The following is a 40,772-nucleotide window of genomic DNA, read 5'->3' as shown; positions in this document are numbered from 1 at the left end:
AGGACACCGCCGGACAACACTTAGCAACACAAAAAAGGGAAGGCCCCACACCACCAGGTGCGGGGCCTTCCCCCCATTTAACCCACACCACGAAAAATTCAAACCACACCCACCCAAGCCACCCCCACCCACCACCGAGCCCACCCACAGCACCCGCCCAACACCGAGCCGGCAGCCCTGCACACCGTACGGCCTGCACGAGAGGCGTCCATCACATCCACTCGAGGCGCCGATACCGGTGACAGTCCGGGGCGGCGCTTCGTGGTTCCATAGATGTGTAACACCCACAGCAAAATAGAGACCCGCCGGTGGAACATCCCGGCACCTGATGAGAGGACCCCGCTGCCATGGCTGAGCAGGAGCACACCGCCGGACGAGACGGGAAGCCCGAACACTCGAGCGACGCGGACGGCGGTCGCCAGGGAGGGTCCGGACAAGAGGGCCGTCGGCATTCCTGGGGATCCAAGTCCGGTGGACAGGGGGCCCGGTCAGGGGCTCCGCGAACCGGCGGCGACGATCGCTCCCGGGCTCACGACGAGTCGTTCTCGGAGCGACCACAGCGCAGCAGCTCGGCCAGTGACCGCGGTGCGTCCGGCGATGATCGTCGTGGCGCACGTCCCGAGGGCGGGTCCAGGGGATCGAGCAGCGGTGGACGGCCTCCCGGCGGCCGACCCGCGTGGAAGGGCCAGTCCGAGGCGCGAGGCGCGGAGCGCGCCGGCGGCCGTCAGGGCAGAGATGGCCAGAACGAGCAGCGTGACCGCCCGGGTTCCGCACGTGATGGACGGCCGAGTCAGGAGCGCGGTGGTTCCGCAGGCCAGCGGCGCGACGATCGGGCGGGCCAGAACCAGGGCAGGCCGGATCGTCGATCCTCGGAGCGTCCCCAGCGGGGGCCGGATGACAGCCGTGGAGCGCAACTGCGTGGCTCGGCGTCCCGCGGCGGCTCCGCGTCCGGTTCGGCCACCGACAAGCAGGCCCGATTCGGGGGACGTGGTGACGCGCCGACGGGCCGTACCGGCGAGGGTCGGGACCGTCCCTGGCAGTCGCGTACCCCGGGTGAGGGACAGGGATCTGGTGACCGGCGTGCGCCTGAGCGCAGCAGTTCGTTCCGCCGACCCGGCGACCGCCAGGAGCGGGGTGGCGTGGAGCGCGGAAGCGACGATCGACGCCACGGGAACCGGTCGGACGACACGGCGTCGTCGGCAGCGCGCACTCACAACGCGCGTGATCTCCGCAGCGCCAACCGACCGGATCGTGAGCGCTCTCCCGAGATCGACGAGGATGTCAAGGGCGACGAGCTCGATCGGGTGACCCGGGCCCAGATCCGCAATCTGGAGGAGCGCAGCGCGCTCTGGGTAGCGAAGCACCTGGTCATGGCAGGCCGACTCATCGACCTCGACCCGGAGCTCGCATTCCAGCACGCCCTGGCCGCAAGCCGTCGCGGGGGACGTCTCGCAGCAGTACGTGAAGCCGTGGGCCTCACTGCCTACGCGGCCGGCCACTACGGCGAAGCGCTTCGGGAATTCCGGACCTTCCGGAGGATCAGTGGCTCGAACGTCCACCTGCCGGTCATGGCCGACTGCGAGCGGGGACTCGGCCGACCCGACAGGGCGCTCGACCTTGCACGGAGCGAGGAAGCCGAGACGCTGGACGCAGCCGGAAAGGCGGAACTCGCCATGGTGATTTCCGGGGCCCGCACTGACCTAGGACAACTCGAGGCGGCCGTCTCGGCCCTGGAGATCCCGCAGCTGGATCTGCACCGGGCTTTCTCCTTCAGCCCCCGGCTGTTCCGCGCCTACGCCGATGCACTCGATGCAGTGGGACGTTCCGACGAGTCGGGCAGGTGGCGGCGTCAGGCGGGCGTCGCGGAAAAGGCCCTCGGACTCGACGATGACCTCGAACCGGACATCATCGACCTCGGCGAGGATGACGACGACGCTCCCGCGCCGGTCCCTGTGCCCAGGGTGGCGGACGTACTCGGCGGTGCTGCCGCCGCTCCGGTGGCAGCTCCGGCCGATGCTGCCCCGGACGGGAGCGGAGCCGCGGGCGTGGACACCGGTTTTAGGGATGCCGGTATCAGGAACGAGGATGCAGAGGCCGGCACGCGTGCTGATGCCATCGATGCTGCTGACGCAGGCCTTGCGGACGGCGTCCCGGCTCCTGGCCCGTCACGCTCCCTCGAGGGTGATCCCGCGACGGACGGCGAGCTTGCTGCGAGCACCACCGACGAAGCGGGTACGGTTCTGCCCGACGAAGCGGGTACGGTTCTGCCCGACGAGGCAGCGGATGCCCCGGGCGACGCGGGTTCCGCGGGGAACGGCACGGGAGAAGCTGAGGCAGCAGAAGGGGCTGTCGCTGCTGACGCGGTGCCGGCAGGCGAGACCTCGCACCCGGTACAGGCACTCCAGACCGAGATGCTCTTCAGCATGGATGACGCAGGCGCTGCGGATATCCCTGCGCCGCAGGCGGAGGAAGCAGTGCAGGAGCCGCAGGCTGCCCGGAGCACGACCGTCGAGTTCTCGGAAGCCGCATCGGGCCCGCGTACAGGAGACGTGGCGACCGGCGGGCAGGCAGGCGACCCGAGCTCCACCGACACCTCCACCGACGCCGGCCAGGACGGCCCCGCGCCCAGGCCCGAGCGGGCCGCCACGTCGGATCAGCCGGACGTCGTCGATGACTGACCGCCTGATCGACGCCTACGACGGCGTACTCTCCGACCTGGACGGCGTCGTCTACGCCGGACCGCGCGCCATCGACGGCGCGACGGAGGCCCTCGAACAGCTGGCGGGGGAGGGCAAGAGCCTGGCCTACGTCACCAACAACGCGTCGCGCTCCTCAGAGCAGGTCGCTGCCCATCTCCGCGAGCTCGGCGCGCCGGCCGGCGCCGAGCAGGTCTTCGGTTCGGCACAGGCAGGCGCCGAGCTGCTGGCGGGGCAGGTGGCTGCCGGCTCACTCGTCCTCGTGATCGGGAGCGAGACGCTCGAGGCCGCCGTCAGGGAGCAGGGCTTCACGGTCGTCGGCTCGGCCGACGACGGGCCGGACGCCGTCATCCAGGGGTTCTCGCCCGCACTCGGCTGGAAGGACCTGGCGGAGGCCGCGTATGCGGTATCCGCCGGCGCCGTCTGGGTTGCGACGAACACCGACATGTCCATTCCGCAGGAGCGGGGGATCGCTCCCGGGAACGGCACCCTCGTGGCCGCCGTCGCCGCTGCGACGGGGCGGTCACCGATGGTCGCCGGAAAGCCGGGAGCGGCCCTCTTCGAGACCGCGGCACGGCACTCCGGTGTCGAGCGCGCCCTCGTCATCGGCGATCGGCTCGATACGGACATCCTCGGCGGGAATCGCGCCGGGATGTCGACGGCTCTCGTCCTCACGGGGGTGGATTCGGTCCGGACGGCCCTTGCCGCGCGTGTCGATGAGCGTCCGGACTATCTCATCAGCTCCCTGGCCGAGCTGTACGAGGAGTACCCGGCGGTCACGCACGATGACGGCTCCTACGCCTGCGGGGACGCGTCAGCACGCGTCTCGGGGCGGACGGTGGAGGTCACGGGCCGTGAGGACGACGTCGACAGTTGGCGTGCAGCCTGCGCCGCCTGGTGGGCGGCGAACCCCGATGCGGCTCCCGACGGGGCGCCGGACGTCGCGTTCACGACGGCTGGCTAGTCTGGAAGCGGGAGCGACAGCCCGATGGGACAGAAAGGGGAGGCGGCGGTGAACGACACGACAGGCAGCGGGAGCGGCGGAGAAAGCGACGTGCACGCACAACCGTCGTCGACCGGGGACGTGCAGGTGGACCGGATCCTGGCCGTCCTCGACACGTTGGGTGATGTGCCCGTCAGCGAGCACGCCGCCATTTACCTCGACGTCCACGACCGCCTGGGCGGTGCCCTGAATCCGGAACAGAAGCTACGCCGGGCGGGAGCCCATGGCTCGCCTTGACCAGGAACTCGTGGCACGGGGCCTCGCCCGGTCCCGCTCCCACGCTGCGCAGCTGATCGCAGCCGGCAGGGTCCTCCGGGACGGCGTCGTTGCGGGCAAGGCGTCGGCATCGATCCTGCCCGCGGACGTCCTCGTCGTCGAAGACCACGGTGAGGACTACGTGAGCCGCGCCGGCAACAAGCTCGACGGCGCCCTCCGGGCCTTCCCCGCGGTGGTTCCGGTCGGCAAGCGGTGCCTCGACGCAGGCGCCTCCACGGGCGGCTTCACGGATGTCCTGCTCAGGCGGGGGGCGCGCGAGGTCGCGGCCGTCGATGTGGGCCACGGCCAACTCGTGCAGCAACTGCGTGATGATCCGCGCGTGCTCGTCTTCGAGGGGATGAACGTGCGCCACCTCGAACCGGACGCCATCGGCGGACAGGTCCAGCTGACCGTGGCGGACCTCTCCTTCATCTCGCTCCGCCTGGTCATCGCCTCGCTGGCCGCCGCCACGCAGGCCGGGGGCGAGATGCTCCTGATGGTGAAGCCGCAGTTCGAGGTGGGGCGCAGCGGGCTCAACAGGCTGGGCGTCGTCACCTCCCCCGAGGCCCGCCGCCGGGCCGTCGCCGGCGTGCTGCGCGGTGCGCTCGAGTGCGGGCTCGATATCGGCGGGATCGCGCAGAGCGAAGTGCCGGGACAGGACGGCAACCTGGAGTACTTCGTGTGGATAAAGGTGCCGAGCAGCGGATTGATGCCTAGGATCGAGGGGGAGCTGGACCGGCTGACGGAGCAGGCACTCGCCCAGGGCGCACTGTTCCCGCCCCCACCCCACCGATCAGACGGAGCTTGATGAGTAGACGAATTCTGGTGCTCGCGCACACCGGCCGCAGGAACGCGATGATCGCGGCGCAGGAGGCATGCACACGCCTCCACGACCTCGGACTCCAGCCTGTCATGCGACCGGAGGAGCTCGCCGACATCCAAAGGGAGTACGGGGAACTCGCGGCTCCTGCCCAGGCGCTGGGCGACGGCGTGGACTTCGGCGACGTCGAACTCGTCATGGTCCTCGGCGGCGACGGCACGATCCTGCGGGCGGCGGAGCTCGTGCGGGAGGCGGACATCCCCCTCCTGGGTGTCAACCTCGGACACGTGGGCTTCCTCGCGGAAAGCGAACGCGCCGACCTCGAGGAGACCGTGCGCTGGGTGGCCGATCGCAGCTACACGGTGGAGGAGCGCACCACGATCGAGGTCCTCGTCTGGCACGGGGATACTCTGCTCGGCAGCAGCTGGGCCCTCAACGAGGCCGCCATCGAGAAGGCGAACCGGGAGCGCATGATCGAGGTGGTCATGGAGGTCGACGGGCGCCCCGTGAGTTCCTTCGGCTGCGACGGCGTCGTCCTCGCCACCCCCACCGGCTCCACCGCCTACGCGTTCTCGGCCAGCGGCCCCATCGTCTGGCCGGAGGTGGAGGCGCTGCTCATGGTGCCGATCAGCGCTCACGCCCTCTTCGCGAAGCCGCTCGTGGTGGCGCCCACCTCGGTGCTCGCCGTCGAGCTCCTCACCCGCACCGAGGCCTCGGGCGTCCTCTGGTGCGACGGTCGACGGAGCATCGACCTGCCGCCGGGTGCCCGCGTCGAGGTGAGGCGCTCGGAGCATCCGGTACGGCTCGCCCGTACCCGGCAGACTCCGTTCTCCGAGCGGCTGGTCCGCAAGTTCGAACTGCCCATCCAGGGCTGGCGCGGCCCCGTCAAGCACCAGGAGGGACCGGTTCGATGATCGAGGAGATGCGCATCCGCGACCTCGGCGTCATCACCGACGCCACGCTCGAGCTCGGCCCCGGACTGACCGTCGTCACCGGTGAGACCGGCGCGGGCAAGACGATGGTCATCACGGCCCTCGGTCTGCTCCGCGGGGCGCGCTCGGACGCCGGCGCCGTCCGGCTCGGCGCCAAGTCCGCGTCCGCGGAGGCCGTCCTCCGCCTGGACCCTGCCAGCCCGGCCGCCCTCAGGGCGGCGGAGGCGGGCGCTGCGCTCGAGGAGGACGACGGCGTCGCCGAACTCATCCTCGCGCGCACCGTGACGAGCGAGGGGCGCAGCCGTGCCTATGTCGGCGGTCGTGCAGCTCCCGTCGGAGTGCTCGCCGAACTGGGAGAGGAACTCGTCGTCGTCCACGGGCAGTCCGACCAGCTGCGGCTGAAGGGCGCCCCCGCCCAGCGGCAGGCACTGGACAAGTTCGGCGGCAAGCCCGTCGAGGAAGCGCTGCAGGCCTATGGGGACGCTTTCCGCCAGTGGCGCGACGCCCTTGCCGAACGCGACCGCCTCCGGAGCGAGGCACGGGAGCGCCTGCGCGAGGCGGAGGGACTGGAAGCGGCCCTCGCCGAGATCGGGGACGTCGACCCGCAGCCCGGGGAGGACGCCGCGCTCAAGGCCGAATCGATGCGCCTCGGCAATCTCGAGGAACTCCGGACCGCGGCCCTCGTGGCCCATCAGGCGCTCGTGTCCGAGGACATCGGGGCCAGTGCCGACGCCGTGTCCCTGGTCGACGAGGCGAAGCGCCAGCTCGAGGCGGTCGCCGAGCACGACGCCGATCTCGGCACGCTGGCCGAACGGCTCGCCGAGGTGGGGTACCTGCTGGCGGACGTGTCCGCGGAGCTGGCGGGCTACGGGGCGGCGCTCGACGGGGAGGGTGCGGGCAGGCTCGAGGAAGTCGAATCCCGCCGGGCGGCGCTCTCCGTGCTCGTGCGGAAGTATGCTCCGACGATCGACGAGGTGCTGGCCTGGCAGGAGGACGCCGTGAAGCGCCTGCTCGAACTCAGCAGTGATTCCACCCGCGTGGAGGAGCTCGACGACGTCATCGCCGAGCTGGACCGCCGGGTGCACGGACTCGCCGAGGACCTGTCCTCGCTGCGCCGGGCTGCCGCGGGGAGCCTCGCGGCGAAGGTCAGCGACGAACTGACGGCCCTCGCGATGCCTGATGCGCAGCTGCTGATCGAGGTCACCCCGGCCGACGCACTGACGATCCACGGTGCCGACGACATCGCCTTCAACCTGCAGCCGCACCCCGGCTCGGCGCCACGCGCCCTGGGCAAGGGCGCCTCGGGCGGTGAACTCTCCCGCGTGATGCTGGCCATCGAGGTGGTCCTCGCCGCCGTCGATCCCGTACCCACCTTCGTGTTCGACGAGGTGGACGCGGGCGTCGGTGGCAAGGCCGCCGTCGAGATCGGACGCCGGCTCGCCATGCTGGCCGAGCATGTCCAGGTCATCGTGGTGACCCACCTGCCGCAGGTCGCCGCCTTCGCCGCCCGGCATATCCGCGTGACGAAGAACGTCTCGCGCGACGGCGACGGCGGCGGCGTGACCGCCAGCGACGTCGAGGTCCTGCCGGAGGACGAACGCGTGCGGGAGCTCGCGAGGATGCTCGCGGGGCAGGAGGATTCGGCCTCGGCCCGCGCCCACGCCGAGGAACTCCTCGCTGATGCCGCCCGCTCCACCGCTCGGTGATAAGATCGAACTCCGTGGCGCAGCAAACAAACTCCCGGTTCCTTAAATCCGCAACGACCAAGCACATCTTCGTGACTGGCGGCGTGGCCTCCTCACTCGGCAAGGGACTGACGGCATCCAGCCTGGGTCACCTCCTGAGGGCCCGCGGCCTCTCCGTGACGATGCAGAAGCTTGATCCCTACCTGAACGTCGATCCCGGCACGATGAACCCGTTCCAGCACGGCGAGGTGTTCGTCACCGACGACGGCGCCGAGACCGACCTGGACATCGGGCACTACGAGCGGTTCCTCGACGAGAACCTCGACGGGTCGGCGAACGTCACGACGGGCCAGGTCTACTCGACCGTCATCGCGAAGGAACGCCGCGGCGAGTACCTCGGCGACACCGTCCAGGTCATCCCGCACATCACCGACGAGATCAAGCGTCGCATGCGGCTGCCGGCCGAGGCCGCTCCCGGCAAGAAGGCCCCCGACGTCATCATCACCGAGATCGGCGGCACGGTGGGCGACATCGAGTCGCAGCCCTTCCTCGAATCGGCCCGCCAGGTCCGCCAGGACATCGGCAGGAACAACGTCTTCTTCCTGCACGTCTCCCTGGTCCCGTACATCGGCCCGTCGCAGGAACTCAAGACCAAGCCAACGCAGCACTCCGTCGCGATGCTGCGCTCCATCGGTATCCAGCCGGACGCCATCGTGATCCGCTCCGACCGTGAAGTGCCGACGGCCATGCGGGAGAAGATCGGCCGGATGTGCGACGTCGACATCGACGCCGTGGTGAACGCCGCCGATGCCCCGAGCATCTACGACATCCCGAAGACCCTCCACGCCCAGGGCCTCGACGCCTACATCGTCCAGGCGCTCGACCTGCGGTTCAAGGACGTCAACTGGACCAAGTGGAACAAGCTGCTGGACGTCGTCCACAACCCGAAGCACCACGTCGAGGTGGCCCTGGTCGGCAAGTACATCGACCTCCCGGACGCCTACCTCTCGGTCACCGAGGCGCTGCGCGCGGGCGGCTTCGCGAACAAGGCGAAGGTCACGATCAAGTGGGTCCCGTCCGACGAGTGCCAGACGCCCGAAGGCGCCAAGAAGGCGCTCGCCGGCGTGGACGCCGTCTGCATCCCCGGCGGCTTCGGTATCCGCGGCCTCGAGGGGAAGCTCGGCGCCCTGACCTACGCCCGCGAGAACAAGATCCCCACCCTCGGCCTCTGCCTCGGACTGCAGTGCATGGTCATCGAGTACGCCCGGAACGTCGTCGGCCTCGAGGGCGCCTCCTCCAGCGAGTTCGAGCCGGACACGGAGTACCCGGTCATCGCGACCATGGCCGAGCAGCTGCACATCGTCAGCGGCGACGGCGACATGGGCGGCACCATGCGCCTCGGCCGCTGGGAGGCCAAGCTCCAGGAGGGCTCGGTCATCGCCGGGACCTATGGCAAGACCACGGTCTTCGAACGTCACCGCCACCGCTACGAGGTGAACAACGAGTACCGTCAGCAGATCGCGGACGCGGGACTCGTGTTCTCCGGCACGACGACGGACGGCAAGCTCGTGGAATTCGCCGAACTGCCGAAGGACGTGCACCCGTACTACGTCTCCACGCAGGCGCACCCCGAGCTGAGCTCGCGCCCCACGCGGCCGCACCCGCTGTTCGCGGGCCTCGTCAAGGCGGCCCTCGAACGACGCGACGCGAAGGTCTGACGGGGTGTCCGGGGACAGCACCGCCTTCAGCGACGAGCAGAGCCCGCGCCGGCTCCTCGGGGCCACCACGGTCTACGAGGGTCGCGTGTGGGACGTCGTGAGCGAGGAGTTCACCCTGACGGACGACGGCGAGAGCATCACCCGGGACTTCATCCAGCATCCCGGCGCGGTCGCCGTCCTCGTCCTGAACGACGAAGGCCAGGTGCTCCTCCTGCGCCAGTACCGCCATCCGGTGCGCATGGCGCTGTGGGAGATCCCTGCCGGCCTCCTCGACGAGGAGGGCGAGGACTTCGTCGACGCGGCCGCGCGGGAACTCGCGGAGGAAGCGGACCTCACGGCGCAGCAGTGGCACGTCCTCGTCGATCTCTTCCTGTCTCCCGGCTCGTCCTCGGAGGCGCTGCGGGTGTACCTGGCGCGCGGTGTCGGGGACGTCCCTGAGGCCGATCGCCACACGCGCACGCACGAGGAAGCGGAGATCGAACTGCAGTGGGTGGACCTCGACGAGGCCGTGGCAGCGGTCCTCGGGGGGCGGATCCACAGTCCGTCGGCCGCCGCGGCCATCCTCGCGGCCCGCGTGGCCCGCGAGAACGGGTTCATCGACCTCCGCCCCGCGACGACGCTCTGGCCCGAGCATCCGAGCCAGCACCCGACCTGGCCCCGCGGCGCCGTACTCGAGGGCTGACCGACGTGCCGGGCCCGGTGACCGCGGACGAGGAAGGACCCCTGGCCGTCCTCGTGCGCGACTACCTGCGGCACATGTCCGTCGAGCGGGGGCTCTCGGTCAACACACTCGCCGCCTACAGGCGCGACCTGCGGCGGTACGAGGCGTTCCTCTATGCCCGCGAGGTACGGGATGCCGCACGGATCTCCCGGCACGACGTCTCCGCGTTCGCGCAGGCCGTCGTCTCGGGGGACGACGGCCTGTCGCCCCTGAGTCCGCGGTCGGCGGCCCGCACCGTGGTCGCGGTGCGGGGCCTGCACCGTTTCTGGGCACTGGAGGGCATCACCGAGGGCGATCCGGCCCGCGACGTGCATCCGCCGATGATCGGGCAGCGACTCCCGAAGGCCATCCCGGTGGCCGAGGTGGTCCGCATCCTGGAAGCCGTCGATACCTCGACCCCTTCCGGCCAGCGCGACCGCGCGCTCCTCGAGTTCCTGTACTCCACTGGCGCCAGGATCAGTGAAGCGGTGGGCCTCGACGTCGACGACGTCTCCGTGGACGATGCGCTCGACGGCCCCGCCGTCGTCCGCCTGACGGGCAAGGGGTCGAAGGAACGGCTCGTCCCCGTCGGCTCCTACGCCGCGCGGGCGGTCGATGCCTACCTGGTGCAGGGCAGGCCGGCTCTCGCCTCGAAGGGCAAGGGCAGCCCCGCGCTGTTCCTCAACATGCGGGGAGGGCGCCTGAGCCGCCAGAGCGCCTGGAGCATCCTGAAGACGGCGACCGAGCGGGCCGCCGTGACGCGGGAGGTCTCGCCCCACACGCTGCGGCACTCCTTCGCCACCCACCTGCTCGAAGGCGGCGCGGACGTGCGTGTGGTGCAGGAGCTGCTCGGACACGCATCGGTCACCACGACGCAGGTCTACACGCTCGTCACGGCCGAGACGCTGCGGGAGGTGTACGCGGCAGCCCATCCCCGCGCCCGTGCCTGAACGGCGTTCCGTGCCCGAGCCGCCTTCCGTGCCCGGGCTCCCCGCCGGCGCGGTCCGGCCCGGCGAATGGATGACCGTCGACGGCGCGGCCTACCGCTGCGTGGTCCTGTGCTTCCTCTTCCGGGGCAGCGGCCAGGGCCGGGACGTGCTCCTCGGCCTCAAGCGCACCGGATTCGGCACCGGGCGGGTCGTGGCCCTCGGCGGGAAGATCGACGGCCGCGAATCGGCGGGGGAGGCCGCCATCCGCGAGGTCGCGGAGGAGGGCGGTATCGTCCTCGCACCGGCGGACCTGCGCGAGGCCGGCCGCATCTCGTGGTCCTTCCCCGCCCGGCCGGAGTGGAACATGGTGGCCTTCCTGTTCACCGCCGACGCCGGCACCACGACCGTCGTGGCCAGCGAGGAGATCGAGCCGCGCTGGTACGCCGTCGATTCCATCCCCTGGCACGAGATGTGGCAGGACGCCCCCTACTGGCTCCCGTCGCTGCTGGCGGGGCGCCGCATCGACGCCCGCATCCTGATGGACCGGGACAGCGAGGGCGTCGCCGGCGCCGTCGTGGACTGACCCTGCCGCGATCGGCACGGCCGGACCACGGCGCCGTCGACCCCGGACGGGGCCGCCCGCCCGTCAGCTCCCGAGGACGTGCCGCTCGTCGGGACCGTTGTAGAGGCTCAGGGGCCTGATGAGGGAGTTCGAGGCGACCTGCTCCATGATGTGCGCCGTCCAGCCGGTGATACGCGCGGCGATGAACAGCGGCGTGAACATCCCGGTGTCGAAGCCCATGAGGTGGTAGGTGGGCCCGGCCGGGTAGTCGAGGTTCGGCTTGATCCCCTTGGCCTCCTCCATCGCGGTCTCCAGCCCCGTGTACAGTCCCAGGATCTCGCCGCGGCCGTAGTACTCGATCATGGCGTCGAGCGCCGACTTCATGGTCGGGACGCGGGAGTCACCGTTCTTGTAGACCCGGTGGCCGAATCCCATGACCTTCTTCTTCGATGCCAGCGCGTCCTCCATCCATGCCTTCGCGCGGGCGGCGGCCTCCCCGGACGTCTCGTCCTCGCGGATGCCGATCTCCTCGAAGGTGTGCATGACGGCCTCGTTCGCCCCGCCGTGCAGTGCACCCTTGAGCGCCCCGATCGCGCCGGTGACGGCCGAGTGCAGGTCCGACAGCGTCGACGTGATGACCCTCGCGGTGAAGGTCGACGCGTTGAAGGAGTGCTCCGCGTACAGGACCATCGAGACGTCGAACGCGTGGACCACCTCGGCGGGGGCTTCCTCGCCGAAGGTCATCCAGAGGAAGTTGGCCGAGTAGCCGAGGTCCTCGCGCGGCTCCACGAGGGCCTGGCCCCGGCGGCGTCGCTGGTCGTAGGCCACGACGGCCGGGAACGCGGCGAACAGCGTCGCGGCCTTCTCCATGTTCGCCTCGACCGCGTTGTCGCCCGCCTTCGGGTGGATGGCCCCCAGGACGGACACGGCGGTGCGCGCGACGTCCATGGGGTGTGCCGTCAGCGGCAGCAGGTCGATGGCCGCGACCACTTCCGGCGGCAGGGCCCGGTGTGCGCGTTCGAAGGCATCGAACCGCCGTCGTTCGGACGTGTCCGGCAGCTCGCCGTTCCACAGCAGGTAGGCCACGTCCTCCATGTCGCGGTGCCCGGCCAGTTCCTGCACGGGGTAGCCCCGGTACAGCAGGGAGTTGGTCTCGGGATTGACCTTCGAGATCGCGGTGTAGTCCACCACCACTCCGGCGAGCCCCTTGTGGATCTCTGGTTCTGTCACGGCTGGTCCTCCTGTGCGTCCGGTCCTGCTGATGTGTCGCTGCCCGTCCTGTGACCGCTCGGTACCTCGAAGTTGAAGACGGAGGAATCGAAGCGGTTGTACCCCTCGTAGTCCACCAGCTCGTACAGCCGGCTGCGCGTCTGCATGTCCGGTACGGCCGGCTCCTGGGTCCCGTGGGCCCTGATCGAGTCCAGCGTACGCTCGGCGGCCCCCATCGCACTGCGCAGCAGCGTGACCGGGTAGATCACCATGGTGACGCCGGCCTCCTGCAACTGCCCGACGGTGAAGAGCTCGCTCTTGCCGAACTCGGTCATGTTGGCGAGGATCGGGACGTCCACGGCGTCGCGGATGGCCCGGAACTCGGCCAGGCTCCTCATCGCCTCGGGGAAGATGGCATCCGCGCCGGCCTCGACGAGCGCCCGGGACCGTTCCTGGGCGGCTGCCAGGGAGTCCGTGCCCCGGATGTCGGTGCGGGCCATGATCAGGAAATTCGGGTCGCGGCGGGCGTCGGCCGCGGCGCGGATGCGCTTCACGGCCGTGTCGAGGTCGACGACGTTCTTGCCGTCGAGATGACCGCACCGCTTCGGGTTGAACTGGTCCTCGATGTGGCAGCCGGCGAGCCCGGCATTCTCGAGTTCCTGCACGCTGCGGGCCACGTTCATCGGTTCGCCGAAGCCGGTGTCGGCGTCGACGATGCACGGCAGATCGGTCATGCGGGCGATCTGCCCGGCCCGGTGCGCCACCTCCGTGAGGGTGGTGAGGCCGATGTCCGGCAGCCCGAGATCGGCGGCGATCACCGCGCCGGAGATGTAGACCCCGTCGAAGCCCTTGTCGCCGATGAGGCGGGCCGACAGCGGATTGAAGGCGCCGGGGAACTGCTGGATACGCCCCGAGGACAGCCCCGTCCGCAACGCGCGGCGCTTCTCTTCGGCGGGAACGTTCGAATACAGCATGGCGGCCTTCCTAGAGGAGTCCCTGCGGCGCGGCCGCTTCGAGATGACCGGGGGCCGCCACGATGTTGAGCCGGCCGAGCGAGCCGGCCGGGAGGTCCGGCAACTGCTCGACGGCGGCCAGGAAGCGGTCGATCTCGGCGTCGTCGACGATGCCGTCGGCCAGCATGCGCAGTTTTGCGACGTAGTCCGCGCGGACGAACGGCCGCGCCCCGAGGGGGTGGGCGTCCGCGACGGCGATCTCCTCCGTGATGACCGTGCCGTCCGTCAGGGTGATCTCCACCCGGCCGCCGAAGGCCTTCTCCGCGATGTCCAGGGAGTGGTAGCGGCGCGTCCACTCGGGGTCCTCCACGGTGGTGACCTTGTGCCAGAGCGCGACGGTGTCGGGCCGGGCGGCGCGCGCCGGCGCGTAGGAGTCCTCGTGGTGCCAGCGGCCGTCCTGCAGGGCCACGGTGAAGATGTAGGGGATCGAGTGGTCGAGTGTCTCGCGTGACGCGGTCGGATCGTACTTCTGCGGATCGTTGGCTCCCGAACCGATCACATGGTGCGTGTGGTGGGAGGTGGAGATCACGACGGACGCGACGTTCTCCGGGGACGTGACCTCGGGGTGCGATCCGTGGAGGCGCCGGGCGAGGTCGATCCAGGCCTGGGCCTGGTACTCGGCGGAGTGCTCCTTGGTGTAGGTGTCGAGGATGGCGCGCTTGGGCTCGCCGGGGGCCGGCAGCGGCACCTCGTAGGCTGCCTCCGGGCCGTCGAGGAGCCAGGCGATCACGCCGTCCTCGCCCTCGTAGATGGGCGTGGGGGAGGTCTGCCCCCGCATCGCGCGGTCCACCGCCTCGACGGCCATCTTGCCCGCGAACGCCGGCGCATGCGCCTTCCAGGTCGAGATCTCGCCCTTGCGGGACTGGCGGGTCGCCGTCGTCGTATGCAGTGCCTGCCCGACGGCGTGGAAGACGACGTCGGGATCCAGCCCGAGGAGGGTGCCGATGCCCGCGGCAGCGGAGGGACCGAGGTGTGCGACGTGGTCGATCTTGTGCTTGTGCAGGCAGATCGCCTTCACGAGATCGACCTGGATCTCGTAACCCGTCGCGACAGCCCGCACCAGGTCGCTGCCGGACGCCCCGGTGTGCTGCGCCGCGGCGAGGATCGGCGGGATGTTGTCGCCCGGATGGGAGTAGTCGGCGGCGAGGAAGGTGTCGTGGTAGTCGAGCTCCCGGACGGCGACACCGTTGGCCCAGGCCGCCCACTCCGCCGAGACGGGCGAGTCGACGCCGAACACGTGGGCGCCGTGTCCGTTCGAGGAGACGGGATGGCTCAGCGCCTGGGCGCGGGCTGCCACGACGGGCGCCCTGTTCAGGGAGGCGACGGCCACCGAGGCGTTGTCGATGATGCGGTTGATCACCATGTCGGTGACGTCGGCGGTGACCTCGACGGGGTCGGCGGCCACCTCGGCGATCCTCCAGGCGAGCTGCCCGGTTCGGGGAAGGTTCTCCTCGCTGCGGTGGACGCGGACGGGATGGAGCTCGACCATGGTGTTCCTCTCGGTAGTTCAGTGGTTCAGCGGTTCGAAGGTTCAGGGTGCGTCGGAGTGCCCGAGTGCGGGGCGAGCAGGTGCTGCAGGCTCTGGTGGAGGTGCACCCGCATCGATGCCTCGGCGAGCTCGGCATTCCCCGTGCTCAGGGCGAGGGCGATCTGCTCGTGCTCCCTCGCCGAGGCGAGGAGCCGTCGCGGATTGTCCCGGGCCAGCCTGCGGACCCTGGCGAGGTGGGTCCGGATCGGCTTCTGGGCCTGCAGCAGGTAGGGATTCCGGGCCGCGTCGTCGATGTGCTGGTCCAGCCGGGCGACGAGCGCGTAGTACGCGTCCTGCCCGCCGCCGTCGTCCTCGATGAGCCGCCCCGCCGCGGCGAACTCGGCGGCGAGGGCCGCGAAGAGGCCGCCGTCCCCCCGGGAGGCAGCGAGCCGGACGGCCGCGCATTCCAGGGGCAGCCGGACCTCGAACAGATCGGCGACCACCTCGAGGGAGATGGCGGAGACGACGACCCCGCGTCCGGCATGGGGGACCGCGAGTCCCTCGGCGACGAGCCGGGAGAGGGCTTCGCGCAGCGGTGTCCTCGAGACGCCGAGCCGGGCGGACTGCTCGACTTCCGCCAGCACCACGCCGGGGGCGAGCCGCCATTCGACGATGTCGGAGCGGAGGAGGGCATAGGCGCGATCGCTGGCCCGCACACGTGCCCCCTCCCGGTCGTCGTCGACGTCGGCCCTCCTGGAGGGCGCATCGGACCTCAATGTATACAGAGAAGCGAGAACACACAACCGGGAGTAGGAGCGAACGAGCTCCGGATGAATTCCTGTATACAGCGCACTGTGCCTCGCCGTGCTGCCGTGGTACCGTTCCTCACCAACCGCGCGACGAGGGGCGATCATGGCTGCTGCAGGACATCGAACACCTACGGGCGCTTCGCCCGTGGACGGCTACCGGCAGCTGCACGCTGCCAGCCTGGCCGATCCCGGGGAGTTCTGGCTGCACGCGGCCGGCGCCATCGACTGGATCACCCCGCCCACCACCGCCGTGGACGCGTCTTCGCCCCCCTTCTACCGGTGGTTCCCGGATGCCTCCCTGAACACGAGCTACAACGCCCTCGACCGGCACGTCGAGGCGGGCCGCGGAGGGCGCGCCGCGCTGGTCTACGACTCCGCGATGCTGGGCGCCGGCCGCACCTACACCTACGCCGAGCTCCGCGACGAGGTGGCCCTCTTCGCAGGTGTGCTCGCGGGCCTCGGGGTCGGCAAGGGAGACCGCGTCCTGGTGTACCTCCCGATGATTCCCGAAGCGGTCGTGGCCATGCTCGCGACCGCCCGCCTCGGTGCGATCCACTCCGTGGTGTTCGGCGGATTCGCCCCTGCGGAACTCGCGGCACGGATCCGGGATGCCCGCCCGTCCGCCGTCGTCACGGCCTCGGGCGGCCTGGAACCGGGCCGGCGCGTGGAATACCTCCCCGCCGTGCACGAGGCTCTCGCGCTCGCCGGGAGCGCCGGAACCCCCGTGGTCGTCAAGGAGCGCGGGGGCTTCGCCTCCGGCGTCGGCGACTACCGGGAGCCCGGTACGCACTGGGTGGACTGGGATGAGGCCGCGTCCGGCGCGGACCCCGCGGCGCCGTTGGAGGTGGCAGCCACGGATCCCCTGTACATCCTCTACACCTCGGGGACCACCGGCGCTCCGAAGGGCGTGGTACGCGACAACGGCGGGCACGCCGTCGCCCTCGCCTGGTCCATGCAGGGGATCTTCGGCATCGGGCCGGAGGACGTGATGCTGACGGCGTCCGACGTCGGCTGGGTGGTCGGGCACTCCTACATCGTCTACGGCCCGCTCCTCGCCGGTGCCACGACCGTCCTCTACGAGGGCAAGCCGGTCGGCACGCCCGACGCCGGTACCTTCGGCCGGCTGATCGAACAGCATCACGTCACGGCGCTGTTCACGGCGCCGACCGCCCTGCGGGCGATCCGGCGCGCGGACCCCGGCGGCGACGCCATCCGCACCCATGACCTCTCCTCGCTCGCCACCCTCTTCTGCGCCGGCGAGCGGCTCGACACGGGTACCTCCGAGTGGATCGGCGGAGTCCTCGGCGTGCCCGTCGTCGACAACTGGTGGCAGACCGAGACGGGGTGGCCCATCTGCGCCAACCCCCGGGGGCTGGGAGGCGTGCCGCTGAAGCCCGGCTCTCCGTCGCTGCCGTCTCCCGGCTTCGACGTCGTGGTCCTTGCTCCTGACGGCTCACCCGTGCCGCCGGACACGGAGGGGAGCATCGCCCTTCGGCTCCCGCTTCCGCCCGGCGCCCTCACCACCCTGTGGGGCAGCGACGAGCGCTACAGGGATTCGTACCTCAGGGCCTTCGACGGCTTCTACACGAGCGGCGACTCGGGCTACATGGATGCCGACGGCTACGTCTTCGTGATGGGGCGGACCGACGACGTCATCAACGTGGCCGGGCACCGCCTGTCGACGGGCGCGATCGAGCAGGTCCTCGCGCGCCATCCGGCCGTCGCCGAGTGCGCCGTGCTCGGCCTGCAGGATCCCGTCAAGGGCCAGCGCGCGAGCGGGTACGTGGTCCTCAAGGCGGGCCTGTCCGTCGATCCGGTGCTGCTCGAGGCCGAGCTCGTCGCGCTGGTCCGGACGGCGATCGGCCCCGTGGCCGACTTCAGGACCGCCATCGTGGTGGAGGCGCTGCCCAAGACGCGCTCAGGGAAGATCCTGCGGAAGACCATGCGGCAGATGGCGGCCGGTGAGACCTACGCGGTGCCGTCCACCATCGAGGATCCGGCCGTGCTCGAGGCCCTGGCACCGCTGCTCCGGCCGTTGTCCGCGCCGTGACCGCCCGCCGTGATCGCCTCGCTGCGGGTGCGTCCGCCCCGGGCGGTTCCGCACGCTAGCGGCCTGCGCTCCGCCGCGCCCAGCTGTACTCGAACTCCGGCCGCCCCCGCGTCCCGTAGCGCGGGGTGCGCAGGACGGACTGCTGGTCGGCGAGGTACTCGAGGTAGCGTCGCGCAGTGACCCTGGACATCGACAGAGCCTCCGACACCTCGATGGCCGAGGTGGGCGCCTGCAGCTCCTTGAGGAGCCGGGAGACCGCCCGGAGCGTCTCCGCCGAGAGACCCTTGGGAAGTGCGGCCGCGGTGACGGGCCGGAGCGAGGCGAAGGCCTGATCCACTTCCGCCTGCGTGGTGGCGGACGCCTGCTCCACCAGGGTCCGGCGGAAGTCCTGGTAGGCGCCGAGCTTCTCGCTGAACGCCGAGTAGGTGAAGGGTTTGATCAGGTACTGCACGATGCCGGACGAGATGGCGGAGCGCACCACCTGCAGATCGCGGACCGCGGTGATGGCGATGATGTCCAGCGGCAGGCCGAGTCCCCGGACGCGGCGGATGATGTCCAGTCCGTGGGCGTCCGGCAGGTTCATGTCCAGCAGCATGAGGTCGACGGCGGCCTCGGGACGGCCGGTCCCCTCTCCGGCCAGATGGAGGAAGGTGGCGAGTTCCGCACCGCTCCGGACCACCCCGGCGAGTTCGAACCCCTCGAGCCGCCGGACGTACTCCGCATGCGCGGCGGCAGCCACGGGATCGTCCTCCACGACCAGGACGCGAATGGCGCTCACGCCCGGCCTCCGTCATCGGAGCCCGGGTGCAAGGCAGCGCGTCCGGATACCTCCGGGCCGGCCCCCGGGTCCCGGGGGAGGGGGAGGCGGACGGCGAAACGGGCTCCGCCGTCGTCCGTGTCGGTCACCTCGATGGATCCGGCGAAGCGCTGCACGGCCTGGCGGACGAGTGCGAGGCCGAAGCCGCGCCCGCCACTGTTCGACCCGTCGGCCTCCTTCGTGCTGTAGCCGACGTCGAAGATCCTCGCCTTCTCCGAGTCGGGCAGCCCGTTCCCGCTGTCCTCCACCACGATCTCCAGTTCGGGTGCGCCGTCGTCGTCCGTCACGCGCCGTACGGCGAGCAGCACGCGGGGTTCCTCGGACGCGGCTGCCTCGTCGAACGCGTTGTCGAGGAGGTTGCCGATGACCGTCACGAGGTCCACGGGATTCAGCGAGCCCGCCTGCGCGTCGTGCGCGATGTCCGAGGTCAGCTCGATCCCGCGCTCGTTCGCCTGCGCGGCCTTGCCCACCAGGAGGGCCGCGATGAACGGCTCGTCGATGGCCTCGACCACCTCGTCCGTGAGCCGCTGCGACTGCTGCAGGTCCCTGGTCGCGAAGTCGAGGGCGTCGGCACTCCTGCCGAGTTCCACCAGCGAGACGATGGTGTGCAGGCGGTTGGCGTGCTCGTGCGTCTGCGAGCGCAATGCGTCCGTCAGGGTGCGCATCGTCTCGACCTGCCCCGTCAGGGCCTCGATCTCGGTGTGGTCGCGCAGCGTGGTCACGGTGCCGAGTGCGGGCTGGGCATGGCCTCCGCGGCGCGCGGGGGAGGGCGGGACGGCGGGCTCCTGGTTGACGACCAGCACCCGGTTCTCGGTCAGGTGCACCTCGTCGCGGGCCCGTCGGCCCGAGGCGAGAAGCTCCCGCAGCGACGGCGCGACGTCCAGGCGGGATGCCTGAACCGGTTCCGGTGTCCCGTCGAGGCCGAGGAGACGCGCCGCCTGGTCGTTGTAGAGGACGAGCCGTCCTGACGCATCGATGAGGAGGAGGCCCTCACGGACGGAGTGGAGGACCGAATCGTAGAACACGAAGGTGCGCGAGAGCTCGGCCGGCCCCATGCCCAGCGTGGCGTCCCGCAGGCGGCGGCTGAGCAGGAACGAGACCAGGGCGCCCAGCGCCAGCGCGCCCAGGGCGATGACGGCGATGAGGGGGAGCTGCGCGTTCCGCGCGATCGCGGCACGGTCGACCGTGATGCCCGCGGCCACCATGGCCCGCACCGAACCGTCGTCGTCGAGCACCGGGACGATCGAGCGGATCGACGGGCCGAGGGTACCCGCGTAGGTCTCGGTGTGCGTCCTCCCGGCCAGGGCTTCGGCGACCGATCCGAGGTACGGCTTGCCGATCTCCTCGGGATTGCGGTGCGTGAAGCGCGTGCGGTCGGTGCCCATGATCGTGATGAAGTCGACGCCCAGCCGGTCCATCACCTCGACGGCGTAGGGCTGGAGCGTAGCCGAGGGGTCCGGCCCCTGGACGGCCTCCAGGACGGCGGGTTCGAGGGCGATCGAGGTGGAGACGGCCACCATGCGCTCCGCGGTGGCGTCGTTCACGCCCTGCTCCGCGTCCGCGTACAGGATCACGGACAATGACGCCGACAGGACGAGGATGAAGACGAGCTGGGCCAGGAAGAACTGCCGGGCGAGGCTCCCTCGACTCACGCGGTGATCCTGCTCCTTTCGGGTCCTGCCGGCCTCGGTCGTGGCCGGCATGCCCCGTCGCAACCGGCCACGACCAGTATGAACTCAATCGTGAGCCCGGTCACTCCCGATGCCATGATGAAGGGGAACACTCAACAGTACGCTTCCTGGTCAGACCCCCGCGGACGAAGAACGACCTTCGCCGCCGGCGCCGCCGGGCGGCTGACACCAAGGGAGAACATCATGGCTATGGCGCCATCGCGGTCCGAGAGCGGACCAGCACAACCCCGCAAGCGGGTCGACAAGACCCATTTCCTCTACATCGCGGTCATCGCGGCCGTGATCCTCGGTGCGATCCTCGGACTCATGGCCCCCGAGTTCGCGAAGTCGCTCAAGCCCCTCGGCACTGGGTTCATCAACCTCATCAAGATGATGATCGCTCCGATCATCTTCTGCACCATCGTGCTGGGTGTCGGCTCCATCGCCAAGGCGGCGACCGTCGGCAAGGTGGGTGGCCTCGCGCTCGGCTACTTCATGCTCATGTCGACCTTCGCGCTCGCGATCGGCCTCGTCGTCGGCAACCTCATCCAGCCGGGTGAGGGCCTCGATATCTCATCGTCGACCTACGAGGTGCCCGCAGCCGCCGAGGGTGCGCCCGAGGGCACCGTCGGCTTCCTGCTCAGCATCATCCCGACGACGCTCCTGTCTGCGCTCACCGGCCCGAGCATCCTGCAGACACTGTTCGTGGCACTCCTCGTCGGCTTCGCGCTGCAGAAGATGGGTTCGGCCGGCAAGCCGATCCTGCGCGGCATCGGGCACATCCAGGCGCTGGTCTTCCGCATCCTCGTCATGATCATGTGGCTCGCGCCGATCGGTGCGTTCGGTGCCATCGCCGCGGTCGTGGGCGAGACGGGCGTGCAGGCGATCATCAGCATGGCCACCCTCATGGTCGCGTTCTACATCACCTGCATCCTGTTCATCGTGATCATCCTGGGCGGCCTGCTGAAGCTCGTCACCGGCGTCAGCATCTTCAAGCTGATGAAGTACCTCGGCCGCGAGTACCTGCTGATCTTCAGCACCTCCTCCTCCGAGGCAGCCCTGCCCCGCCTCATCGCGAAGATGGAGCACCTCGGTGTCTCCAAGCCCGTGGTCGGGGTCACCGTCCCGACCGGCTACTCGTTCAACCTCGACGGCACCGCCATCTACCTCACGATGGCCTCCCTGTTCGTCGCCGAAGCCCTCGGCAAGCCCCTGGCCCTCGGTGAGCAGATCTCGCTGCTCGTCTTCATGATCATCGCCTCCAAGGGTGCGGCGGGCGTCACCGGCGCAGGCCTGGCCACCCTCGCCGGCGGCCTGCAGTCGCACCGCCCCGACCTGGTGGACGGCGTGGGCCTGATCGTCGGCATCGACCGCTTCATGTCGGAGGCGCGTGCGCTGACGAACTTCACGGGCAACGCCGTCGCCACCGTCCTCATCGGAACCTGGACCAAGGAGATCGACCGCGGCCGCGTCGACGAGGTCCTCGAGGGCCGCCAGCCCTTCGACGAGGCGACCATGAGCACCGACCACCGCTTCGAGAACGATGACGACGTCGACGTCAACGTCGAGGAGGGTGCCGCCGTCAGGACCGAGGCCGCCGTGCGCGGCACGTCCAGCCACTGAGTACGGTGGAACGCCGGGCGAGGGCCCGGTAGCAGATGACGGCGATGGCCCGGAGCGGATCCGGGCCATCGCCGTCGTCGTTCCCGGCCCGGGTGCGGACCGCGAACGCGGTTCCCGCACCAACGTTCGACCTCAGGTTGAGCATCAAGGCTCGCTGTCGATCAGCACGGGCCGCCACGGGCCCCGCCGCAGGCGTTGTACCGTGGACTATGAGAAAAGCCCGCCCGGGTTCGACGACCGGCCGGCCTGCACCGATTCTGATGGAAGCGTGGAGAAATACGTGAGTAGTGAACAGGGTTCCACAACTCTGCCCAGCGCAGCGGGCACGGGATTCGGCCCGACCGGCCGTCCTGTGACGGAATTCCCTGAGCCCAGGGTCCTGGAATCGCACGGCCCTGCGAGGGTCATCGCGATGGTGAACCAGAAGGGTGGGGTCGGCAAGACGACCTCGACCATCAACCTCGGCGCCGCACTCGCAGAAGCCGGGCGCAAGGTGCTGCTGGTCGACTTCGATCCGCAGGGCGCACTCTCCGCCGGGCTCGGCACCAACCCGCACGAGCTCGACGTGACGGTCTACAACGTGCTGATGGACCGCAAGGTGTCCATCCAGGACGCGATCCAGCACACGGCCATCGAGAACATCGACCTGCTGCCGGCGAACATCGACCTGTCCGCCGCCGAGGTCCAGCTGGTCAACGAGGTGGCACGCGAGCAGGTCCTCGACCGCGCCCTGCGCAAGGTGTCGGACGACTACGACGTCATCCTCATCGACTGCCAGCCGTCCCTCGGACTGCTGACGGTCAACGCCCTGACCGCCGCCCACGGCGTCATCATCCCGCTGATCTGCGAATTCTTCGCCCTGCGCGCCGTGGCACTGCTGGTCGAGACCATCGAGAAGGTGCAGGACCGCCTGAACCCGCGGCTGCAGATCGACGGCGTCCTCGCCACCATGTACGACGCGCGGACCCTGCACAGCCGCGAGGTCATCGCGCGCCTCGTCGAGGCCTTCGGTGACAAGGTCTTCGAGACCGTCATCAAGCGCACCATCAAGTTCGCCGACGCGACCGTCGCCGCCGAACCCATCACGTCCTACGCGGCGAACCACTCAGGAGCGGACGCCTACCGCAGGCTGGCCAAGGAGCTCATCAGCAGGGGCGGAGCGCCGTAGTGCCTCGGATCGCCGGGTCCGCCCGGATGCACTAGGTGGTGGCCGCCCCGGTCTTCGAGGTCCAGCTGACCAACTTCAGCGGCCCCTTCGACCTGCTGCTGAACCTCATCTCGCGTCGTGAACTCGACATCACGGAGATCGCCCTCGCGCAGGTCACGGACGAGTTCATCGCCCACATCCGCCGGATCCAGGCCGCCGACGGTGAGTGGAAGCTCGACGAGGCGAGTGAGTTCCTCGTGGTCGCCGCGACGCTCCTCGACCTGAAAGCCGCCCGTCTCCTGCCCGCCGGTGCCGTCGAGGACGAGGAGGACATAGCGCTCCTCGAGGCCCGTGACCTCCTCTTCGCTCGGCTCCTGCAGTACAAAGCGTTCAAGGAGATGGCGCGCCACCTCGCGGGCCGACTGGAGGAGGAGGACGCGCGGCACCCGCGCAACGCCCCCCTCGAGCCGGAATTCACCCGCCTGCTGCCCGAACTCATCTGGAAGCAGTCACCGGAGGAGTTCGCCGCGCTGGCAGCGAAGGTGCTCGCCCGCCGCCAGGAGCCGCAGGCCGAAGTCAGCATCGAGCACCTGCACGCACCGCCCGTCAGCGTCCGTGACCAGACGGTGGTGCTGCAGGACCTGCTGAGGACGGGCAGCCCGATGTCCTTCCGCCGGCTGACGGAGGACGCCGGCTCACGGCTGGTGATCGTGGTGCGCTTCCTCGCCCTGCTCGAGCTGTTCCGGGACGGAGCAGTCTCCTTCGAACAGGCGGCGCCGCTGGCCGAACTGCAGGTGAGGTGGCGCGCGGAGGACGACCGGTGGACGGTGGAAGCGCTGGCGACGGAGGTCGGACCCGGTCCGGAACCAGGGATCCTGGAAGGAGTGCAGCATGGATGAGGCGTCGGACGCTGCCCCCGGCGGGCAGGAGGTCCCCGTCGAGGAGCTCCCCGGGGGGCTGCGCGCGGCGGTCGAGGCGATCCTGATGGTCGCCGAGAGGCCGGTGACGGACGAGCAGGTGGCGTCGGTCCTCGAGCGCCCGGCGGCGCAGGTGCGCGCAGTGCTCGTGGACCTGCAGCGCGAGTACGACGGCTATACTGGGTCAGGCTCCGAGAGTACCGAACCACCAGTGCCGCGCGGTTTCGAACTCAGGAACATCGCCGGCGGGTGGCGCATCTTCTCCCGGAAGCACTTCGCATCCGTGGTCGCCGACTTCGTGCTCGATGGGCAGACTGCCCGGCTTTCACAGGCAGCACTCGAGACCCTGGCGGTCGTCGCCTACCGCCAGCCCGTGTCCCGTGCCCGGGTTTCCGCTATTCGGGGCGTCAACGTCGATTCCGTTGTCCGCACGCTGCTGCAACGCGGGCTGGTGGTCGAGATGGAGACCGATCCGGAGACCGGAGCAGTCCTCTATGGGACCACCCCACTGTTTCTGGAAAGATTGGGACTGGGCAGCGTTGGGGAATTGCCCCGGATCGCTCCCCATCTGCCGGGCATCGAGAGCCTCGGGGAGTATGACGAAACAACGTATTGAGCACGACCTACGACAAGGACTTTCTACATGACACAGCAGCCAGGATCCGGTTCCGGACGCAATACGCCGCGCCGCGGCGGGTCGGCCGGACGCCCATCCGATGCTGCCCGTGGCCGTGGGAAGTCCTCACCGCGCAACGGTTCCGCGCAGGGCGCCGGCCGTTCCGGCGAGGGCCGATCGGGAGAGGGCCGTCCGTTCGAGGGCCGCGGTGAGCGCACCGAGGGCCGATCGGGAGAGGGCCGTCCGTTCCAGGGCCGCAGTGAGCGCACCGAGGGCCGTGCGCCCGGTGCCGGTGGCGACCGCCGTGAATCGGCCGAGGGCCGGGCCCGTTCGGCTGCCGGTCGTCCCTCCGCAGGGACTCCTGCTGGCAGGTTCGGCGCCGGGGGGCGCGCGGGCGGCAAGCCCGGCCGACCGGGGGCGGGTCCCAACCCGGGCGGACGCTCGGGCGGTCAGGGCGGCGCGGGTCGCCCGAAGCCGGCCGGCGGCAAGGCCTTCGGCAGCGAGCGGTTCGGGCAGAACCTCGGGCCCGTGCGGTCCTCGAAGCCGAAGCGTGCCAGCCGGCCCGCCGACGAGATCGACGTCCACAACCCGGAGGGTGTGCGGCTGCAGAAGGTCATGGCACTCGCCGGCGTCGCGTCGCGCCGTGTCTGCGAGGAGATGATCCTCGACGGACGCGTGGAGGTCGACGGCACGGTCGTGACCGAGCTCGGCGTGCGCGTCGACCCGGAGCAGGTGGCCATCCACGTGGACGGCATCCGGCTGCAGCTCAACGAGAACCTCAAGTACTACGTCTTCAACAAGCCGCGCGGCGTCGTCTCCACCATGGAGGACCCCGAGGGCCGTCGCTGCATCAGCGACTTCCTGAAGAACAAGGACAAGAGCGAGAGGCTCTTCCATGTCGGTCGGCTCGATGCCGAAACCGAGGGACTGCTCCTGCTCACCAACGACGGCGAACTGACCAACCGCCTGACCCACCCGTCCTACGAGGTCCCCAAGACCTACCTCGTCCAGGTCCGCGGGCCCATGGCGCAGGGCATCGGAGCCCAGATGAAGGAGGGCATCGAGCTCGAGGACGGCCTTGCACAGGTGGACTCCTTCAAGCTCGTCGATTCGACGCCCGGGCACATCCTCGTGGAGGTGGTCCTGCACTCCGGCCGCAACCGCGTGGTCCGCCGGTTGTTCGACGCCGTCGGCCACCCCGTCGAACGCCTCGTCCGCACCCAGGTCGGTCCCATCCGCATCGGCGATCAGCGCCAGGGCAGCATCCGCGTGCTCGGGCGCCAGGAGGTCGGGCACCTGCTGGCATCGGTGGGCCTCTAGCCGATGACCACGCGCACGGAGCAGGGGACACACCTCGCCGGGCCGGTCCTGATCATCGGGGCAGGCCTGCTGGGGGCCAGCATCGGGCTGGGGCTGCGTGCCCGCGGGCTCGACGTCGTCCTGTCCGACAGCTCGCCCTCGACCGAAGCGGTTGCACGTGACATCGGTGCCGGGCGGCTCCTCGCCGAGGTCCGGCACGCGGGGGAGCAGTTCGCGCCCGAGGTCGTCGTCGTGGCGACGCCGCCCGATGTCACCGCCCGCGTGGTCGCGGACGCCCTGCTGGCCTATCCGGGCGCGGTGGTCGTCGACATCTGCAGCGTGAAGGAGACGATTTTGCTCGAACTCGCTGCCACGCCAGGCGTCGCAGGGCACCTGGCCCGCTATGTCGGGACCCATCCGATGGCCGGCCGCGAGAAATCCGGTCCCGTCGCCGCCCGCGCCGAGCTGTTCACGGGCGCGCCCTGGGTCCTCTGCGCCCACGCCGGAAGCGCTCCGGAGGCCGTCCTCCGGGCGGAGTCGCTCGCCGTCGATCTCGGTGCCGTGCCGGCGCGCATGTCCGCCGCGGAGCATGACGAGGCCGTCGCACTGATCTCGCACCTGCCGCAGGTCGTGTCATCGCTCGTCGCGAGCAGGCTGCAGGACTCGCCGGCGCAGGCGCTCGCGCTGGCCGGCAACGGGCTGCGGGACGTCACGCGCATCGCCGCCAGCGATCCGCGTCTCTGGGTACAGATCCTGTCCGCCAACGCCGGTCGGCTCGTCGACATCCTCTACGGCGTCCGGGAGGACCTGAACCGCCTGATCGGTACGCTCGAGGACCCGACGGCGGGCGGAGCGCGCCTCGACATGGCGCAGCTGATGTCCGAGGGGAACGCCGGCCAGGCGCGCGTTCCGGGCAAGCACGGCACGCCGCCGAACTCCTTCGCGCGCCTGACCGTGCTCGTCGACGACGTACCGGGCCAGATCGCCAAGCTCCTGACGGAGATCGGGCACACCGGCATCAACGTCGAGGACTTCCGCCTCGAACACTCACCGGGGCGGCAGGTGGGCCTCGCGGAGCTCTCGGTCCTGCCGGGCAAGCGACAAGAATTGACGGAGTCCCTGACGCAGCGGGGATGGAAGGTAGTGCAGTGACCCAGGCATCAGCAGAGACCACGCAGGCCGCCGGCGCTCCGAGCGCAGCAGGCCTGGGCAGCCCCTACTCGGGGTTCCGCCTCGGCAAGTCCCTCGTCGTCGCCATCGACGGTCCCTCCGGGTCCGGCAAGTCGAGTGTCAGCCGGGAAGTGGCACGCCGTCTTCGCGCGGCGTACCTGGACACGGGTGCCATGTACCGTGCGGTGACGCTCCACTGCATCGCCAGCGGGATCGACCTCCAGGACGGAGCGGCGGTGGAGGCAGCAGCGCGCGACGTCGAGCTCTTCATCAGCACCAGCCCGGACCGTGAGTCCGTGACCGTCTCGGGTGACGACGTCACCGCCGCCATCCGCGAGCCGGAGGTCTCCTCCGCCGTGAGCGCCGTCGCGACCACGATGGGCGCCCGCGCGGAACTGATCCGCCGCCAGCGCGCGCTGATCGCCGGCGCGGGCCACCGGATCGTGGCCGAGGGGCGCGACATCACCACCGTCGTCGCCCCCGACGCCGAGGTGCGCATCCTCCTCACCGCGAGCGAGGAGGCCAGGCTCCGCCGCCGCGGCGACCAGCTCGGCGGGACGCAGTCGGAGGCGCAGCTGAAGCAGCAGGTCACCGAGCGCGACGCGAAGGATTCCGCCGTGGTGAATTTCCGGCAGGCGGCGGACGGGGTCGTCACCCTGGATTCGTCGGACCTCGATTTCGAACAGACCGTGACAGCCGTCCTCGGCATCGTGCGCACCGTGGCGCACTAGCGGAAGACCACTGAGAAGTTTCGGGCGCGAGCCCACCAGGATCGCCGTCGGGAGACGGTGAACACCAACCGAAGGAAGCAACCATGAGCGAGAACCTTTCGCCGAACGCGACGGACCAGGGTTCCGGAGCCGACGAGGACTACGAGCCGAGCGGTGAGGACCAGGTCAGCGAGCTGCTCGAGACCCTCGACGACGCCGAGGCCGAGCAGCGCGCCGCCTCGCTGCGCGCAGGCCTCGAGGACTACGAGCTCGACGACGAGGACGCCGCGCTCCTCGCCCGGCAGGACGAGGACTTCGACGAGGAGGCAGAGGGCCGGCTCAACCCCGTCCTGGCCATCGTCGGACGACCGAACGTCGGCAAGTCCACCCTGGTGAACAGGATCCTCGGTCGCCGCGAGGCCGTCGTCGAGGACACCCCCGGCGTCACCCGTGACCGTGTGTCCTACCCGGCCCAGTGGTCGGGCAGGAACTTCACGCTGGTGGACACCGGTGGCTGGGAGCAGGACGCCAAGGGCATCGCCGCGCGCGTCGCCGACCAGGCGGAGATCGCGGTCGACATGGCCGACGCCGTCCTCCTCGTCGTCGACGCGACCGTCGGTGCCACCGCGACCGACGAGGCCGTGGTGCGCATGCTGCGCCGCAAGAAGAAGCCCGTGATCCTCGTGGCCAACAAGGTCGACGACATCCAGAACGAGGCCGACGCCTCGGTGCTCTGGGGGCTCGGCTTCGGCCAGCCCTGGCCGGTCTCCGCGCTGCACGGCCGAGGCACGGCGGACATGCTCGACCAGGTCAACAAGACCCTGCCGGAGTTCTCCGAGCACGGCGGTATCGAACGGTCCGGTGGTCCACGGCGCATCGCCCTGATCGGGCGCCCGAACGTGGGCAAGTCCTCCCTGCTCAACAAGCTCGCCGGCTCCGAACGCGTGGTCGTCGATCCGCTCGCAGGGACCACCCGCGATCCCGTGGACGAGATGATCGAGCTCGGGGGGCGCACGTGGCGCTTCGTCGACACCGCAGGCATCCGCCGCCGCGTGCACATGCAGCAGGGGGCGGACTTCTACGCCTCGCTGCGCACGCAGTCCGCCCTGGAGAAGGCGGAGGTCGCCGTGGTGCTCCTCGCCGTCGACGAGGTACTCAGTGAGCAGGACATCCGCATCCTGAACATGGCCATCGAGTCGGGCCGCGCGATCGTGCTGGCCTTCAACAAGTGGGACCTGCTCGACGACGAGCGCCGCCGCTACCTCGAGCGTGAGATCGAGCAGGACCTGGCGCACGTGGACTGGGCCCCCCGCGTCAACATCTCCGCCCTGACCGGATGGCACAGGGACCGCCTCGTTCCCGCTCTCGACGTCGCACTGGAGTCCTGGGACCGCCGTATCCCCACGGGCCGCCTGAACGCGTTCCTCGGTGAACTCGTCGCCGCCCACCCGCACCCCGTACGCGGCGGCAAGCAGCCCCGTATCCTCTTCGGCACGCAGGCGTCGAGCCGCCCGCCGAAGTTCGTGCTGTTCACCACGGGCTTCCTGGACCCGGGCTACCGGCGCTTCATCACGCGCCGCCTGCGCGAGACCTTCGGCTTCGAGGGCACGCCGATCGAGGTCAGCATGCGCGTCCGCGAGAAGCGCAGCCGCAAGCGCTGACACCTCCCCGGTGTGCGGATCCGGTCGGAGAATGCTGTATTGTTATCCGAGTGGTTTGGCCTGCTGAGCAGGCCGATCGGGATGTGGCGCAGCTTGGTAGCGCACTTGACTGGGGGTCAAGGGGTCGCAGGTTCAAATCCTGTCATCCCGACACTGCAGGGCCCGTTTCCACCGGCATTCCGCCGGAGGGAGCGGGCCTTCTGCATGTCCGGGGGTCGCTCCGAGGAGCCGCCGCCGTCCGGGTGAGAGGCGCGTCACGGTCGCGCCGGTTGTGCCTATACTCGACCAGTACCCGTACCGGGCGGCGGTCCTGGCCGCCGCTGCACCCCGCGCGTCCGAAAGGCAACCATGAGCAACATCCCCGATGGCCTGTACTACACCGCGGAGCACGAGTGGGTCAGTGAGCCCGCCGTCGACGGCACCGTGCGCGTCGGTATCACCGACTTCGCCCAGGACGCGCTCGGAGACGTCGTCTACGTCCAGATGCCCGAAGAGGGCACCAGTGTGGCCGGGGCCGACGTCATCGGCGAGGTCGAGTCCACCAAGAGCGTCAGCGACATCTACGCCCCCGTGACCGGGGAGGTCGTCGCGCGCAACGAGGCGCTCGACGACGATCCGTCACTGATCAACTCCGACCCGTACGGCGAGGGCTGGCTGCTCGAGATCAAGGTCTCCGATCCGTCCGTGGTCCAGGGCCTCCTGAGTTCAGCCGACTACTCCCAGCAGGTAGGCTAGATCTACCCTGCGGAAGGCAGCAGGGGTGGTGCGGTCGGCCACAATCAGCCGTACCGCAGTAGGGGAGGAATGACCGATGGTGCCGAACGAGAATCCAGCCGTGAATGGGGAAGAGCCGCACATGACGTCTCCTGAGACAACGACGATCGGTCTGCCGCCGCTGGCCGCAGCGATCGAGCTGGAACGCCATCTGACGAGGGAGGAGCAGGCCTCCGTCGCCGCGCTCCCTGCCGGTTCCGCGCTGCTGATCGCGCACTCCGGCCCGAACGCCGGTGCGCGTTTCCTCCTCGACGAGGACATCACGAAGGCCGGACGCCACCCCAACGCCGACATCTTCCTCGACGACGTGACGGTCTCGCGCCAGCACGCCGAGTTCCGCCGGACCGGGAACGGCTTCATGGTCGTGGACACCCGCAGCCTGAACGGGACGTACGTCAACAACGACCGCGTGGACAGTGTCGCCCTGCGCAACGGCAACGAGGTGCAGATCGGCAAGTTCCGCCTGACCTTCTACGCCGCCCGCACCGCGGCCGGCCAGTCGACGCAGCACACGACAGCGCGGGCCTAGTCCGGTTCATGCCTGCTTCCCAACCCGCCCGCCGACCGGCCGGCGTCGCTTCCGGCCATTCCGGCACCGGTGTCCACAACATCGGTGAGGTTCTGCGTGAGCTGGCGGAGGAGTTCCCCCAGGTCACGGCGTCGAAGATCCGTTTCCTGGAGGAGAAGGGCCTGATCTGCCCCCAACGGACGCGCGCCGGGTACCGCAAGTACACGGCACACGACGTCGAGCGGCTCCGCTTCGTCCTGGCGCTGCAGCGTGACCAGTACCTTCCCCTCAAGGTGATCAAGGACTACGTCGACGCGATCGACCGCGGCGAGCGGCCCGAGTCCCTGCCCGGAGGCATGACGCTCTCACCGCGCGTGGTCTCCGACCAGCTGTCCCGCGAGCTCAGCGCACACGGCCGGCGGCTCACCTCGGAGACGCTCGCGGCCGAGGCCGGCGCACCCCGCCGGCTCGTCGACGACCTCGTGAGCTTCGGGCTCATCACGGCCGTGGACAACCGCTTCGACGAGCACGCGCTCAAGATCACGAAGGCGTGCGTGCAGTTGGAGAGCCACGGGATCGAGCCCCGCCACCTGCGGCCGTTCCGCGCGGCTGCGGACCGGGAACTCGGTCTCGTCGAGCGCGTCGTCGCTCCCGTCGCGTCGCGCAAGGACGTGGCGTCCAAGGCCCGTGCGGCGGAGACGGCGCGCGAGATCAGCGAACTCTGCCTGGGACTCCACAGTGCCCTGGTGCACAGCCACATAGCCCGGATGGACAGTTAGGCGGCTTCCTGTGATCGAAGTAGAAGTAGTAGGCGTCCGGATCGAACTGCCGTCCAACCAGCCGTTGGTCCTGCTGCGGGAGACCTCGGGGGAGCGGCACCTGCCCATCTGGATCGGGGCCCCCGAGGCCAGCGCCATCGCCTTCGTGCAGCAGGGCATCGTGCCGCCGCGCCCCATGACGCACGACCTCCTGGTCGACGTCGTGGCAGCGGCCGGCAAGGAGATCACCGAGGTGCGCATCACCTCGGTGGAGGACACCGTCTATCACGCGCAGCTCGTCTTCCGTGACGGCGTGACCGTGAGCTCGAGGGCTTCGGACGCCCTGGCCGTGGCACTGCGCGTCCCGTGCCCCATCTACTGCGCGGAGGAGGTCCTCGCCGTCGCGGGCGTCGAGATCGCCGACGCCGATGCGGAGGACGCGGAGGACGGCGGGACGGAGGAGACAGCCGAGAAGGAGGTCCTCCAGTTCCGTGAGTTCCTCGCGGACGTCGAGCCGGAGGACTTCGAGCGCTGACGCCCGGGGCTGCGCCGGTGCTGTGATCGGGCGGTACGGATGCCGGCCGGAGGGCCGTCGGCGACACGCTGATTCTTGAGGGGCTGCATCTTTGACCTTGCCCTTCCCTCGATCTAACGTCGAAGCATACAGTTCCCATTGCGTGTGTGGGGGACTCGGGGCACACTTGAGTGCACGCCCCGAGGTTCCGCCTGATCAGCAAACTTCCCGGGAACCCGACGAGGAGGCAACACGTGAGTCCGAAGGGTGACGCCGGCAAGGCAGCCAGCCCGGCAGGCGCTGGTGTCCCGGCAAGCGCCCAGGGCTTACTGTTCACGGAAGACCTCCCCGTCCTCGATGAGGATGCCGGATATCGCGGCCCCACGGCCTGCAAGGCTGCAGGCATCACCTACCGCCAACTCGACTACTGGGCCCGCACGGGCCTCGTCGAACCCGCCGTCCGCGGCGCGTCCGGTTCGGGGACGCAGCGGCTGTACGGGTTCCGCGACATCCTGGTCCTCAAGGTGGTCAAGCGCCTGCTCGACACCGGGGTGTCCCTCCAGCAGATCCGAACCGCCGTCGAGCACCTGCGTGAGCGGGGCGTCGAGGACCTCGCGCAGATCACCCTCATGAGCGACGGCGCCAGTGTCTACGAATGCACGTCGGCTGATGAAGTCATCGACCTCGTGCAGGGCGGGCAGGGTGTCTTCGGCATCGCCGTCGGCCGTGTGTGGCGGGAAGTGGAAGGCAGCCTCGCGGCCCTTCCGAGCGAGCATGCGCTCGACCAGGACTTCCCGGGCGACGAGCTCAGCAAGCGCCGCGCCACCCGCAAGATCAGCTAGCTACCGAGCACCAACGCGTTCCGCGTGGTCACACCGCGACGAGCGATCAACGGAGGCAGCAATCAGCGCCTCGCGCCCCGACTCCGCATCCTGCCCGAGTCCATGACGCTCTTCAGCAGTTCGTCGAAGTAGCCGGACGACTGCTGCGCGGAATCGCCCGGCCAGTGGTGCACGGAGTGGGCGGCGCCCTGGATCTGCTGCCAGTTGGCCTGGTCCGGGATGGCGGGGCTCAGCAGCAGATCGCCGAACATCTGCTTCATCTCACCCAGGCGGAACGAGTGCTCGTTGGAGGTCGAGCGGACGCGGTTCGCGACGATTCCGGCAGTCTGCAGCTCAGGGGCGAATTCGCGGCGGAAGAGCTCGAGCGCGCGCATGGTCCGCTCAGTGCCGGCGACGGAGAACAGCGCGGGCTCGGCCACCAGGAGGACCTTGTTGCTGGCGGTCCAGGCGATGCGCGTCAGTCCGTTGAGCGACGGCGGGCAGTCGATCAGCACGAGGCTGTACCCCTCGACGCGGGACAGGAGGGCGGCCAGCCTGCGCTGGTCGCGGCGACCGAGGTCCGGTCGGTCGTAGATACCGGAATAGGCGGACCCGATGGCGACGTCGAGCCTGGCTGCTCCGGCGTTCGACTGCTTCGCGGCGGTCTCCACCCAGCCACTCGGAACGGTGTTGGCGGCGAGATCGCCGCGCCTCGCGTTCTTCAGCAGCCGTCCGATGTCGGTCTGGCCGGATGGCCGGACCGCGAGGCCGGTGGTGGCGTCCGCGTGGGGGTCGAGGTCGACCACGAGGGTAGGGATCCCCGCTGCCAGCGCCGCGGAGGCCAACCCCATGGTGACCGACGTCTTGCCCACGCCGCCTTTGAGGCTGCTGATGCTCACTACCTGCACGTGATAAACCCATACCTATCTTCGGCCGCCGGTCAGGGCGGCTCGCATGTTGATCCCCGTCCATCATAGGGCGCTGCGGTTGAGCGCCCGGGACGGCGGTACCGGGGCTGCCCGCTGTTCCGTAAGGTGCCCGAGCGGCTCGTGCGCGTGCCCCATGGACGCCCGGGGCCCGCCGGGTAGGATCAGTGCAGCGTGCAGGACCCGACCCGCAAGGATGCAGGAGTGCGATGTTCTCGAAGATTCTGGTAGCCAACCGTGGTGAGATCGCGATCCGGGCGTTTCGGGCCGGGCATGAGGTGGGGGCGAAGACGGTCGCGGTGTTCCCGCAGGAGGACCGGAACTCGATCCACCGGCAGAAGGCCGATGAGGCGTACCTGATCGGGGTGGAGGGCCACCCGGTGAGGGCGTACCTGGATATCGAGGAGATCATCCGGGTGGCACGCGAGGCCGGGTGTGATGCGATCTATCCGGGGTACGGGTTCCTGTCGGAGAATCCGGGCCTGGCGCGGGCTGCGGCGGACGCGGGGATCACGTTCGTGGGTCCGCCGGCGGACGTGCTGGAGTTGGCGGGGAACAAGGTCAAGGCCCTGGACGCGGCGCGGGCGGCGGGTATCCCGGTGCTGGCGTCGTCGCGTCCGAGCGCCGACGTGGACGAGCTGATCGCGGCGGCTGATCAGATCGGGTTCCCGGTGTTCGCGAAGGCCGTGGCCGGTGGTGGTGGTCGTGGGATGCGCCGGGTGGATACGCGGGAGGCGTTGCCGGAGGCGCTGGAGGCGGCGATGCGCGAGGCGCAGTCGGCGTTCGGGGATCCGACGATGTTCCTGGAGCAGGCGGTGCTGCGGCCGCGTCATATCGAGGTGCAGATCCTCGCGGACGCGCAGGGCAATGTGATGCACCTGTTCGAGCGGGATTGTTCGCTGCAGCGCCGGCATCAGAAGGTCATCGAGATCGCGCCGGCGCCGAATCTGGACGAGGGCATCCGGCAGGCACTGCACCGGGACGCGGTGAAGTTCGCGACCGCCCTGGGCTACGTGAACGCGGGCACGGTGGAGTTCCTGGTCGACACGGTCGGGGAGCGGGCCGGCCAGCACGTGTTCATCGAGATGAACCCGCGGATCCAGGTCGAGCACACGGTCACCGAGGAGGTCACCGACGTGGACCTGGTGCAGTCGCAGTTGCGCATCGCCGCCGGGGAGACGCTCGCGGATCTCGGACTCAGCCAGGAGACGGTGAGCCTGCGGGGGGCTGCCCTGCAGTCGAGGATCACCACGGAGGACCCGGCGAACGGGTTCCGGCCGGACGTCGGCCGGATCTCGGCGTACCGGTCCGCCGGTGGCGCCGGGGTGCGCCTGGATGGTGGGACGGTGTATGCGGGGGCGGAGATCAGCCCGCACTTCGACTCGATGCTCGTGAAGCTCACCTGCAGGGGCAGGGACTACCCGGCCGCGGTCACGCGGGCGAGGCGCGCCCTGGCGGAGTTCCGGGTCCGCGGTGTCTCCACGAACATCTCCTTCCTGCAGGCGGTCCTGGATGACCCGGACTTCATCGCCGGGAACGTCGCGACGTCGTTCATCGATGAGCGCCCCGAACTGCTCACCGCCCGGGTCCCGGCGGACCGTGGCACGAAGCTGCTGACCTGGCTCGCGGACGTGACCGTCAACCAGCCCAACGGTGCCCGCCCCGCGCACCTGGACCCGCGCGAGAAACTGCCCGAACTCCCCGGCACCACGACGACCGACAGCACGACCAGCGCCGACACCACTGGCTCCGGCAGCCGGGCCGACAGTACCTCCGGTGCTGCTGGCACTGGTTCTGGTGCGGCGGGCAGCCGGCACCGGTTGCTGGAGCTCGGTCCGGAAGGTTTCGCGCGGGCGTTGCGGGAGCAGACAGCCGTCGCGGTCACCGACACCACGTTCCGCGACGCGCACCAATCGTTGCTGGCGACCCGGGTGCGCACACGCGACCTGACCGCGGCCGGTGCGGCGGTGTCGGCCCTGACGCCGGGCCTGTTCTCGGTCGAGGCGTGGGGAGGTGCCACGTACGACGTCGCGCTGCGCTTCCTGGGGGAGGATCCGTGGGAGCGCCTGGATGCGCTGCGCCGCGAACTGCCGGACATCTGCCTGCAGATGCTGCTGCGCGGGCGCAACACCGTCGGCTACACCCCGTACCCGGAAGCGGTCACGACGGCTTTCGTGGCCGAAGCGGCGGCGTCCGGGATCGATATCTTCCGGATCTTCGACGCCCTGAACGACGTGTCGCAGATGGAACCGGCGATCCGGGCGGTCCGGGACACCGGGACCGCTGTCGCCGAAGTCGCCCTCTGCTACACGGCGGACATGCTGGATCCGGCCGAGACCCTCTACACGCTGGACTACTACCTCGAGCTGGCCCAGCGCATCGTGGACGCGGGCGCGCACATCCTGGCCATCAAGGACATGGCAGGGCTCCTCCGCCCCGCCGCGGTCGCGAAACTCGTGACCGCGCTGCGGGAACGCTTCAGCCTGCCCGTGCACCTGCACACCCATGACACCGCGGGAGGCCAGCTCGCCACGCTGCTGGCCGCGGTGGACGCCGGGGTGGATGCCGTGGATGTGGCCAGCGCCCCCCTGGCCGGCACGACCAGCCAGCCCTCGGCCTCGGCCCTCGTCGCGGCCCTGGCCCACACGCCCCGGGACACGGGCCTGGACCTGGGGGACGTGTGCGCGCTGGAACCCTACTGGGAGGCCGTCCGGCGGATGTATGCCCCGTTCGAGTCCGGCCTGCCCGGACCCACGGGACGCGTCTACCGGCACGAGATCCCGGGCGGGCAGCTCTCGAACCTGAAGCAGCAGGCCATCGCCCTGGGCCTGGGGGAACGCTTCGAAGCCATCGAGGACATGTACACCGCGGCGGACAGGATCCTGGGCAGGCTCGTGAAGGTCACCCCGTCCTCCAAGGTCGTCGGGGACCTCGCCCTGGCCCTCGTGGGCAGGAACGCGGACCCCGCCGAGTTCCAGGAGAACCCTCAGGCCTTCGACATCCCGGATTCGGTCATCGGGTTCCTCAACGGGGACCTCGGGCTTCCGCCCGGCGGCTGGCCCGAACCCTTCCGCACCAAGGCGCTCAAGGGCCGCGAACTCAAACCCCGCGACGAGGAGATCACCGCCGACGACGAAGCCAGACTCGCCGGCATGTCGAAGGAACGCAGGGAGGCCCTGAACCGCCTGCTCTTCGCCGGCCCCACCAAGGACTTCACCGCCACCCGCGACACGTACGGGGACGTGTCGCTCCTGGGCACCGCGGACTACCTCTACGGACTGCAGCCGAACACCGAGCACGTCATCGAGCTCGAGAAGGGTGTCCGGCTCATCGCGACCCTCGAGGCCGTGTCCGAACCCGACGAGAAGGGCATGCGCACCGTCATGTGCACCCTCAACGGGCAGATGAGGCCGGTGAGCGTCCGCGACCGCAGCATCGAGAGCGATGTGAAGGCCGCCGAGAAAGCAGACCCCGGCACCCCCGGCCACATCCCCGCACCCTTCGCCGGCTCCGTCACCATCACCCTCGGCGAGGGAGACACCGTCACCGCCGGCGACACCGTCGCCACCATCGAAGCCATGAAGATGGAAGCCAACATCACCACCCCCATCACCGGCACCGTCCAACGCACCACCCACACCGGCGTCGCACCCGCCCAGGGAGGCGACCTCCTCCTCGTCATCACCCCCGCGTAAGGGGCGCATCACGCGAGCGGCGGAGGGACGGCAGGCTAGAGTAGGGCGCTGGAGAATGCAGGACGGCGGCTTCGTGCACGAGGGCGGAGCGGCGTGAGCGACGATGTGAGGAACCATGGCGAGCGACCCGACCGATCCTTCGGCAACCCGGCCCGGCGGTGTGTCGACCGGCGGTGACCGGACGACGACGGCCACGCACGGCGTGCCCATCGTCCCGGGCGTCCCGTTCCTGGCCGGACAGCTCAAGGACACGGAGGCCGGGGCGGTCGACACCGGTGACGGCGAGCGCGCATCAGGGAACGAGAGCGCAGCGGTGGCCGGTGAGGAACCGGGCCACGACCCTTCCGAGGATCCGGGTACCGCCGACAGCACCGACGGCACCGACGGCACCGACAGCACCGACAGCACCGACAGCGTGCCCGGCGGTGCGATTGCGCTGACGGGTGACGCGGCAACCGCGCCGAACGGGGTCCACCTCAACGCCTACGCGGTCCCTGTATCCGCCGTCCCGCCGTCCGTCCTCCAGGGCCCGACCCTGACCGTCCCTGCGCCGCTCACCCCCGCGGGCACGCCAACCCCTGCAGGCACGGCCATCCCTGCAGACAGTTCCGTGCCGGCAGGCGAGTCCGCCGCTGCGCGGGCTACGGAGCCTCCGGGCTGGGTCCCGTCGGGCCCGTCGGCGTCGAGCACGGCATCGGCCGGCGCCTCCTCGGGCGCGCGGGAGGCGGCTGTGGCAGCAGAAGCCGCGGACCGCGCGGAGCGGACCGGCCGGCGGGAGAAGGAGCTGGGCCCGGAGCCGGCGTCGGCACTGACGGCCGACCGCCTGCTCATGGGGACCGCCAGGCCGCCGGTGGGCGGATGGCGCCGCTGGCTCTACACGCTGACGTTCGGCCGGGTGAACGTGGGCGACTCGGACGCGGTGCGTGCCCAGCGCGCGCTGGAACACCGGATCTCCGTGCGGCTGGGCGGCAGGACGCGGTACGTCCCCGTACTCTCCCGCAAGGGTGGCGTGGGAAAGACGACCGTGACCACCCTGCTGGGCATGGCCCTGGCGGACATCCGCGAGGATCGGATCATCGCCATGGACGCGAATCCCGATCGGGGGACCCTGTCCGACCGCTCCCCGGGACGAGCCGACCACACGGCGCGGCAGCTCGTGAAGAACCGCTACACCATCGACTCCTTCGCCCAGCTGGCGGACTATGTGACACGGGACGGCTCGCGGCTCCATGTGCTCGCCTCGGATACGGACCCGACGGTGGCCCAGGCCTTCGACGATTCGGACTACCGTGCCGTCACCGACCTGCTGAGCCGCTACTACTCCGTGGTGCTGACCGACTCCGGCACCGGCATGGTGCACTCCGTCATGAAGGGCACGCTCGACAAGGCGGACTCCGTGGTGCTCGTGTCGGGGGGAAGCGTCGACGAGGCGAGGCTCGCCTCCGAGACCCTCAGCTGGCTCGAGGCACACGGACGGCAGGACCTCGTGGCCAGGGCGATCGTCGTGATCAACCTGTCCTCCGGCAACGCCACGCAGGTCGACGTCTCGGAGATCGAGCAGCACTTCCGCTCCCGCGTGAAGACGGTCGTCCGCATCCCGTACGACCGGCACCTCGCCGAGGGCTCGCGGATCGACCTCGGCAAGCTCGGCCCGGCAACACGGCGGGCAGCGACCGAACTGGCAGCGCTCGTGGTGGATCAGCTGGCCGACTGACCGCGGCTAGACTGCCGGGGTGACCCACTACGACCTCGCGATCATCGGCTCCGGCTCGGGCAACACCCTCATCTCGCCGGAATGGGATGACCGGGAGGTGGTCCTCGTCGAGGGTGGCACCTTCGGGGGGACCTGCCTCAACGTGGGCTGCATCCCCACCAAGATGTACGTCTACCCGGCGGGGCTGGCGACCGCGGCGGCGGAGTCGTCACGGCTCGGTGTGGACCTCTTCCTCGACGGAGTGCGCTGGCGGGACATCCGGGACAGGATCTTCACCCGGATCGACGCCATCTCCAGCGGCGGCAGGAAGTACCGGGCGGACGAACTGCGGAACGTGCGCCTGATCGAGGACTACGTCCGGCTCACGGGTGAGAGAAGTTTCGAGACGCCGTCGGGCGAGGTCGTCACGGCGGACCAGTTGGTGATCGCGACCGGTTCCCGCGCCGTCCGGCCGGAGATCCCGGGGATCTCCCTGCCGCAGGTGCACACGTCGGACACCGTCATGCGGCTCGAGGACCTCCCGAAGCGCCTGCTGATCCTGGGCGGGGGGTACATCGCGGCCGAGTTCGCGCACGTGTTCGGGGCCTTCGGCACCGAGGTCACCATCGCCGTGCGGTCAGGCGGCATGCTGCGCCACCTGGACGAGACCGTGTCCGAAGCGTTCACGGAGCAGGCCGCCCGCCAGTGGGACCTCCGCCTGGATACGGACGTCACCCAGATCACCGCCAACGACGACGGCAGCGTCACCGCACGCCTCAACGGTCCTGCCGGCCCCGCGGACCTCGGGGTCGATGCCGTGCTCGTGGCCATCGGACGCACGCCGAACACGGACGCCCTCGGTGCGGCCCAGGCCGGCCTGGACCTGCACGACGACGGCCGCCTCGCCGTGGACGACTACCAGCGCGTCCTGCGGAACGGGGCGCCGGTCGAGGGGCTGTGGTCGCTCGGCGATGCGAGCAGCGACTACCAGCTCAAGCACGTGGCGAACCACGAGGCGAAGATCGTCGCCCACAACCTGCTGCATCCGGAGGCACTGCGCGCGAGCGACCACCGCTTCGTGCCGGCAGCGGTGTTCTCGCACCCGCAGGTGGCTTCCGTCGGCATGACGGAGGAGGAGGCACTCGCACACGCCGATGCAACGGGCACCGCGGTCGTGACGGCCGTGCAGCACTACGGCTCGACGGCCTACGGGTGGGCGATGGAGGATTCCACCGGGTTCGTGAAGATCATCGCCGAGCAGCCGACCGGACGCATCCTCGGCGCGCACATCCTCGGTCACGAGGCGTCGATGATCATCCAGCCGGTCATCCAGGCCATGTCCTTCGGTCTCGATGCGCAGACCATGGCCCGCGGGCAGTACTGGATCCATCCGGCACTCACCGAGGTCCTCGAGAACGCGTTGCTCAACCTGAAGACCGACTGAGGGGCGGGGGGGGGGGGGGGGGGGGGGGGGGGGCGCCCCCCGCCCGCGGGGGGGGGGGGGGGGGGGGGGGGGGGGCCCCCCCCCCCCCCCCCCCCCGCCCCCCGGGGGGGCCGCCCCGCTTCCGGGCAGGACCAGGGTCGTGGCCCGGCCCGGGGCCGTT

General features: G+C 70.1%; 35 protein-coding genes and 1 tRNA gene. 28 read left to right on the top strand and 8 right to left on the bottom strand.

Annotation, left to right across the window (positions count from 1 at the left end):
- Positions 1 to 488: 488 nt before the first annotated feature.
- Complete coding sequence (locus ACIQCY_RS16380; RefSeq protein ID WP_400484916.1) at positions 489 to 1,169, bottom strand: hypothetical protein; 681 nt, start codon at positions 1,167 to 1,169, stop codon at positions 489 to 491.
- Between ACIQCY_RS16380 and ACIQCY_RS16375 the strand changes: the two genes are divergently transcribed.
- Genes ACIQCY_RS16375 through ACIQCY_RS16330 form a run of 10 tightly spaced genes read left to right on the top strand, consistent with a single transcriptional unit; the run spans position 1,140 to position 11,321 of the window.
- The gene (locus ACIQCY_RS16375; protein ID WP_400484915.1) at positions 1,140 to 2,678 is read left to right on the top strand and encodes a hypothetical protein; all 1,539 of its coding nucleotides are present in this window, start codon (positions 1,140 to 1,142) and stop codon (positions 2,676 to 2,678) included. The two genes, ACIQCY_RS16380 and ACIQCY_RS16375, sit on opposite strands and share 30 nt — an antisense overlap.
- Positions 2,671 to 3,660 carry an HAD-IIA family hydrolase gene (locus ACIQCY_RS16370; protein ID WP_400484914.1) on the top strand — a complete coding sequence of 330 codons (990 nt, stop codon included), beginning with the start codon at positions 2,671 to 2,673 and terminating at the stop codon, positions 3,658 to 3,660. Before ACIQCY_RS16375 ends, ACIQCY_RS16370 begins: the two co-directional genes overlap by 8 nt.
- Positions 3,661 to 3,708: 48 nt before the next feature.
- Positions 3,709 to 3,936: a hypothetical protein gene (locus ACIQCY_RS16365; RefSeq protein WP_400484913.1), complete on the top strand. Its 228-nt coding sequence runs from the start codon at positions 3,709 to 3,711 to the stop codon at positions 3,934 to 3,936.
- Positions 3,923 to 4,762 carry a TlyA family RNA methyltransferase gene (locus ACIQCY_RS16360; protein ID WP_400484912.1) on the top strand — a complete coding sequence of 280 codons (840 nt, stop codon included), beginning with the start codon at positions 3,923 to 3,925 and terminating at the stop codon, positions 4,760 to 4,762. Before ACIQCY_RS16365 ends, ACIQCY_RS16360 begins: the two co-directional genes overlap by 14 nt.
- Complete coding sequence (locus ACIQCY_RS16355; RefSeq protein ID WP_400484911.1) at positions 4,762 to 5,688, top strand: NAD kinase; 927 nt, start codon at positions 4,762 to 4,764, stop codon at positions 5,686 to 5,688. The genes ACIQCY_RS16360 and ACIQCY_RS16355 overlap by 1 nt, the downstream gene beginning before the upstream one ends.
- A complete protein-coding gene (recN, locus tag ACIQCY_RS16350) occupies positions 5,685 to 7,412 on the top strand; it encodes a DNA repair protein RecN (protein WP_400484910.1) in 1,728 nt (575 codons plus the stop codon). Before ACIQCY_RS16355 ends, recN begins: the two co-directional genes overlap by 4 nt.
- Positions 7,409 to 9,109, top strand: a complete 1,701-nt coding sequence (locus ACIQCY_RS16345) for a CTP synthase (protein ID WP_400484909.1) — start codon at positions 7,409 to 7,411, stop codon at positions 9,107 to 9,109. Before recN ends, ACIQCY_RS16345 begins: the two co-directional genes overlap by 4 nt.
- Positions 9,110 to 9,113: 4 nt before the next feature.
- The gene (locus ACIQCY_RS16340; protein ID WP_400484908.1) at positions 9,114 to 9,791 is read left to right on the top strand and encodes an NUDIX domain-containing protein; all 678 of its coding nucleotides are present in this window, start codon (positions 9,114 to 9,116) and stop codon (positions 9,789 to 9,791) included.
- A gap of 5 nt (positions 9,792 to 9,796) precedes the next feature.
- Positions 9,797 to 10,759 (top strand): site-specific tyrosine recombinase XerD, encoded by a 963-nt coding sequence (xerD, locus tag ACIQCY_RS16335; RefSeq protein WP_400484907.1) that lies wholly within the window; start codon positions 9,797 to 9,799, stop codon positions 10,757 to 10,759.
- 10 nt (positions 10,760 to 10,769) lie between these two features.
- Positions 10,770 to 11,321, top strand: coding sequence for an 8-oxo-dGTP diphosphatase (locus ACIQCY_RS16330; RefSeq protein WP_400484906.1), 552 nt, complete (start codon positions 10,770 to 10,772; stop codon positions 11,319 to 11,321).
- 63 nt (positions 11,322 to 11,384) lie between these two features.
- On the opposite strand, the gene ACIQCY_RS16325 is transcribed toward ACIQCY_RS16330, so the two are convergent.
- The 4 genes from ACIQCY_RS16325 to ACIQCY_RS16310 are packed head-to-tail and all read right to left on the bottom strand — an operon-like array spanning position 11,385 to position 15,706.
- The gene (locus ACIQCY_RS16325) at positions 11,385 to 12,530 is read right to left on the bottom strand and encodes a bifunctional 2-methylcitrate synthase/citrate synthase (RefSeq protein WP_400484905.1); all 1,146 of its coding nucleotides are present in this window, start codon (positions 12,528 to 12,530) and stop codon (positions 11,385 to 11,387) included.
- The gene (prpB, locus tag ACIQCY_RS16320) at positions 12,527 to 13,483 is read right to left on the bottom strand and encodes a methylisocitrate lyase (RefSeq protein WP_400484904.1); all 957 of its coding nucleotides are present in this window, start codon (positions 13,481 to 13,483) and stop codon (positions 12,527 to 12,529) included. The genes ACIQCY_RS16325 and prpB overlap by 4 nt, the downstream gene beginning before the upstream one ends.
- Before the next feature lie 10 nt (positions 13,484 to 13,493).
- Complete coding sequence (locus ACIQCY_RS16315; RefSeq protein ID WP_400484903.1) at positions 13,494 to 15,011, bottom strand: MmgE/PrpD family protein; 1,518 nt, start codon at positions 15,009 to 15,011, stop codon at positions 13,494 to 13,496.
- Between the two features lie 26 nt (positions 15,012 to 15,037).
- Complete coding sequence (locus ACIQCY_RS16310; protein ID WP_400484902.1) at positions 15,038 to 15,706, bottom strand: GntR family transcriptional regulator; 669 nt, start codon at positions 15,704 to 15,706, stop codon at positions 15,038 to 15,040.
- 196 nt (positions 15,707 to 15,902) lie between these two features.
- Between ACIQCY_RS16310 and ACIQCY_RS16305 the strand changes: the two genes are divergently transcribed.
- Positions 15,903 to 17,849, top strand: a complete 1,947-nt coding sequence (locus ACIQCY_RS16305) for an AMP-binding protein (protein WP_400484901.1) — start codon at positions 15,903 to 15,905, stop codon at positions 17,847 to 17,849.
- A gap of 55 nt (positions 17,850 to 17,904) precedes the next feature.
- On the opposite strand, the gene ACIQCY_RS16300 is transcribed toward ACIQCY_RS16305, so the two are convergent.
- Both ACIQCY_RS16300 and ACIQCY_RS16295 read right to left on the bottom strand, forming a co-directional pair.
- Positions 17,905 to 18,627 (bottom strand): response regulator, encoded by a 723-nt coding sequence (locus tag ACIQCY_RS16300; protein ID WP_400484900.1) that lies wholly within the window; start codon positions 18,625 to 18,627, stop codon positions 17,905 to 17,907.
- Complete coding sequence (locus ACIQCY_RS16295) at positions 18,624 to 20,318, bottom strand: ATP-binding protein (RefSeq protein WP_400484899.1); 1,695 nt, start codon at positions 20,316 to 20,318, stop codon at positions 18,624 to 18,626. Before ACIQCY_RS16295 ends, ACIQCY_RS16300 begins: the two co-directional genes overlap by 4 nt.
- A gap of 228 nt (positions 20,319 to 20,546) precedes the next feature.
- Here ACIQCY_RS16295 and ACIQCY_RS16290 point away from each other — a divergent pair, with 228 nt between their 5' ends.
- The 14 genes from ACIQCY_RS16290 to ACIQCY_RS16225 all read left to right on the top strand — a co-directional run bounded on the left by ACIQCY_RS16290 (position 20,547) and on the right by ACIQCY_RS16225 (position 32,875).
- Positions 20,547 to 21,959: a cation:dicarboxylate symporter family transporter gene (locus tag ACIQCY_RS16290; RefSeq protein WP_400484917.1), complete on the top strand. Its 1,413-nt coding sequence runs from the start codon at positions 20,547 to 20,549 to the stop codon at positions 21,957 to 21,959.
- A 280-nt stretch (positions 21,960 to 22,239) separates the two neighbouring features.
- Positions 22,240 to 23,127, top strand: a complete 888-nt coding sequence (locus tag ACIQCY_RS16285; RefSeq protein WP_400484898.1) for a ParA family protein — start codon at positions 22,240 to 22,242, stop codon at positions 23,125 to 23,127.
- A 35-nt stretch (positions 23,128 to 23,162) separates the two neighbouring features.
- The gene (locus ACIQCY_RS16280) at positions 23,163 to 24,005 is read left to right on the top strand and encodes a segregation and condensation protein A (protein ID WP_400484897.1); all 843 of its coding nucleotides are present in this window, start codon (positions 23,163 to 23,165) and stop codon (positions 24,003 to 24,005) included.
- Positions 23,998 to 24,639 carry an SMC-Scp complex subunit ScpB gene (gene scpB, locus ACIQCY_RS16275; protein ID WP_400484896.1) on the top strand — a complete coding sequence of 214 codons (642 nt, stop codon included), beginning with the start codon at positions 23,998 to 24,000 and terminating at the stop codon, positions 24,637 to 24,639. Before ACIQCY_RS16280 ends, scpB begins: the two co-directional genes overlap by 8 nt.
- A 27-nt stretch (positions 24,640 to 24,666) precedes the next feature.
- Positions 24,667 to 25,959, top strand: coding sequence for a pseudouridine synthase (locus tag ACIQCY_RS16270; RefSeq protein ID WP_400484895.1), 1,293 nt, complete (start codon positions 24,667 to 24,669; stop codon positions 25,957 to 25,959).
- Between the two features lie 3 nt (positions 25,960 to 25,962).
- Positions 25,963 to 27,090, top strand: a complete 1,128-nt coding sequence (locus ACIQCY_RS16265; protein WP_400484894.1) for a prephenate dehydrogenase — start codon at positions 25,963 to 25,965, stop codon at positions 27,088 to 27,090.
- Positions 27,087 to 27,839 carry a (d)CMP kinase gene (gene cmk, locus ACIQCY_RS16260; protein ID WP_400484893.1) on the top strand — a complete coding sequence of 251 codons (753 nt, stop codon included), beginning with the start codon at positions 27,087 to 27,089 and terminating at the stop codon, positions 27,837 to 27,839. The genes ACIQCY_RS16265 and cmk overlap by 4 nt, the downstream gene beginning before the upstream one ends.
- Before the next feature lie 83 nt (positions 27,840 to 27,922).
- A complete protein-coding gene (gene der / locus ACIQCY_RS16255; protein ID WP_400484892.1) occupies positions 27,923 to 29,479 on the top strand; it encodes a ribosome biogenesis GTPase Der in 1,557 nt (518 codons plus the stop codon).
- 77 nt (positions 29,480 to 29,556) lie between these two features.
- Positions 29,557 to 29,630, top strand: a tRNA-Pro gene (locus ACIQCY_RS16250).
- A 197-nt stretch (positions 29,631 to 29,827) separates the two neighbouring features.
- A complete protein-coding gene (gcvH, locus tag ACIQCY_RS16245; RefSeq protein WP_400484891.1) occupies positions 29,828 to 30,214 on the top strand; it encodes a glycine cleavage system protein GcvH in 387 nt (128 codons plus the stop codon).
- Between the two features lie 121 nt (positions 30,215 to 30,335).
- Positions 30,336 to 30,782 carry an FHA domain-containing protein gene (locus ACIQCY_RS16240; protein ID WP_400484890.1) on the top strand — a complete coding sequence of 149 codons (447 nt, stop codon included), beginning with the start codon at positions 30,336 to 30,338 and terminating at the stop codon, positions 30,780 to 30,782.
- Positions 30,783 to 30,790: 8 nt separating this feature from the next.
- The gene (locus ACIQCY_RS16235) at positions 30,791 to 31,540 is read left to right on the top strand and encodes a MerR family transcriptional regulator (RefSeq protein WP_400484889.1); all 750 of its coding nucleotides are present in this window, start codon (positions 30,791 to 30,793) and stop codon (positions 31,538 to 31,540) included.
- 10 nt (positions 31,541 to 31,550) lie between these two features.
- Complete coding sequence (locus tag ACIQCY_RS16230; RefSeq protein WP_400484888.1) at positions 31,551 to 32,054, top strand: bifunctional nuclease family protein; 504 nt, start codon at positions 31,551 to 31,553, stop codon at positions 32,052 to 32,054.
- A gap of 233 nt (positions 32,055 to 32,287) precedes the next feature.
- Positions 32,288 to 32,875, top strand: a complete 588-nt coding sequence (locus ACIQCY_RS16225; RefSeq protein ID WP_400484887.1) for a MerR family transcriptional regulator — start codon at positions 32,288 to 32,290, stop codon at positions 32,873 to 32,875.
- 62 nt (positions 32,876 to 32,937) lie between these two features.
- On the opposite strand, the gene ACIQCY_RS16220 is transcribed toward ACIQCY_RS16225, so the two are convergent.
- Positions 32,938 to 33,762 carry a ParA family protein gene (locus ACIQCY_RS16220; RefSeq protein ID WP_400484886.1) on the bottom strand — a complete coding sequence of 275 codons (825 nt, stop codon included), beginning with the start codon at positions 33,760 to 33,762 and terminating at the stop codon, positions 32,938 to 32,940.
- Positions 33,763 to 33,989: 227 nt separating this feature from the next.
- On the opposite strand from ACIQCY_RS16220, the gene ACIQCY_RS16215 reads away from it, so the two are divergent.
- The 3 genes from ACIQCY_RS16215 to ACIQCY_RS16205 all read left to right on the top strand — a co-directional run bounded on the left by ACIQCY_RS16215 (position 33,990) and on the right by ACIQCY_RS16205 (position 40,612).
- Complete coding sequence (locus tag ACIQCY_RS16215) at positions 33,990 to 37,475, top strand: pyruvate carboxylase (RefSeq protein WP_400484885.1); 3,486 nt, start codon at positions 33,990 to 33,992, stop codon at positions 37,473 to 37,475.
- Positions 37,476 to 37,590: 115 nt separating this feature from the next.
- Complete coding sequence (locus tag ACIQCY_RS16210; RefSeq protein WP_400484884.1) at positions 37,591 to 39,189, top strand: hypothetical protein; 1,599 nt, start codon at positions 37,591 to 37,593, stop codon at positions 39,187 to 39,189.
- A gap of 19 nt (positions 39,190 to 39,208) precedes the next feature.
- A complete protein-coding gene (locus tag ACIQCY_RS16205) occupies positions 39,209 to 40,612 on the top strand; it encodes a mycothione reductase (protein WP_400484883.1) in 1,404 nt (467 codons plus the stop codon).
- The last annotated feature ends 160 nt before the right edge of the window (positions 40,613 to 40,772 follow it).

Source organism: Arthrobacter sp. NPDC092385 (assembly GCF_044755105.1).
Lineage (GTDB): Bacteria > Actinomycetota > Actinomycetes > Actinomycetales > Micrococcaceae > Arthrobacter_D.
This window is presented reverse-complemented; position numbering and strand designations above follow the sequence as displayed.

Excerpts from the sequence above, each read along its gene's own strand:
- ACIQCY_RS16235 (WP_400484889.1), top strand. The coding sequence starts at position 30,791 with ATGCCTGCTTCCCAACCCGCCCGCCGACCGGCCGGCGTCGCTTCCGGC.
- ACIQCY_RS16240 (WP_400484890.1), top strand. The coding sequence starts at position 30,336 with ATGACGTCTCCTGAGACAACGACGATCGGTCTGCCGCCGCTGGCCGCA.
- ACIQCY_RS16210 (WP_400484884.1), top strand. The coding sequence starts at position 37,591 with ATGGCGAGCGACCCGACCGATCCTTCGGCAACCCGGCCCGGCGGTGTG.
- gcvH (WP_400484891.1), top strand. The coding sequence starts at position 29,828 with ATGAGCAACATCCCCGATGGCCTGTACTACACCGCGGAGCACGAGTGG.
- ACIQCY_RS16355 (WP_400484911.1), top strand. The coding sequence starts at position 4,762 with ATGAGTAGACGAATTCTGGTGCTCGCGCACACCGGCCGCAGGAACGCG.
- ACIQCY_RS16315 (WP_400484903.1), bottom strand. The coding sequence starts at position 15,011 with ATGGTCGAGCTCCATCCCGTCCGCGTCCACCGCAGCGAGGAGAACCTT.
- ACIQCY_RS16360 (WP_400484912.1), top strand. The coding sequence starts at position 3,923 with ATGGCTCGCCTTGACCAGGAACTCGTGGCACGGGGCCTCGCCCGGTCC.
- ACIQCY_RS16290 (WP_400484917.1), top strand. The coding sequence starts at position 20,547 with ATGGCGCCATCGCGGTCCGAGAGCGGACCAGCACAACCCCGCAAGCGG.
- der (WP_400484892.1), top strand. The coding sequence starts at position 27,923 with ATGAGCGAGAACCTTTCGCCGAACGCGACGGACCAGGGTTCCGGAGCC.
- ACIQCY_RS16265 (WP_400484894.1), top strand. The coding sequence starts at position 25,963 with ATGACCACGCGCACGGAGCAGGGGACACACCTCGCCGGGCCGGTCCTG.
- scpB (WP_400484896.1), top strand. The coding sequence starts at position 23,998 with ATGGATGAGGCGTCGGACGCTGCCCCCGGCGGGCAGGAGGTCCCCGTC.
- ACIQCY_RS16215 (WP_400484885.1), top strand. The coding sequence starts at position 33,990 with ATGTTCTCGAAGATTCTGGTAGCCAACCGTGGTGAGATCGCGATCCGG.
- ACIQCY_RS16305 (WP_400484901.1), top strand. The coding sequence starts at position 15,903 with ATGGCTGCTGCAGGACATCGAACACCTACGGGCGCTTCGCCCGTGGAC.
- prpB (WP_400484904.1), bottom strand. The coding sequence starts at position 13,483 with ATGCTGTATTCGAACGTTCCCGCCGAAGAGAAGCGCCGCGCGTTGCGG.
- ACIQCY_RS16370 (WP_400484914.1), top strand. The coding sequence starts at position 2,671 with ATGACTGACCGCCTGATCGACGCCTACGACGGCGTACTCTCCGACCTG.
- recN (WP_400484910.1), top strand. The coding sequence starts at position 5,685 with ATGATCGAGGAGATGCGCATCCGCGACCTCGGCGTCATCACCGACGCC.
- ACIQCY_RS16270 (WP_400484895.1), top strand. The coding sequence starts at position 24,667 with ATGACACAGCAGCCAGGATCCGGTTCCGGACGCAATACGCCGCGCCGC.